Here is a 56746-nt window from a genome sequence, read left to right as displayed (position 1 = left end):
AGGTGCGGGTGGGCCTGGGCCCCGAAGATGTCGTCGTAGAAGCCGGCGGGCGCGCCGATCGAGGCGAGCAGCTCGTGCAGCAGCCGCTCGGCGACGCCGCTGAGCCGCTCGACCCAGTTCAGCGCGGCGAGACGGAGCTCGGGGAGGGCGGTGGGCCACTGGTTGGGGCCCTGGAGCCACCAGTACGGGGCCTCGCCGGGGCCGGGGACGTGCGCGGGGCGCTCGGCGCCGATGTCGAGCTGGTCGCGCCAGTCGCGGGAGCCGCCGGTCCGTTCGTCACCGATGCGGGTGTAGCCGCGGAAGTGCGGCGAGTTCGTGGTGTCGATCGCGAGCCGGTCGGCCTCGGGGAGCGCGAAGAAGGCCTTCATGGCCGAGGTGAGGGCCGTCGTCTCGGCCTCGGTCACGCCGTGCCCGACGAGCTGGAAGAAGCCGACGTCGTGGGCGGCGGAGTGCAGCTGGGCGTGGAGGAGGCGCCGGGCCTGCGGGCCGCGGTCGGCGGCGGAGAGGTCGACGATCGGGAGCTGCGAGCTGTACGGCTGGATGGACGAGGGGTACGAGGTCTGCGTCATGGTGTGCGTCCGCGGGGTGTACGGGCCCGTGCGTGCCGCCAGGGGTGGGGCGGGGGGCGCGGGTGCCTGAGAGGTGAGGGGGCTTCGAGGTCAGGCGGAGCGCCGACAGCCCATGCTCGTGACGCGGACGAAGTCCACGTGGCGGCGGCGTACGAGCGGAAGCATGCGACCAGCGTACTGCGGGGCGCGCGGGACGTATGTGGCGCGGGTCACGTCACCGGGTGACCATGGAGGACGTGGCAGAAACCCGTACGAGCGACGTGCTGGACGTCATCGTCGTGGGCGCCGGGCCCGTGGGGCTGAGCGCCGCCGCCGAACTCCGCCGGCACGGGGTGCGCTGCCGGCTCGTCGACCGGCTGCAGGCCCGGCTGCCGTATGCGAAGGCCGTCGGGATCCAGCCACGCACCCTGGAGCTCTGGGACCGGATGGGCCTGGCCCGCGCCGTCCTGGAGGCGGCCGTGCCGCTGCGCGGCCAGCTGATCTACGTCGACGGGCGGGAACGCGGGCGGATCGAGCCGGCCCTGCCCCCGGAGGTGCCGTACGGCTTCGCCGCGCTGCCGCAGTACGAGACGGAACGGCTCCTGGAGGAGTACGTCGCGGGGCTCGGCACGACGATCGAGCGCGGCACCGAGCTGCTGTCGTTCACGCAGGACGAGGACGGGGTGACCGCCCGGCTGCGGACCGCGTCGGGCGCGGAGGCGGAGGAGGAGCTGCGGACCCGGTATCTGATCGGCTGCGACGGCGCGCACAGCACCGTCCGCAAGGGGCTCGGGCTCAGCTACGAGGGCGGGGCGTTCCCGTCGGAGTACATGCTCGGTGACGTCGAGGCCGATTGGGGCCTGCCGTACGGGTACGGCCTGCGGTCCACGCACCCCGGCGAGGACGGCGCACCCGACGAGGTCCTGGTCGCCATCCCCCTCCCCGGCGCCCCGAACCGCTACCGCCTGTCGATGTCGGTGCCACCGGAGCTGTCGGAGGAGGGTGCGACCACGCCGGGGGACGGTGTGGCGCACGGCCTTGAGGGCGGCCGGGCTCCGGAGCTGTCCCAACTCCAAGCCGTCGTCGACCGGCTCTCACCGACGGCCACGCGGCTGTCGCGGCTGCGCTGGTCGTCCGTCTTCCGCATCAGCCACCGGATCGTCGACCGCTACGGCCAGGGCCGCGTCTTCGTCGCGGGCGACGCCGCCCACATCCATCCGCCCACCGGCGCCCAGGGCATGAACACCGGCATCCAGGACGCCTGCAACCTGGCCTGGAAGCTCGCGCTCGTCGTACGCGGGGAGGCCGGGCCCGCCCTGCTCGGCAGTTACGACGCCGAGCGCCGCCCGGTCGGCGAGGAGGTCGTGGGCCGGACAGTCCGGCACGCGACCCAGGGCCTGGAGGCCGACCCCGACGACCCCCGGACCCTGATGTTCCGCGAGGCCCAACTCCTGGTCACCTACCGGGACGGGCCGCTCGCGGGCCACCCGTACGGGCCGGACGACGCGCCCCAGCCCGGCGACCGGGCCCCGGACTGCGCCGGCCTGACCGTCCCGCTCGCCGCCTACCCGCTGCGGCTCCTCGACGTCCTGCGCGACCGCACCGGGCACGTCCTGCTGCTGTACGCGGACCACATCGACGAACTCACCCGAGCCGCCGAGGCGGGCGCGGTGGTGTGCGCCGCCGTCGGCGCCGACGGCGTCGCGACCGTCGCCGTGCTCGCGCGCGAGGCAGCCGGAGGCGTACCAGGAGACCTGCCCGAATACCTCGACGCCGCCGGGGAGTTCGCCCGGCTCTACCGGCCCGACGGCCCGACCGGGTTCCTCGTACGACCCGACGGGCAGCTCGGTGCCCGCTTCCCGCTCGCCGGCACGGCGGCGGCGCTCACCGGCTACCTCGCGGCGCTGTCCATACCCGGGGTGTGAGCGCCCAGCGCCCGGTCCAGGAGGAGCGACCACTGGGCCACCACCCGCTCGCGGCGGCCCGCGTCGTCCGTGAGGAGGGTCGCCAGGCCCAGGCCGCGGGCCATGTCCAGGAGGCCCTGGACCGTCTCCCGTACCCCGGGGACGGACTCGTCGGCCGCCAGCAGGGTCACCGCCGTACGGTGGGACTCGCGGCCGACGCGGGCCTCCAACTCCGTCACGCGCGCGTGCAGCTGGGGCTCGTGGGCGGCCGCCACCCACAGGTGGAGGGCGGCGCGGAAGAGCGGCCCGGTGAAGAGGTCCACGAGCGCGGCGACGGCCTCGCGGCGGTCGCGGGCCGGGAGACCGCGCAGGGCCCGGGAGCGTTCCTCGGCGACGTACTCGACGGCCGCGGTGAAGAGGTCCTCCCGGGTCGGGAAGTGGTGCTGCGCCGCGCCCCTGGAGACCCCGGCGCGCTCGGCGACGACGGAGACGGTGGAGCCGGCCCAGCCGTGTTCGGCCAGGCAGGCCACCGCCGCCTCCAGGAGCCGCTGCCGGGTGGCGCGGCTCCTGTCCTGCTTGGGGCCGCCCTGCTGGGGGCCGGTCACAACCGCCATTCGGGGTCCCGTCGTTCGAGGAAGGCCGTCATCCCTTCGCGCGCCTCGGCCGAGGCGAAGAGTGAGGCCGACCTCTGTACCAGGTCCTCCGCGTCGCGCTCGAAGGTCTCCAGGACTCTAGCCGTGACCAGCCGCTTCGACTCCGCCAGCCCCTGCGGGGACCCCCGGCGCAGCCCGTCCAGGATCGAGTCGAGGGCCTCCGCCGGGGCGGTCACGAGGCCCATCGCGAGCGCCTCCGCCGTACCGAAGCGCTCCCCCGTCACGTAGTACCGCGCCGCCGCCCTCGGCGCCAGCTTCGGCAGCAGCGTCAGCGAGACGACGGCGGGCGCGACCCCGATCCGCGCCTCCGTCAGCGCGAAGTCGGAGCCCTCGGAGGCCACCACGATGTCGCAGGCGCCGAGCAGCCCGAGGCCACCCGCCCGTACGTGCCCGTCCACGACGCCCACCACCGGCTTCGGAAGCTCCACGATCTGCCGCAGCAGGTCCACGAAGGCGTACGGGCTCGGCGGCGCCTTCAGGTCCGCGCCCGCGCTGAACGTCGAGCCGGTGTGGGTGAGCACCACCGCCCGTACCGCCGGATCCTGCCCGCACTCGGCGAGCGCCGCCGCCAGCTCGGCGACCAGGGCCGCCGAGAGGGCGTTGCGCGTCTCCGGGGAGTCGAGCGTCAGCGTGGCGATGCCACGGTCGAGCTTCAATGGTCCACCTTCATTCGCGATCCCGTTCCCTCAGTTCGCGTCGGAGGATCTTCCCCGACGCGGCGCGCGGCACCCCGTCGATGAACTCCACGCGCCTGACCTTCTTGTACGGGGAGACCTTCCCCGCCACGTACGCCATCACGTCCTCCGCGGTCAGGTCGGCCGCATCCGGCTGGCGGACGACGTACGCCTTGGGGATCTCGGTACCGTCCTCGTCCGTCACTCCGATGACGGCCGCGTCGGCGATGGACTCGTGGGTGAGCAGCAGCGCTTCGAGCTCGGCCGGGGCGACCTGGAAGCCTTTGTACTTGATGAGTTCCTTGACCCGGTCGACGACGAACAGCCAGCCGTCCTCGTCCACCCGCCCTATGTCGCCGGTGTGCACCCAGCCGTCGGCGTCGATCATCGCGGCGGTGGCGTCGGGGCGGCCGAGGTACCCCTTCATGACCTGCGGCCCCCGGATGGCGACCTCGCCCTCCGCGCCCGGCCCGGCGTCCTTCGAGGGGTCGTCCAGGGACAGGATCCGCATCTCGGTGGAGGGCAGCAGCTGCCCGACGGCGCCGGGCGGGGGGTTCTGGGCGGCGAGCGGGACGACGTGGGTGCCCGGGGACAGCTCCGTCATCCCGTACGCCTGCCGGACCGGCGGCAGCTTGAGCCGCGCCGAGCAGGCCTCGGCGAGGGAGGCGTCGAGCGGGGCGGCGGCGCTGACGATGTACTCCAGCGAGGACAGGTCGTACGCGGCGACCGCCGGGTGTTTGGCGAGCGCCAGGACGATGGGCGGAGCGACGTACAGGCCGTTGATGCGGTGGTTCTGGATGGCGGCGAGGAACTGGTCGAGGTCGAAGCGGGGCAGGACGACGACGGTGGCGCCGTGGCGGAGCGGGGCGTTCATGAGTGCCGTGAGCCCGTAGATGTGGAAGAACGGGAGTACGGCGAGGATTCGGTCACCCGCGCTCATCGGCATCAGCGGGTACAGCTGGGCCAGGTTGGTCGCGATGGACGTGTGGGTGAGCATCACGCCCTTGGGGACTCCGGTGGTGCCGGAGGAGTACGGGAGGGCGGCGATGTCGTTGTCGGGGTCGATGGCGACGTCGGGCTCGGGGGCGGTGGTGGCGGGCATCGACTGGAGGGAGCGGTGGCCGTCGGCGCTGTCGCAGACGAATATCTCCTCGATCCCGCCCGCGAGTTCGGCGGCCCGGCGGGCGGCGGCGAGGAGCGGGGAGACGGTGACGATCCAGCGCGCGGAGGAGTCCTGGAGCTGCTTGGCGAACTCCTCCGGGGTGGACAGCGGATGGACGGTGGTGACGGACGCGCCGGCGCGGGTGGCCGCGTAGAAGGCGACCGGGTACAGGACGGTGTTGGGGCTGTGCAGGGCGAGGACGTCGCCCTTGCGGACGCCCGCCTCGGCGAGCCCGGCGGCGACGCGCCGGTGGAAGGCGTCGAGCTGGGCGTACGTGAGGGTCGGCCCGGCGCCCGTCCCGTCGATCAGTGCAGGGGTGTCGCCGAACTCGGCGGCCCGGCCGAGGACGGCGTCGTGGATGGGGAGGGAGACGGCCGGAACATCCTCGTACTCGCTGTGAAACACCATGCGTGCCCCCTGGAGAGGTGGAAGGTGGACGCCAGGATCGCGTGGGTCGATGCGAGTTGGGGAGACCCTGTCAGTACCGGAAGAAACAATCAAGCATGCCTGCATGATTCTCGGGAAGGGGTACGGCGCGTCGGGAACGCTCCCCCCTCCCGGCCCACGTTGGGCGCGGGAGGGGCGGTTCGTCGTGCCAGAATGCGGAGTGGGTGGGTGGCTGGAGCAGTTCGTGATCGGCCTGCGTGTGCCGGCCGCTGTGGAAGTTGTCCGCAAGCACCGTGACGCCGCCCGAGTGCAACAGGTGCTCTCCCAGCTGCCTGGGCTGCTGCGGGACGCCACAGCCCAGGCCCATGCCTCGAAAGCGGCCGATTCCTGGATGACCCTGTCCGAGGTATACAGCTCCGTGTACTGGCTCGCCGCCCGGCACAGGTGGATGGACATGGCAGAGCTGGCCGTGACCCGCCAGAGGCGGGCCGTCGAGCAGCAGTCCAACCCCCTCGGGGAGGCAATCGCCGCACGGGACCGGGCCGGCGCCTACCTGAACGGAGGCGACGCCGAGGGCGGGCTCCTGATCGTCGACCGGGCCATCGCGCGGGCCGAGACGGCGCTCTCCGGGCAGGATCGCGCGTTCGCCGTAGGGGTGCTGAACCTCCGGGGGATGACCCTCGCAGGCCGACTGGAGGACAAGGGAGGAGGGTGCGCGCGAGGCCGAGCGACACATCGACTCCGCGCAGCGGGCTGGCGACGAGTGGTTCAGCGGCGGAGACGCGAACCGGCACTCGATGATCTTCGGGCCCCAGAACACAGCGACGCACGTCCTTGCGACGAGGCTCGACCTCGGCCGGCCACGCGAGGCTCTTGGGGTGGCGGAGACGCTCGATGCCGCTCTCGTCGGACTACCGGCGACGCGAGTCGCTCCGTCCAAGTTGAACCTTGCCCGCGCTCATCTCGACCTGGGAACCGCGAGGCGGCTCTCCGTAACCTCTCGGAGGCGTGGGACGTCGCTCCTCAGATGGCTCGGATTCACCCGATGGCGCGGGAGGTCTTTCGCGTGCTGGCATCTCTGCATCGGCGGAGCAACCCTGAGCTGCTCCGCCTATCCCAGATGTCGGGAATGCCCCTCTGTTGACGGGTGCCGACGTGACCAGTGGCGACAGGATGGACCGGGTCAGTACGACTTGGGGAGACCCAGGGACTGGTGGGACACGTAGTTGAGGATCATCTCCCGGCTGACGGGCGCGATACGGGCCACGCGGGAGGCGGTGATGAGGCGGGCGAGGCCGAACTCGCGGGTGAGGCCGTTGCCGCCGAGGGTGTGCACGGACTGGTCGACGGCCTTGACGCAGGCCTCGCCGGCCGCGTACTTGGCCATGTTCGCGGCCTCGCCCGCGCCGACGTCGTCACCGGCGTCGTAGAGGTGGGCGGCCTTCTGCATCATCAGCCGGGCCAGCTCCAGCTCGATGTGGGCCTGGGCGAGGGGGTGGGCGATGGCCTGGTGGGCGCCGATCGGGGACTTCCAGACCTGGCGCTCCTTGGCGTACGCGACGGCCTTGGCGAGCGCGTACCGGCCCATGCCGATCGCGAAGGCGGCGGTCATGATCCGTTCGGGGTTGAGCCCGGCGAAGAGCTGGAGCAGCCCGGCGTCCTCGTCGCCGACGAGGGCGTCGGCGGGGAGCTGGACGTCGTCGAGGGTCAGCTCGAACTGCTTCTCGTACGCGTCGAGTTCCATGTCGATCTTGCGGCGCCCGAAGCCGGGGGCGTCACGGGGGACGACGAAGAGGCAGGGCTTCAGGTTGCCGGTACGGGCGTCGGAGGTGCGGCCGACGATGAGGGTCGCGTCGGCGATGTCGACACCGGAGACGAAGACCTTGCGCCCGTTGAGGACCCAGCCGTCCTCGGTCCTCGTGGCCGTGGTCGTGATCCGGTGGGAGTTGGAACCGGCGTCGGGCTCGGTGATGCCGAAGGCCATGGTGCGGGAGCCGTCGGCGAGCCCGGGAAGCCAGGCCTGCTTCTGCGCGTCGGTGCCGAAGCGGGCGATGACGGTGCCGCAGATGGCGGGCGAGACGACCATCATGAGCAGCGGCGCCCCGGCAGCCCCCAACTCTTCGAGCACGATGGAGAGTTCGGCCATTCCGCCACCTCCGCCGCCGTAGCTCTCGGGGAGGTTCACGCCCAGGTAGCCGAGCTTGCCGGCCTCGGCCCAGAGGGCGTCGTGCGCCTCGGGCGAGGTGCCGCCGTGGCGTTGCCCCAGGGCGGAGACGGCGGCGCGGAGGGCGAGGCGCTCGGCGGATTCGACGACGGTGCTGGTCATTGGTCCTCCTGTGCATCGGTCTGTACGACGGCGAGCAGGGCACCGACCTCGACCTGGCGGCCGGGGGCGGCGTGGAGCGCGGTGAGCGTGCCGGAGGCGGGAGCGACGACCCGGTGCTCCATCTTCATGGCCTCCAGCCAGAGGAGCGGCTGCCCGGCGGCGACCGGGTCGCCGACGGCGAGCCCGTCCGCGACCCGGACGACGGTGCCGGGCATGGGCGCGAGCAGGGACCCGGGTGCACGCTGCTCGGCCGGGTCGGGGAAGCGGGGCTGTGCGGTGAGCCGGTGGGGTCCGACGTGGACGATGCCGCCGTCGCCGTACCGGTCGACGGGGAAGTCCCGTACGACACCGTCGACTTCGAGCCGGACGCGGTCGGGGGCGACGGAGACGACGGTGACGCCGACGGGGGCGGTGACGGTGTACCCACCGTCCCGGGTGGGCCGGTACCGGGCCTCGTGATCGCCGTACGTCTTGACCTGGTCCTGCGAGGCGAGGTTCCGCCAGCCGCCGAAGCGCCCCCGCCTGCCGGCGGCATCCGCGAGCGCGGCGGCGACGGCTGCGTAGGCCTCCCCGGGGGCCGCCGGGGCCTTGGTGAGCGCGTCGAGATTCCGCTCGTAGAAGCCGGTGTCGAGCAGGGCGGGATCGTGAAAGCCGGGATGCCGGAGGGAGCGAACGAGCAGGCTGCGGTTGGTGACGGGCCCGTGAACCCGAGCAGTGTCGAGGGTGTGCGCGAGCTTGCGAAGGGCTTCGGGGCGGGTGGGTGCGTGGACGATGACTTTGGCGAGCATGGCGTCGTAATGGACGCCGATGGAGTCACCGGAGGCATAGCCGGCATCCACTCGCCCCGTTGTGCCCACCCCGACCGCCCCCGGGAACTCCAGGGCGTGCAGCACGCCCGCCTGAGGCGTCCACCCCGAGGCCGGATCCTCCGCGTAGAGCCGGGCCTCGATCGCGTGCCCGTACGCGGCAGGAGGCTCCGAGGGGAGGGCCCGGCCCTCGGCGACGGCAATCTGGAGGCCCACGAGGTCCACCCCGAACACCTCCTCCGTAACCGGATGCTCCACCTGAAGCCGCGTGTTCATCTCCAGGAACAGAGCGCGGCCATCCGCGATCAGGAACTCCACCGTCCCCGCCCCCACATACCCGACCGCCTTCGCCGCCGCGACCGACGTCGCGTACAGCGAGTCGACGAGCCCAGGCTCAAGCCCCGGCGCCGGGCACTCCTCGATGACCTTCTGGTGACGCCGCTGGAGCGAGCAGTCGCGCGTACCGAGCGCCCACACCGTCCCCTGCCCGTCCGCCAGGATCTGGACCTCGACATGGCGCCCGTTCTCCACGTACGGCTCGACGAACACCTCGCCGTCCCCGAACGCGCTCGCCGCCTCCGCCGACGCGGCCTTCAGCTCCCCCTCCAGCAAGGCCAGCTCGCGGACGACCCGCATGCCGCGCCCGCCCCCGCCCGCCGCCGCCTTCACCAGGACCGGCAGGTCCGCCTCGGTGACATCGGCGGGCGCCAGCGGGGCGATCCCGAGGAGTTCCTTCGCCCGGGTCTTCGAGGCCATCGCCTCGATCGCGGCCGGCGGAGGCCCGATCCACACCAGTCCCGCCGCCTCCACCGCCCGAGCGAAGTCCGCGTTCTCCGACAGGAAGCCGTACCCCGGGTGCACCGCGTCCGCGCCCGCCGCGAGCGCCGCGCGCACCACCGCGTCCCCGCGCAGGTACGTCTCCGAGGGCGCCGCCCCCGGCAGCCGTACCGCCGCGTCCGCCTCCCGTACGTGCAGGGCGCCGGCGTCCGCGTCCGAGTACACGGCGACCGTCGCGATGCCCAGTTCCCGGCAGGTACGGAACACCCGGCAGGCGATCTCGCCCCGATTGGCGACGAGCAGAGTTCCGATCATGGGGCCCCTCACATCCTGAAGACGCCGAAGCCGCCGCGCGCGCCCTCGACCGGTGCCGTGTGGATCGCGGACAGGCACAGCCCGAGGACCGTGCGGGTGTCGCGGGGGTCGATGACGCCGTCGTCGTACAGCCGCCCGGACAGGAACATCGGCAGCGACTCCGACTCGATCTGCGCCTCGACCATCGCGCGCAGCCCCGCGTCCGCCTCGTCGTCGTACGGCTGCCCCTTCGCCGCGGCCGACGCCCGCGCGACGATCGACAGCACGCCCGCGAGCTGCTGCGGGCCCATGACGGCGGACTTGGCGCTCGGCCAGGCGAAGAGGAAGCGCGGGTCGTAGGCCCGGCCGCACATGCCGTAGTGCCCGGCGCCGTACGACGCCCCCATCAGCACGGACAGGTGCGGGACCCGGCTGTTGGACACCGCGTTGATCATCATCGCGCCGTGCTTGATGATGCCGCCCTGCTCGTACTCCTTGCCGACCATGTAGCCGGTGGTGTTGTGCAGGAAGACCAGCGGGATGTCGCGCTGATCGGCGAGCTGGATGAACTGCGCCGCCTTCTGGGACTCCGCGCTGAACAGCACACCTTGCGCGTTCGCGAGGATCCCCACCGGATAGCCGTGCAGGGACGCCCACCCCGTCACCAGGCTGGGCCCGTACAGCGGCTTGAACTCGTCGAAGTCCGAGCCGTCCACGATCCGCGCGATGACCTCGCGCGGATCGAACGGGGTCTTCAGATCCCCCGGCACGATCCCGAGCAGCTCGTCCTCGGCGTACTTCGGTCCTGCCACCGGGCCCGGATCGGCGTGTGCCTTACGGTGGTTGAGGCGGGCGACGATCCGCCGGGCCTGGCGCAGGGCGTCGGCCTCGTCCACGGCGTAGTGGTCGGCGAGACCCGACGTACGGGCGTGCATCTCGGCGCCGCCGAGCGACTCGTCGTCGCTCTCCTCCCCCGTGGCCATCTTGACCAGCGGCGGACCGCCGAGGAAGACCTTCGACCGCTCCTTGATCATCACGGTGTGGTCGGACATGCCGGGGACGTACGCGCCACCGGCGGTCGAGTTGCCGAAGACGACGGCGATGGTGGGGATGCCGGCGGCGGACAGCCGGGTCAGGTCGCGGAACAGCGCCCCGCCGGGGATGAATATCTCCTTCTGGGACGGCAGATCGGCGCCACCGGATTCGACCAGCGAGATGACCGGCAGCCGGTTGGCGTACGCGATCTCGTTGGCCCGCAGGGCCTTCTTCAGCGTCCACGGGTTGGAGGCGCCGCCGCGCACGGTCGGGTCGTTGGCGGTGATCAGGCACTCGACGCCCTCGACCACCCCGATGCCGGTGACGATCGACGCGCCGACCGGGTAGTCGCTGCCCCAGGCGGCGAGCGGGGAGAGTTCCAGGAAGGGGGTATCGGGGTCGACGAGCAGCTCGATCCGCTCCCGCGCGAGCAACTTGCCGCGCTTCCTGTGCCGTTGGACGTACTTCTCGCCGCCGCCCGCGAGCGCCTTGGCGTGCTCGGTGTCGAGGGCGGTGAGCTTGTCGAGCATGGCGGCACGGTGGGCGTTGTAATCAGGTCCGCCGGTGTCGAGGGCGGAGGCGAGGACGGTCACAGCAGTTCCTCCGGGACGGTCACAGGAGTTCCTCCGGTACGTCGAGTTCGCGGGCGCGGAGCCACTCGCCGAGGGCCTTGGCCTGGGGATCGAAGCGGGCCTGGGAGGCGACGCCTTCGCCGAGGATCCCGGTGACGACGAAGTTCACGGCGCGCAGGTTGGGCAGGACGTGCCGCACGACGCCCAAGTCTGCGGTCTCCGGGAGGAGTTGCTTCAGCCTTTGGGCGGTGAGGGTGTGGACGAGCCACCGCCACGCCTCGTCCGTACGGACCCATACGCCGATGTTCGCGTCGCCCCCCTTGTCGCCACTGCGCGCCCCGGCGACGAGCCCGAGGTGTGCGCGGCGGGTCGGTCCTTCCGGGAGCGGCTCGGGCAGCGGGGGTTCGGCGACCGGCTCCAGCTCCCGGGTGTCGGCTGGTACGGGGAGGGTGACGCGGTTCCCGTCCGGGAGGACGGCCGTGTGGGGGACGTCGGCGGCGGGGACGTACACCGCCTCGAAGACCCCGTAGGGGGCGCCCTTGCCGGGTGGGGCGGTGACGTGGAAGCCGGGGTAGCTCGCGAGGGCGAGCTCGATCGCGGCGCCGCTGAGGGCGCGGCCGACGGGTTCGGGGGCGGGGTCGCGGACGACGAGGCGGAGCAGCGCGCTCGCGGTCTCCTCGGTGTCGGCGTCGGCCCGGTCCGTCCGGGCCAGCTCCCAACGGACGTCGGCGGGGCGGGACTTGGAACGTTCGAAGACGTCCTCGATCTGCTCCTGCACGAGCTCCGCCTTGGCCTCGATTTCGAGGCCGGTGAGGACGAACACGACCTCGTTGCGGTGGCCGCCGATCCGGGTGAGCCCCGCCTTGAGCGTGGGCGGCGGCGCCTCGCCCCGTACGCCGTCGATCCGTACCCTGTCGGGGCCCTCCTGGGTGAGCCGTACGGTGTCGAGGCGAGCGGTCACGTCGGGGCCGGCGTAGCGGGCGCCGGCGGTCTCGTAGAGGAGCTGCGCGGTGACCGTGCCGACGTCGACGACCCCACCCGTACCGGGGTGTTTGGTGATGACGGCGGTGCCGTCGGCGTGGAGTTCGGCGATCGGGAAACCGGGGCGGCGCATCGTCTGCCGGTCATGGTCCCGGAAGAAGGCGTAGTTGCCGCCGGTGGCCTGCGTGCCGCACTCCAGGACGTGCCCGGCGACGACCGCGCCCGCGAGCCGGTCGTACTCCTCCGGCCCCCACCCGAACCGCCACTGCGCCGGGCCTGTGACGAGGGCGGCGTCCGTGACGCGTCCGGTGACGACGACGTCGGCGCCGGCCGTGAGGCAGCCGGCGATGCCGGCGCCGCCGAGGTAGGCGTTGGCGGTGAGGACTCCGTCGCGGGCGGGCAGCCGATCGCCCTCGACGTACCCGATACGGGTGGGCAGGCCGAGCCGGCCGGCGAGGGCGTGGAGGGCTTCGGCGAGCCCGGCGGGGTTGAGGCCGCCGGCGTTGGCGACGATCCGCACCCCGCGCTCGTGGGCGAGGCCGAGGCCCTCTTCCATCTGGCGGAGGAAGGTCTTGGCGTAGCCGGACCTCGGGTCCTTCAGGAGGTCCCGGCCGAGGATGAGCATGGTGAGTTCGGCGAGGTAGTCGCCGGTGAGGACGTCGAGGGCGCCGGAGTCGGGGGCGCCGGAGTCGCCGCCGGTGAGCATCTCGCGGACGGCGTCGAAGCGGTCGCCGTAGAAACCGGAAGCGTTGCCGATACGGAGGATCACGCCTGCTCCCCGGATGCGCGGCCCGCTCCCGGGGGCCCGGCGAAGGCCTGGGCGATGGTGAGCCAGTGCGCCGCGTCGGCGCCGTCGGCGGTGAGGGCGGTGTCGTCGCGGTGGACGCGCTGGGTGACGAGGAGGCAGAAGTCGAGGGCGGGCCCGGTGATCCGCTGGGCGGCGCTCTCGGGCCCGTACGTCCACATGTCGCCGTCGGGCCCGGCCAGTTCGATACGGAAAGGCACGGCGGGAGGGGTCATCCCCCGTACGAGATAGGCGTAGTCGCGGGCGCGGACGCCGATCCAGGCGACGTGCCGCAGCCGGGCGGTGGGCGCGCGGACGGCCCGGAGGGCGTCGGCGATGTCCTGCCCGTGCGCCCAGGTCTCCATCAGGCGGGCGGTGGCCATGGAGGCGGCGCTCATGGGCGGCCCGTACCAGGGGAAACGGGCGCCGGGCGGGGCGGCGCTCAGGGCCGTCCACAGCCGCTCGCGGCCGACGCGCCACCGGCCGAGCAGCTCGGCGGGCGACAGCGTGACGCCCTCGGCGGCACCGTCGTCGACGAACGACCCGGGCGCGGCGAGGGCCTTCTCGGCTTCGGCACCGAACCCTTCGGCATCGGTGACGGCGAGCAGCGCGGCACGGTCGGTCCAGGCGAGGTGGGCGACCTGGTGGGCGATGGTCCAGCCGGGCGCGGGGGTGGGCATGGCCCATCTCTCGTCGCTCAACTCGCGTACGAGCCGGTCGACTTCCTCGCTCTCCTCACGCAGATCATCGAGGACGACGGCGGGGTCGGACACGGTGCGCTCCCCTCGGGACACGGGCGAACCACGGGCGTGTGCCGAGGAGCATGGCAGCGGGGGAAGAAACAATCAAGCGTGCTTGCTTGTGCCGACCGGAATTCTCTCCACGGTGGCCGGGGGCGGGGTCCGGGGGCGGTCGGGGGCGGTCGGGGGCAGGCGACCCCAACGGCCCCTAGTGGTCCCTAGTGGTCCAGGTGTTCGCGGCGGGTGCGGCTGGTCTGCGTACGTACCGCGCCCATGCTCGCGGCGATGACCAGGGCGATCGCGAGCGCGTCGACGAGGGAGAGGCCCTGGCTCAGGACGAGGAAGCCGGCGGTCGCCGCGATGGCCGGTTCGAGGCTCATCAGGATGGCGAAGGTGGGGGCGGGGAGGCGGCGCAGGGCGAGGAGTTCGAGGGTGTAGGGCAGGACGGAGGACATCAGCGCGACGGCGAGGCCGAGGGCGATCGTGGAGGGGACGAGGAGCTTGCCGCCCGCCTCGACGAGGCCGAACGGCAGGCTCAGTACGGCACCGAAGGCCATCGCCAGCGCGAGCCCGTCGGCCTGCGGGAAGCGCCGGCCGGTCCGGGCGCTGAAGACGATGTACGTCGCCCACATCGCGCCCGCCGCGAGGGCGAAACCGACGCCCACCGGGTCGAGCCGGTCGACGCCGCCGCCGCTGAGCAGGCCGCTGAGCAGCAGGACACCGCCGAGGGCGAGCCCGGCCCAGAGGAGGTTCATGAGGCGGCGGGAGGCGATGACGGAGAGGAGCAGCGGGCCGAGGACCTCCAGGGTCACGGCGGCGCCGAGCGGGATCCGGTCCACGGCCTGGTAGATGAAGATGTTCATGCCCGCCATGGCGGTGCCGAAGGCGACGACGGTGCCCCAGTCGGCGCGGCTGTAGCCGCGGACCTTGGGGCGGCAGACGATCAGCAGGACGGCGGCGGCGAGAACGAGCCGGAGCGTGACGACACCGAGGGCGCCGGCGCGGGGCATGAGCAGGACGGCGATGGCGGACCCGAACTGCACGGAGAGCCCGGCGGCGAGGACGAGCGCGACGGGCCCGAACCGGGGGGCGGGTCGCGCACCCGTAGAGGCACCCGCAGGGGTACGTGCGGAGGCGCCCGTAGGGGCACCCGCGGCGGCCGGTGCGCCGACGTGGGCACTGTCCTTGACCGGACTGTCCACCGAAACTGACTCCCTCGAATGGTTCATCACATTGGACTTACGAGTCCAGGATAGTGGACCCGTCAAGGGGCCTCCGATCCTCACGTTAGGCGGCTCCGCGCGGCGCGTGAAATGCCGATTGGGCTGGGGTTATGCTCCGGACGCATGAGTCCTCCGAGCCGGTCGGGCATCGAACTGCGCCACCTCCGCTGCTTCCTCGCCATCGCCGACGAGGGCAACGTGACGCGGGCGGCGGCCCGGCTCCACCTCACCCAGCCGGCGGTCTCGCGGACACTCGCCGCCCTGGAGAAACACCTAGGGGTCCGCCTGGTGGACCGCTCGACGCACCACCTCGCGCTGACGGCCGAGGGCCGCGCCTTCCACGACCGCGCGGTGGCGGCCGTCGCCGCCTTCGACGCGGCCCTCGACCCGGCGCGCCTGCGGCACCGGCCGCTGCGGCTCGGGCACGCGTGGTCGGCGTTCGGCCCGTTCACCACCCCGCTGCTACGGCGCTGGCAGCGCGAGCACCCGGAGACCCCGCTCGAACTCCTCCGCATCGACGACCGCACGGCCGGCCTGGTCCGCGGCGAGGTGGACGCGGCGCTGCTCCGGGGCCCGGTGGACGCGCCGGGCCTGGCGACGGAGGAACTGGCGACGGAACACCGGGTCGCGGCGGTGGCGGCGGACAGCGAACTCGCGTCCCGCGCGTCCCTGACGCTGGCGGACCTCGCGAGCGAGACGGTCGTCCTCAACACGGTCTCGGGCACGACGACCCCGTCCCTCTGGCCGCCGTCCGACCGCCCGGCGGCGACCCTGACGGTCGGCAACACCGACGACTGGCTCACGGCGATCGCGGCGGGCCGGGGCGTCGGCGTCTCCTCGGCCTCGACGGCGGCGATGCACCCCCACCCGGGCGTCGCCTACCTCCCCCTCCCGGACGCCCCGCACATCCCGGTCCTCCTGGCCTGGCGCGATACCTCCCCGCACCCGGCGACGGAGCTGCTGGTGGCGCTGGCGAGGGAGATCGCGGCGCAGGGCGAATGAGGTGGTCACCCACACGGGTGATGAATATGCCTAAAGCACATGCGTGAGGCACGGCGAGCCCTACGTTCCGTCACATGGTCACTTCAACCCACGAGACCTCGCACCGGATCTTCCAGGACCGCCCGGAATTACTGGCCCCGGTCTTCGAGGTCCTGGGCGTGCAACTGCCGCCCAAAATTTCCGTCGAGGTCCTCACCCCCGACACCACCGAGATCCGTCCTCTGGAGCGACGGGTGGACAGCGTCCTCCGCGTCGAACCCCCCGACGACGACGGCTTCCTCCTCGCCATCGAGGCGCAGGGCCGCCGCGACCCGGACAAGGCGTCGAGCTGGACGTACTACCTCGGCTATCTCCAGGCGAAGTACGGTCTCCCCGCCCTCCTCCTGGTGGTCTGCCAGGACCGGTCCACCGCGACATGGGCGGCAGGCCCCTTCACCAGCGGTTACTCCCACTGGACTGCCATGTGCATTCACCCCCTGGTCCTCGGCCCCAGCAACGTCCCCGTCATCACCGACCCCGCCGCAGCCAAACAGAACCTGGCCATGGCGGCCTTCTCCGCGATGACCCATGGCAAGCACCCGGAAGCCCCGGCCATACTGGAGGCACTCGCCCAGGCCCTGGGCACGGCCGACCCGGAATCACTCTCGTACTACTCGGAACTGCTGGAAATCGGCTTGGGACAGTCCCCGGCCGGGGACATCTGGAGGAATCTGATGGCGGTAGGCACCTACTTCCCGGGCCGAGGCACCCTGATCGAGAAGACGTTCCTCGAAGGCGAGGCCAAGGGCGAGGCGAAAGGCGAAGCCAAGGGCAAAGCCGAGGGCAAAGCCGAGTCCGTCCTGCGCGTGCTGACCGCGCGCGGCATCGACGTCCCCGAACCCACCGCCCAGCGCGTCCTCGAATGCACCGACACCGACACGCTCGACCGCTGGCTGGACCGCGCGATCACCGCCACGCACGTCGAGGAACTGTTCACGCCGGAGGCGTGAGCGGGCGCGGCCCGTTCGTCCCGCAGCCACGGGCGCCGGGGGCCGTTACAGCGGCGCCGAATTGGCCCGCCGCGCCCTGATGAGCCGGCGCTCCTTCGCCCGCCGCTTCGCCGCCGCGACCGGGACCACTCCGCACGCCTGGGTCCTCGGCCTGCGGCTCGGCCGGGCGGAGGAGCTCCTGGAGACGACCGAGCTCCCCGTCGAGGAGATCGCCCGGCTCGTCGGCTACGGCAGCGCGGCCGTCCTGCGCGAACAGTTCGTCCGTCGCCGAGGGGTACCGCCCCGGACCTACCGCCGCGCGTTCAGTCGGTCGTCCCCCTGGTCGAAGCGCCTCCGCCGGTCGCCAGCGCCTCCGCCAGCACCTCCGCCATGTGACGGGCGTGGCGGCCCGCCAGGTGGTCGAGTTGGGTGCGGCAGGAGAAGCCGTCGGCCAGGAGGACCGCGTTCTCGGGCGCCGAGCTCACCGCCGGGAGGAGTTGGTCCTCCGCGCAGGCGACCGAGACCTCGTAGTGGCCCGGTTCGAAGCCGAAGTTGCCCGCCAGGCCGCAGCAGCCGCCGCTCAACTCGCCCGTCAGGCCCGCGCGTTCGCGCAGGCGGCGGTCGGCGCCGTCGCCCAGGACCGCGTGCTGGTGGCAGTGGGTCTGGCCGGCCACCGGGTGGTCCAGGCGCGGCGGGTCCCAGTCCGGCGCGAACTCCTCCAGGGCCTCCGCGAACGTACGGACCGAGGCCGCCAGGCGGGCGGCCCTGGGGTCGTCCGGCAGCAGCTCCGGCAGGTCCGTCCGCAGCGTCGCCGCGCACGACGGTTCCAGGACCACCACCGGATGCTCCGGCGCCGCCGCCAGCACGTCCAGCGTCCCCCGCATCACCTTCCGCGCCCGGTCCAGCTGCCCCGTCGACACGTACGTCAGCCCGCAGCACACCCGGCCCGGCGGCAGCCCCACCCGTACCCCCGCCGCCTCCAGGACCCGTACCGCCGACCGGCCCACCTGCGGCGCCAGGTGATTCGTGAACGTGTCCGGCCACAGCCACACGTCCGACGCCGTCTCGAGCCGCGTCCCGAACCAGGAGACGAAGGTCCGTGACGCCACCCTCGGCAAGGCCCGCTCACGCGTCACACCCGCCAGCCTCGAAGGGAGGATCCTCGCCAGGTTCAGCGCCGGGCCGAACATCCGCAGCCACTCCGGCAGCCGCCCCATCGTCACGTGCGACCACGGCCGCCGGTGCCCCGCGTAGTGCCGGTCCAGGAACTGCGCCTTGTACGAGGCCATGTCCACGCCCACCGGACAGTCGCTCCGGCACCCCTTGCACGACAGGCACAGATCCAGCGCCTCCCGCACCTCCTCCGACCGCCAGCCGTCCGTGATCACCTCACCGAGCGCCATCTCGTGCAGCAGCCGCGCCCGCCCCCGCGTCGAATGCCGCTCCTCCCCCGTCGCCCGGTACGAAGGACACATCACCTCCGGACCGGACGTCGGGCCCTCCACCCGGCACTTCGCCACCCCCACGCAACGGGCCACCTCCCGCGCCTCCACCGGCAGGCCCTTGAAGCGCAAGCCCTCGTCCAGCCGCCTCGGCCGCACCAGCGTCCCCGGATTCAGGCCCCCCTCCGGGTCCCACACGTCCTTCACCTGGCCGAAGAGCCCGACCAGCTCGGAGCCGTACATCCGCGGCAGCAGCTCCGCCCGCGCCTGCCCGTCCCCGTGCTCCCCCGACAACGAGCCCCCGTGCGCCACCACCAGGTCCGCCACCGCCTCCGAGAACTCCCGGAACCGGCCCACCCCCGCCTCTGAGTACAGATCGAAGTCGATACGGACGTGGATGCAGCCGTCCCCGAAGTGCCCGTACGGGGTTCCCCGGAGGCCGTACTCCGTCAGCAGGGAACGGAAGGCGCGCAGGTACTCCCCCAGCCTCGCCGGCGGCACCGCGCAGTCCTCCCACCCCGGCCACGCCTCGGTGACCCCGTCCGGCATCCGCGTCGCCGTCCCCGCCGCGTCCTCCCTGATCCGCCACAGCGCCCGTTGATCCGCGCCATCGACCACCACCAAGGCGTCCAGCGCGTCCGCCCCGCCCGCCAGCTCCCTCGCCGGACCCTCCCCGTCCACCTCCACGAACAGCCACGCACCCCCACGCGGCAGCCCCGAAGCCCCCCGCACCAGGTCCGCCGCCATGCCCTCCACCGTCAGCGGCCGTCCCCCACTCTCGGCTTCGCTCGAGCGGGGGGACCCCCATGGCAGGAGTCCCGCCGCCGCGTCCGCCGCCGCGCTCTCGTCCGGGTAGCCGAGGACCACCAGGACCGGCTCCGCCGGCAGCGGGACCAGCCGTACCGTCGCCTCCGTCACCACCCCCAGCGTCCCCTCGCTCCCGCACAGCAGCCGGGCCACGTCCCCGCCCCGCTCCGGCAGCAGCGCGTCGAGCGCGTACCCCGAGATCCGGCGCGGCAGCCCCTCCGGGTAGCCCGTCCGCAACAGGGCGAGCCGCGCGTCCACCAGCTCCCGCAGCCCCGCCGGAGCCCCCCGCCAGTCCCTGCCGGGGGCCAGCGCATCCCCTCCGTACGTACGGACATCCAGGCCCAGCACGTTGTCCGCCGTCGTGCCCCAGGCCACCGAGTGCGCGCCGCACGCGTTGTTGCCGATCATCCCGCCGAGCGTGCAGCGGCTGTGCGTGGACGGATCGGGGCCGAAGGTCAGCCCGTACGGGCGAACCGCGTCGCGCAACCGGTCCAGGACCACCCCCGGCTGGACGACCGCCGTCCGGGCCTCGTGGTCCACGGACACGACCGCGCGCATATGGCGGGTGAAGTCGAGCACCACCCCCGTACCCGTCGCCTGCCCGGCGATCGACGTCCCGCCGCCCCGCGCGACGACCGGCACCCCGTGCGTACGGCAGACGGCCAGCGCCGCCGCCACGTCGTCGGCGTCCCGGGGCGCGACCACGCCCGCCGGCACCCGGCGGTAGTTGGACGCGTCCATCGTCGTCAGGGCTCTCGCCGTGGCGCCGAAGTCGACGTCTCCCGCCACGGCCGCGCGCAGCGCCGCCTCCAGCTCGGACCGCTCCTGGTGGTGCACGTGGTGTTTTCGCACAAGGTCAGGATGTCTCACCTGGCGTCTCATCCGGCGGACATCGTCGGCCGTGTGCGGTCCGAGCCGATACGCTCCGCCTCGTGGCTGAGATCCAGATTCCCGCTGACATCAAGCCCGCCGACGGCCGTTTCGGCGCGGGCCCCTCCAAGGTGCGTACGGAGGCGCTGGACGCCCTGGCCGCGACCGGCACCTCCCTCCTCGGTACGTCCCACCGCCAGGCTCCGGTCAAGAACCTGGTCGGCGAGGTACGGGCCGGCGTGCGCGACCTCTTCTCGCTGCCCGAGGGTTACGAGGTGATCCTGGGCAACGGCGGCTCCACCGCCTTCTGGGACATCGCGACCCACGGGCTCATCGAGTCGAAGTCCCAGCACCTCACCTTCGGCGAGTTCTCCTCCAAGTTCGCGAAGGCCGCGAAGCTGGCCCCCTGGCTGGCCGAGCCGACCGTGATCTCCGCCGACCCGGGCACCCACCCGGAGCCGGTGGCCGAGGCAGGCGTCGACGTCTACGCGTACACGCACAACGAGACCTCCACGGGTGTCGCGGCCCCGGTCAAGCGGGTCGCGGGCGCCGACGAGGGCGCGCTCGTCCTGGTCGACGCGACCTCCGGCGCGGGCGGCCTGCCGGTCGACATCACCGAGTCGGACGTCTACTACTTCGCCCCACAGAAGTCCTTCGCCGCCGACGGCGGCCTGTGGCTGGCGGCGTTCTCGCCGGCGGCCCTGGAGCGCGCGGCGCGCATCCACGCGTCGGGCCGGCACATCCCGGAGTTCTTCAGCCTGCCGACGGCGATCGACAACTCCCTGAAGAACCAGACGTACAACACCCCGGCCCTGTCGACCCTCTTCCTGCTCAACGAGCAGCTGAAGTGGATCAACGGCCAGGGCGGTCTGGACTGGGCCGTGGCCCGGACGAAGGAGTCCTCGCAGGCGCTGTACGGCTGGGCCGAGGAGTCCAAGTACGCGACGCCGTTCGTCACGGACGCGGCGAAGCGTTCGCAGGTCATCGGCACGATCGACTTCTCGGACGACATCGACGCGGCGGCCGTCGCCAAGGCCCTGCGCGCCAACGGCATCGTGGACACCGAGCCGTACCGCAAGCTGGGCCGCAACCAGCTGCGCGTGGCGATGTTCCCGGCGATCGACCCGGCGGACGTGCGCGCGCTGACGGCGTGCATCGACTACGTGATCGAGAAGCTCTGACACCTGCGTGTACGAAGGGCCCGGCATCGGACATGGCCGATGCCGGGCCCTTTGCCGTGTCCCTCCGCGTCACCCCGACTGGGCCTTTATGTGGTCGAGCACCGCGGTGAATTCGGCCGTCGGCGAGAACTCCACCATGTCGACGTCCTCCAGCGCCTCGGGGGCGTGGCCGGGGGCCCAGTAGTAGGCCTGCCCCGCCTCGTAGATGTCCTCACCCGAAGCCGTCCGCATCCTGATCCGGCCCTTGAGCAGGTATCCCCAGTGGGGGCACTGGCACAGGTCGCCTTCGAGTCCCTTGAGCGCCGGCGCCATGTCGGTGCCCTTGGGGAGGTGGATGAAGGCGACGCTCAGCCCACCGCCGGTCTCCTTCAGACGCAGTTCCACACCGCCGCCCTCCAGGGCGACGGGGGTGTTCTCCCGGGTGGTTGCCGTCATGACTCCTCCACGAAAGTCGGCTCCTTCCAGTCTCGACCCCTAGGTGGACCGGGTCGACGCGAGGAGAGGAACCGCAGGTCAGCGGCTGAGGCGCTGGAACCTGCGCACCGCCAGGGGCAGGAAGACCGCCGTCAGGAGCAACGGCCAGAGGACGGCCATCAGGAGCGCGTGCCGCTCCACCCAGCTCCCGCCTGCCGCGCCCGGGTTGCCGAACAGTTCGCGGGTGGCGGCGACCGTCGAGGAGATCGGGTTCCAGGCGGCCACGGGCGCCAGCCAGTCGGGCATCAGTGAGGGCGCCACATACACGCTGGAGATCATCGTGATCGGGAAGATCACCGCGTAGAGCGCGCCGGCCGCCTCGGCGTTCGGCAGGACGAGCCCGCACCACACGCCCACCCAGATGAGGCTGAACCGCAGCAGGAGCAGCAGCGCGAAGGCGAGCAGCGTGCCGCCGACGCCACCGTCCGAGGTCCAGCCGATGGCGAGCGCGGTGGCGGCCGCAGGAGGCGGCCTCAGCGGCGGCGCAGGAGCCGCTTCGCGCCGATGACCAGGGCGGTCGCCGTGCCGAGGACGATCACGCCGAGGGTGAAGTTGCCGCGCTCCTCGGGGGTGCTGGGGGTGCCCGAATCCTTCGGGGGCAACGCGCCCGGAGTCTTCCCCGAGGGGCGTTCCGCCTCGGGCCGGTCCACGCGGACGACCTCGCTTTTCAGGCCCTCCGAGCCGAACATCAGCGCCGAGCCGTCCTTCGTGTACGTCACCGACTCCGCCTGCCCCTGGAACGGCGCCCCGACGCTCGTACCGTCGTCCCCGAGGCGGCCGTCCTTCCACGCGTACTCCTTCGCGCTGAAGTAGCCGCGCAGCAGCAGCCGGTCGCCGTCCGGCGAGAAGGCGCCGTCGGTCACCCACGGCACGTCGTCGACGCGCCGGAAGACGTTCGTACCGGAGGTCGAGAGCCGCTCCGGGCCCGCGTAAAGCCCGCCGGTGTTCTCGTTCTTGCTGGCGATGTAGACCCGGCCGGTCTTCGGATGGACCATCAGCGCCTCGGCGTTGCGCGGCCCGTCGGCGTACTTCACGTCGTACTGCTTCGCCGTCACCGTCTGGTTCCTGAGCTGCTTCGGCTCGGGGAAGCGGTAGATCCAGACGTGGTCCCAGGTGCCGTCCTTGTTGTCGCCGATGTCGCCGACGTAGATGTCGCCGTCCGGCCCGACGGAGATCGCCTCCATGTCGCGGGGCGTGCCGACGCCCTTCATGGTCAGCGTCGCGACGGTCTCGCCGGTACGGGAGTCGATGCCGTAGATCAGCGGCGCGTCCTGGTCGTTGTGCGTCCAGTACACGCCCGGGTGCGCCCGGCTGGCGGCGATACCGCTGGACTCGGTGATCCGGGGGTCCTTGATCGTGAAGTCCTGGTCCGCCCCTTCGGCGGCGACGGCAGGGGCAGCCGCCATGAGCAGAAGGAGAGCGGCGGCGCCGACAACACCCGGGAGTGATCGCATGCCGTCCAGCGTGCCACGGGTCCGGAGAGGAACGGCCCAGGTCGGAGCTCCCGATGCCCCGGCATGAAGTGTGACGGACGCGGCACTGTACGTTCCTCCACGGCCCACCGCCCTGTCGCGATCAACGGGCCACCTGAAACGGTAGTGATCGTGGCCATGTTCGTGGTGACGATCTCGAACTACACCCGGCTCGGGCTGAGACGCGAGACCGACAACCGGGCGCCTTGAAGCTGCGCGGCCACGAGCCCGGCGCCCGTCGGGGTGGCCGGGATCACGTCGCAGGTGCCCGCCGGGCTCCGGGATGATGTGGGGATGCGTTTCATGTTCGTCGGCGACAGCTGCACCATCGGACAGGCCGGCGACCACACCTGGCGCTACCGGATGTGGCAGCACCTCGAAGCCGTACTCCCCGGGCGGTACGAGATCGTCGGCCCGCGCACCGAGCTGTACGACGCCGGTGCCGACGCGCCCCGCTCGCACGCCTACGCCGACCCCGGCTTCCCCTCGCCCGCCCGCCGGCACCTGGCCGGCTGGGGCGAGGGATGGCTGCACATGGCGCCGCTGATCGGCGGGACGGTGACCGCGACCGGGGCGGACGTGCTCCTGGTCTCCCTCGGCCTGATCGACCTCGGCTTCTACACCAACAGCTCCCAGACCGCCGACAACGTACGCGCCTTCGTCGCCGCCGCCCGCACCGCGAATCCGCGCGTCCGGATCGTCGTCATGCCCGTCATACCGAACGTCCGCGCCACGTACGACGTGCCCTTCGCCGCCGAGTGCGAGCGCTTCAACGAGCTGCTCGCGAAGGCCGTCGCCGACCTGGACACGGCCGCCTCGCCACTGCTGCTCGCGACGACACCGGAGTCGTACGACCTCGACACGGACACGCACGACGGCACGCATCCCGGCCCGTCCGGCGAGCACAAACTCGCCGGCGCCTTCGCCTCGGCGATGCATCAGGCGTGGGGGCTCGGCGGCCCGTACGCGGGGCGCGCAGAAGGTTTCTGACAGAGCGCCCGGCCCTCATGCCGAGCGGGTCAGCCGGTTCGCCAGGGTCGACAGCGTGTACGCGCCGATGCCGAGGACGACCTCCAAAGCGTTCTGGCGGGTGTAGCCGAAACCGAAGAACCTCTCCAGATCCTCGTCGCTCACGGCCCCCGAAGCGGCGAGGATCTGGTGCGTGAACTTCCGTATCCCCGCCAGTCGTTCGTGGTCCGGCGCCGGGCCCAGCTTGGCGAGCTTCGTCTCGTGCAGCTGGATGCAGATATGGCACTGGTTGCGTTCGGCGACCGTGAGGATCACCGTCTCGCGGGAGTGCGGGTCGAGGGTCGTGTCCTCGAACATCGCGCTCAGCTTCAGGAAGCCGTCCAGCGCGTGCGGGGACTCGGCCATGCGGGCCACGGCCTGCGGCACGATCCCCCAGGCGGCGGCGACGCGCTCCATGGCGGGGCGGGACGCGGCGGGGGCGGTCTCGATGGTGTGGTCGGTGAACAAGGCGGCTCCTGGGAAGAGGGCGTAGAATCGACAACATGGTTGACCATGTCGAGGCGAGAAACGTAAACCAGGTTGTCGATAACCGCAAGGGGGAATCCGGGCCGGGATCCGGTCCGGGATCCTCACCGGAACCCGAAGCGCCCGCGCCCACGCCCGGGTTCGAGCTCCCGCTCCTCCTCTTCGCCGGCTTCCGCACCCTCATCGACCGGCTCCACGCCGAACTCGCCCGCCAGGGCCACCCCGACCTCCGCCCCGCGCACGGCTTCGCCCTCCAGGCCATCGCCGCCGGCGGCCCCCGGGGCGCGACCGCCAGCGACATCGGCCGCCACCTCGGCGTCTCCAAGCAGGCCGCCGGCAAGACCGTCGACCGCCTCCTCGCCGTCGGCTACGCCGAGCGCGCCGACGACCCCGACGACGCCCGCCGCAAGCTCGTCCGCCTCACCCCGCACGGCCTCGACGCCCTCGCCCGCTCGGCCGCGATCTTCGACGCCCTGCGCGCGGAATGGACGAGGACGCTGGGCGCCGAACGCGTACGGGACATGGAGCACGCACTCCGCGAGGTCGTCCCGCCGGAGACGACGTACCGCCTGGACGCCCCGAGCTGGCTGGGCGGCGCGTGAACCCAACGCGCCTTCCCCGGAACCCTCTTGCGTCAACTTGACTCGGCCCTGAAGGGCCGGGCTTGGAGGTAGAGCCCAACTGGCTGCTGGGTGGGCTCCTCCGTCCAGACACCCCTATGGGGTGGCAGGGACGCGTGACTCACGCCCCGCTGTCCACACGGTCTCGCCCTTGCGGCCGATGTTGTGGGACGCGTTGTCGTCCGCGTGCATGAGGGCCCCGCAGGACCGGCAGGCGAACGTCGCTTGTGACTGGCGGTTGCGCCGGTCGATGTGACCGCAGTCGGAGCATTGCTGGCTGGTGTACGCCGGATCGACGTACACCAGCGGGACGCCGGCCCGCTGCGCCTTGTACTCCACGAAGGAGGCGAGTTGGTGGAAGCTCCACGAGTGCAGTGTGGTCCGCTGGTCCTTGCGGAGCCGTACCCGGCTTCGGATGCCCGTGAGGTCTTCCAGGGCGATACCGGAGCCGGTGCGTTCAGCGGTGGTGACGATGTTGGTGATCCCAAGGTCGACGCCGATGAACCCGTGGGGCTCATACTGGTCTGCCTCGGGGGCATCACAGACGGCGATCAGGTAGAACACGCCGTCGCGTTCGATCAGGTCGGACTCGCCCTTACGGTGCTCGCGGAGCATCTTGAGCGCGCCTGGGGAGCAGGCGAAGCGGACGCGCTTGAGTCGTCCGGCTGTTGTCCAGATCGACACGGTTCGGGCGTCGTACTGCCAGGACAGGCACCGGTCGTCGTAAGGCTGCGCGGCCTTGGGCCGGAACGTAATCGGCTTCGACTCCGCCTTGACCCTGCGCTTTGACCCTGGCTTGCCCAGGTTCCCGGCGCGGATGTTCGCCTTCAATGTGGTGTAGGCGTCACGCGTCTTCTTGATGACGTGCTGGGCGGCTTGCGCCCCCAGTCCCCGCGCCTTCAACTCGGTGTAGGTGTGCTTCCGCAGCTCGTACTCACGCGGGACACCGTGCTCGAACGCCACACCGGATACCCAGCACGCGGCTTCGTTGACCGTACGCAGGGTGGCGAGAAGCGCGGCGGCCTGGTCAGCCTCCGGCATCAGCTTCACCCGCGTCACGATCTTCACATCCAGGATCGTAGCATTGATCTATGTCACCACGCTGGGAGCCAAACCCCAACATCCACAGGGGTCGTACGGTTGTCTCTACCCTCCACGCACATTTGGTCTTCACACCCAAATACCGGCGCGGGCCGTTCACGGACGAGATCCTGCGCCGCTGCGAGGAGGTCATGCGCGACGTATGCGCAGACTTCGGAACGGAACTGGTCGAGTTCAACGGCGAGACCGATCACGTCCACCTGCTCGTGCACTACCCGCCGAAGGTCGCCCTGTCCCGGCTGGTCGGCTCACTCAAGGGCGTATCCGCCCGCAGGCTCCGACAGGAGTTCCCCGCCCACATCCACAAGTACCTGTGGGGTGCACACTTCTGGTCGCCGTCGTACTTCGCGGCCTCCTGCGGCGGGGCTCCCCTGTCGATCATCGAGGAGTACATCGAGAACCAGAAGCGCCCGGACTGAGCGGGCCAAGGTCACCCGTGCGGACCGGTGGGAACCTGCGGGTCAGAGCAGTCCAGAGAAGCGCTTCCTCCCGGGCGTGAACGCCCAGGGTTCCGCGCTAGATCATGCTGAAGCGCGCTCCAAGGCGTTGGCTTGTGTCTCATGAAGTACACGCAGCTCGGACGCACCGGACTCAAGCACCGCCAAGCAGGTACTCTGATGCCCGCGTGACGCGGTGGCCGCCGCCCGCCAGAACGGGCGACGGCCGTGCTTACGAGGCGCTACTCGATCACCAGGCAAAGGCTTCCGGCGACGGCCCCAGGCCGGGGAAGATCTCGTCCAGAGCAGTCAGAACCTCGTCACTCAGCTCCAGCTCCAGGGCGCGCAAAGCGCTCTCCAACTGCTCCACCGTGCGCGGGCCGACGATCGGGCCGGTGACGCCGGGCCGGGTCAGCAGCCATGCCAGCCCGACCTCGCCCGGCTCCAGGCCGTGTTTGTCGAGCAGATCCTCGTACGCCTGGAACTTCGCCCGCACAGTCGGGTCGGCGAGCGCTTCCGCCGCGCGGCCCTCGGTGCGGCGCTTGCCCTCGGTCTCCTTCTTCAGTACGCCGCCGAGGAGGCCGCCGTGCAGCGGGGACCAGGGGATGACCCCGAGGCCGTACTCCTGCGCGGCCGGGATCACCTCCATCTCAGCCCGCCGCTCGTAGAGGTTGTACAGGCACTGCTCACTCACCAGGCCGGCCATGCCGCGCCGGGCGGCGGTCTCGTTGGCCTGGGCGATCTTGTACCCGGGGAAGTTGGAGGAGCCCGCGTACAGAACCTTCCCCTGCTGGATCAGCACGTCGACGGCCTGCCAGATCTCCTCGAAGGGAGTGCGGCGGTCGATGTGGTGAAACTGGTACAGGTCGATGTAGTCGGTGCCGAGTCGCTTGAGGCTGGCGTCGATGGCCCGCCGGATGTTCAACGCCGACAGCCGGTCCTCGTTGGGCCAGGTCTCAGCCTCACGTGACATGGAGCCGTAGACCTTGGTGGCGAGGACCGTCTTCTCCCGCCGGCCACCGCCCTGGGCGAACCAAGTCCCGATGATCTCCTCGGTGCGGCCCTTGTTCTCACCCCACCCATACACGTTGGCCGTGTCTACGAAGTTCAGACCCGCGTCGAGCGCGGCATCCAGGATGCCGTGACTTGTCGTTTCGTCTGTCTGCGGGCCGAAGTTCATCGTGCCGAGGACGAGTCGGCTGACCTTGAGTCCGGTGCGTCCGAGCTGCGTGTACTTCATGAGGTACAAGCCAACTGCTTCGAGTCCACTCCAAGCAAGAGCCGACCACTCAGCCGCCCATTTATGCGACAACGTGCATGAGTCACGTCAGTGCATGGACGGCCGCGAGCGCCCCCCGTACGGTCGTCGCAGGCGGCCCGACCGGGCCGCCAAGTCAAGGGGGTTCCGCATGGCACGCGAAGAACTGACTCGGCTCAACGGCAACGGCAACGGCACGTGTGGAGAGGACGACTGCCCGAACGTCTACCGCACCACTTCCGGCTCCATCGTGGTTCAGGGCGACGTGTCCGACGCCTTCACTCCCCCGCAAGGGGAAGGGCTCGTGGAGATCCCCGAGAGCGTTCTTCGGGAGGCCGTTCGTGCTCTTGGATGGTGACGAGTGGCGGGCTATGCTCCGGGGCTTCCAATCGGAAGCGTGGCGGCTGGAGACCCTCCCCCGGTACCTCGTACCGCAGGAGGCGGAAGAACTCGAAGCCTTCCGGGCAGGCAGGCGCGTCGACCCGCACGCCTACTCGTCCGCGTACACGGAAGACCTGAAGCGTCTATGCGGCGAGGGGAAGAGCAAGGGGCGAGTGCACGTCCTGACTCGACCGCTCTCCGAGTACCTGCGCTTCGAGTTCTCCCGGTACTACGCCCCGCACGTGCTCGCCGGGGAGGACATCCGCATCCTTGACGTAACCGAGCGAGAGAACCCGTTGCCGGATGTCGGGGACTTCTGGATGTTCGACCGCTCGACGGTCGTCCTGATGCACTACGAGGGCGACGGCACGCAGATCAGCCGAGAGCTGTACGAGGGTGCCCCTGCGCCGTTCATCGAGTGGCAGCGCATCGCCGTTGCCGAGTCGGTTCCCTTCCTGGAGTACGTGAACGGTGACGTTCGAAGCTGAGCAGCTTGGCGAGTCTCGTGCCGAACTCGCCTCTCTGCTTCGGGACTTGCGCAAGCGAGCCGGCCTCTCAGGGGACCGGCTCGCAGCGCGCTGCAACATGTCCCAGTCGAAGGTGTCTCGCATCGAGAACGGCCGGACGCGGCCGTCGCTGGTCGACGTCGAGCAGATCTTGCGAGCGCTGGAAGCTCCGCCGGAACTGGTCGCCGAGGTCTCCGGCCTCGCCAGGATGGCGAACACAGAGTGGCGGAACCTCCGGGAACTTCGGCGCAAGGGGCTCGGTACGAGACAGACCGAACTGAAGTCGCTCGAAGCGTCCTCCACGCAGATGCGGTACTTCCTGCTCTCGATGGTTACCGGGCTGCTCGCAACACCGGAGTACGTACGGGCGAGTCTGGCTCACTCAACGGCCGACACCAGCAAGGCAGTGGCGGGGAAACTGGGGCGGCAAGCCGTTCTCTACGACGCCTCGAAGCGGTTCACGTTCGTTCTGACCGAGCAGGCGGTTCGCTGGCCGGTCGTCTCCCCACTGGCACTGGCCGAGCAGATGGACCGGCTGGCGTCCCTGTCCTACCTCCCGAACGTGCAGATCGGGGTGATCCCTGTAGGTGCACCGACGCCCCGAACCCCTCTGAGTACGTTCACCGTCTACGACACCGCATTGGTCACCATCGAGACGACGGCGGGAAGTCTCGTACTCCGCGACGGCCGGGATGTTCAGGCGTACCTGAAGGAGTTCGCCGGCTTCGAGGAACACGCCCTCTTCGGCGAAGACCTCCGGGCACGGCTCGCCGAGTGGTCCGCCGCTTGCCGTGCATGACTTCAGTCGACTACGCGACTGAAGCGTCATCCCGTGCGCATCCCGGGGGATCATCCTTCGGCAGGCGAACAGTCGGGAGGTCGCACGGATGAGCACACCCAAGACGACGATGGCCGGGCCGGTGAACCTGACCCTTCCGGAGGGAGACCCGGACCCCATCGCAGGCTGTCGGCAGGTCCTCGGCATCGCCGTGACCCGAGCCAACGCCCGATCGGTCGGCGACTACTCGAAGGCGACGGACGCGAACGTCGTGCTCCGCACGCACCTCCGGGAAGACCACGGGGCCGAGTGATGGCTCGCACGGTCCTGCGGCTCGTGACGCACCGGATCACGCAGCATCCGGACACGGACGTGAGCTATGAGGCGGAGTGCCTGCAATGCACGTGGAAGGCGGAGCCGTCGACGGACAGTGCGGCGGTCGACGTCGAGTGCATGAGCCACACCGGCCTGAGCAACCATCGCGGCTTCCGACGGGTCTGTACGTCGTTCGCCATGGTGGTGCGAGCCGAGCAAGGCAGACCCCCGGCGCACTGAGGGACGGCAAGCAACACAGACCAGAGGCGCGCTGGAAGGGGCGCGGCGTGAGCGACGTGCGGCCTGGCTCCTCACCCGCCCCACGGTGACCGGCCCCATCGTCGGCCCGCGCACGGCGGAGCAGCTGGAGGGCGCGCTGCGGGCGGTCGAGCTGGAGCTCTCGGACGAGGTCCTGGCCGGCCTCGACGAGGTCTTCCCGGGCCCGGGCCCGTCGCCGGAGGCGTTCGCCTGGTAGGCAGCGGTCAGGTGCTCGGCAGTGCTCGGTCGGTGCTCGGTCGGTGTTCGGCGGGCTACTGGCCGAGCACCGACGACACCGCGACGATCGCGAACATCAGTACAAGCACGCCGGCCATGATCCGGTTACGGGTCTTCGGGTCCACGTATTGAGGTTAACCCGGGGGCTCCACCGCCCCGCCCAGGGGCCAGGTGGCGACCGTCTCGTAGCGGGGCTGCTCGCCCGGTACGCCGCCGGTCGGGAGGTTGCTGCGGACCAGGGCCAGGTCGGCGACCTGCCAGCGGGTGCCTTCGAAGGGGGTGAGGGCGTCGACGAAGGGGCGCAGGTCGACGCCGTCGCGGGCGCGGGCGACGGTCAGATGGGCCTGGTAGCGGCGGTGCTCGTCCATCGGTACGCCCGCGCGGCGGGCGGCGGCGTCGGCGCGTTCGGCGAGCAGGCGCATCTCGTCGAGGTCCCCGGCGGCCCCCGTCCACAGCACGGCCCGGCCGAAGTGGCCGCCGCTGTGGAGGCGGAGCGGGAACGGCTGCGTGCGGTGGGCGGCGCGGGCGAGCCGGGCGTGGAGGTCGGGGAGGAGTTCGTCCTCGACCTCGCCCATGAACGCGAGCGTGAAATGCCAGCCGGGCCGGGAGGTCCAGCGCAGCTTGTCGGCGCCGGGCAGGTGGGACAGGCGGTCCACGACCTGGGCGAGTTCGGTGAGCTGCTCCCGGGGCGGAAGTACGGCAGCGAAAAGCCTCATGGGGAGAGTCTGGCAGCGGCTAACCTCGGCCGGATGGAGATCGCGATCAGGAGGGGCGGGGCGGCGGACGTACCCGCGGTGGTCGGGCTGCTCGACAGTGCAGTCGTCTGGCTGAACGGCAAGGGCATCACGGACCAGTGGGGCACCGAGCCGTGGTCCGCGCGGCCGAAGGCGGTGGACCTGGTGGAGCGGATCGTGGCCGAGGGGACGCCGTGGATCGCCGAGCTCGACGGCGTACCGACGGGCACGGTGACCCTGACCCCGAACCCGGCGTCGTACGTCGCGCCGGCGGACGAACCGGAGGTGTACGTCCACCTCCTGGCGACCGACGGACGCTTCCACGGCCGGGGCGTGGGCGCGGCGCTCCTTGCTCACGCCGTCGAGGAGACCCGCCGCCAGGGCCTCTCCCTGCTGCGGGTGGACTGCTTCGCGGGCAGCGGCGGCCGCCTGGTGTCGTACTACGAACGCCAGGGCTTCACGCGGACGGAGTCCTTCACGGTCGGCGACTGGCCGGGGCAGGTGCTGGAGCGCCGGGTGTGACTGGCGAGGCGGAATTCCCCCACCCCGCCCCTTCCCCGCGGTGTCGATCAGCGGCTCCGCCGCGGGCTGCCGGGGGCTGGTGGGTGGAGAGGTACGGGGGCAGGCGCCCCCATGTCCCGCCGGGCCACGGCAGCTTCGCGCCGGGCGGCGGGCGGCGGGCGTCGCAGCCCCGCCGCCCCCCCTTCACGGCTTACGCCGCCGTCGCCAGCCGTTCCCTCGGGACGAACCGCACCCGTGGATGGCCGTGGTGCCAGCCCAGGTCCATCTTCAGGCCGCCGACACGGGCCAGGACCAGGCCGATCGCCGACGCCGCCACGAGCGACAGCAGGCCGCCCGTCGCGAAGCCGATGCGGGGGCCGTACGTGTCCGTGATCCAGCCGAGCAGCGGCGCGCCGATCGGGGTGCCGCCCGCGAAGACCATCATGTAGAGGCTCATGACCCGGCCGCGCATCGCCGGGTCCGTCGCGAGCTGGACGGCCGAGTTGGCGGTGATGTTGACCGTGAGGCCGAACATGCCGATCGGCACAAGGAGCAGCGCGAACAGCCAGAACGCGGGCGACATCGCCGCCACGATCTCAAGGACGCCGAAGACCACCGCCGCGACCACCAGCATCCGCAGCCGCGTCGAGCCCCGCCGCGCCGCGAGCAGCGCGCCCGCGAGCGAGCCGGCCGCCATGAGCGTGTTCAGGAAGCCGTACGCCCCCGGGCCCACGTGGAAGATGTCCTGGGAGAACGCGGTGAGCCAGATCGGGAAGTTGAAGCCGAACGTGCCGATGAAGCCCACGAGGGCGATCGGCCAGATCAGCTCCGGCCGCCCGGCGACGTACCGCAGCCCCTCCCGCAGCTGGCCCTTGCCGCGCGGTGTCCGCTCCACCTTGTGGAACTCCGCGGGCCGCATCAGCAGCAGTCCGATGAGCGGTGCGAGGAACGACAGGCCGTTGAGCAGGAACGACCAGCCGCTGCCGATCGTGGCGATCAGGAGACCCGCGACGGCCGGGCCGACGAGCCGTGCGGACTGGAAGTTCGCGGAGTTCAGCGAGACGGCGTTGCGCAGCTGGTCCGGGCCGACCATCTCGGAGACGAAGGCCTGCCGGGTCGGGTTGTCGACGACCGTGACCATGCCGAGCAGGAACGCGACCAGGTAGACGTGCCAGACCTGGACGTGACCGGAGAGCGTGAGGACGGCGAGCGCGAGTCCGCAGAGGCCGAGGGCGGCCTGGCTGACGAGGAGGATCTGCCGCTTCGGGAAACGGTCGGCGAGGACACCGCCGTACAGACCGAACAGCAGCATCGGGAGGAACTGCAGCGCCGTGGTGATGCCGACGGCGGCCGCGGAGCCGGTGAGGCTCAGGACCAGCCAGTCCTGGGTGATCCGGGCCATCCAGGTGCCGGTGTTGGAGACGATGCCACCGGTGAAGAACAGTCGGTAGTTGCGTATGCGGAGTGAGGAGAAGGTTTCCCCCCGCGCCCGGGTGTGGGTCTCGGGTTCATGGACGGGTGCGGAGTCTGCTCCGGGTCCCGTACTCAAAGTGCGTCGCCTCCTCGGCGTCAGGGGTCAAAGGTGGGCGAGCTTCTCCAGGACGGGGGCGGCCGCGCGCAGCTTGGCCCAGTCGTCCTCGTCCAGGCCCTCGGCGAGGGAGGCCAGCCAGGCGTTCCGCTTGCGGCGGGACTCTTCGAGCATGGCTTCGGCCCGCTCGGTCTGGCTGACGACCTTCTGCCTGCGGTCGTCGGGGTGAGGCTCCAGCTTGACCAGTCCCTTGGCTTCGAGCAGCGCGACGATGCGGGTCATCGACGGCGGCTGGACGTGCTCCTTGCGGGCCAGCTCGCCGGGGGTGGCGTGGCCGCAGAGCGCCAGCGTGCCGAGCACCGACATCTCGGTCGGGCTCAGCGACTCGTCGACGCGCTGGTGCTTGAGTCGTCGGCTGAGTCGCATGACGGCGGAGCGGAGCGCGTTCACGGCGGCGGTGTCGTCGGCGGTGCCGTGGGACAGGTCAGGCATAGTCCTTAGCCTAACTCATTAGATGGGCTAAATACCAACCGGCACGCCCGTGACCGAACCTGTCACCCGTACGAGTGAGTTGAATCCGGAAAGTGACGCACCGGGCCCATCCGTGCCGCGACCCTGACTGACATGGGATCGACCGTGCTCAGCCTGCGCATCGACGGTGAGCTGCTCGACCGTCTCAAGGGACACGCCGCCAAACGCGGAATGAGCGTCCAGGACTATGTGGTCCGGACGCTCATCCGCGATGACTTCGACGAACGGTTCAAGTCGGCCGTCGACGAGACAGAGAAGTTCTACGGGCTGTCGAAGCCCGTCACATGAGGGATCACGTAAGGCCGAGCGCCGGCATCGCGTAGTAGAAGACGAAGACCGCCGACACGACGTACATCGCCACCGGGACCTCGCGGCCCCGGCCCGTCGCGAGCCGCAGCACGCTGAAGGCGATGAAGCCGATGCCGATGCCGTTCGTGATCGAGTACGTGAACGGCATCATCACCATCGCGAGGAACGCCGGCACCGCGATGGTGAAGTCGCTCCAGTCGATGTCCTTGATAGAACCGGCCAGGATCAGGAAGCCGACCGCGAGCAGCGCGGGCGTCGCCGCCTGGGACGGGACCATCGTGGCGAGCGGCGTGAGGAACAGCGCCACCGAGAACAGCGCGCCGGTGACCACCGAGGCGAGGCCGGTACGTGCGCCCTCGCCGACGCCCGCCGTGGACTCCACGAAGCAGGTGGTGGCGGAGGACGAGGTCGCGCCGCCGGAGGCGACCGCCAGGCCGTCCACGAGCAGGACCTTGTTGATGCCCGGGAAGTTGCCGTCCTTGTCCGTCAGCTTCGCCTCGTCGCCGACACCGAGGATGGTGCCCATCGCGTCGAAGAAGCAGGACAGCAGCACGGTGAAGACGAAGAGGACGCCCGTGAGCATCCCGACCTTCTCGAAGCCGCCGAACAGGCTCACCTGACCGACCAGACCGAAGTCGGGCGAGGCCACCGGGTTGCCGGGCCAGGTCGGGGTGGTCAGGCCCCAGGACGGGATGTCGGCCACGGCGTTGATCGCCATCGCCACGATCGTCATCACGACGATGGAGATGAGGATGGCGCCCGGCACCTTGCGGATGATCAGCGCGAGGGTGAGCAGCGTGCCCAGGACGAAGACCAGGACCGGCCAGCCGCCGAGGTGACCGTCGGCGCCGAGCTGGAGCGGGACGGTGGTGTGCGCGGCGTCGGGGATCCGGGAGACGAAGCCCGAGTCGACCAGGCCGATGAGCATGATGAAGAGGCCGATGCCGATCGCGATGCCCTTGCGCAGGCCGACCGGGACCGCGTTCATCACGCGCTCGCGCAGACCGGTCGCGACCAGCAGCATCACGACGAGGCCCGCGAGGACGACCATGCCCATGGCGTCCGGCCAGGACATCCGCGGGGCGAGCTGGAGCGCGACGACGGTGTTGACGCCGAGACCGGCCGCCAGGGCGATCGGGACGTTGCCGATCACGCCCATGAGGAGCGTCGAGAAGGCCGCGGTGAGCACGGTCGCGGTGACCAGCTGGCCGCTGTCGAGCTGGTGCCCGTACATGTCCTTGGCGCTGCCGAGGATGATCGGGTTCAGCACGATGATGTACGCCATCGCGAAGAAGGTGGCGAAACCGCCGCGGACCTCACGGGCGAGGGTGGAGCCGCGCTCGGAGACCTTGAAGTAGCGGTCGAGGCCGGAGGCGGGGGCGCCGCCCTCCGGGGACGGGGGCATGGCCTTGGCGGGGGCCGTGGTGCTCATGGGGGGTTCCTCGTGGGCTCGTATGGGCTCGTCATTGGCGGTTCATACGAAGGAAACCCGCCAGAGGCAAACCGTTTCAGTATGAACACATGAACGAGAGCGAGTCCATCTCCGCGCGTAGACCCCGTTTCCTGGCGCCTACACTGACCGCATGGCGAAGTGGACCCCCAAGCACGAGGCACCCGAGCCCCTGGAGGGGCCCGTCGTCGCCACCATCACCGGCGGCACGATCCTCTGGTTCGTCCTCTTCCTCGTCCAGCTCCCCTTCTACGGCTGGTTCGACGACCGCGACCTGACCTGGTGGGTGTGGACCTGCCTGGCCGGGGCCGGCCTCGGGCTGATCGGCATCTGGTACGTACGGAAGCGCGACGCGGCGATCAAGCGCGCGGAGGCGGCGCGGGCGTCTGCCGGGCGCGGCGAGGCGGCCGGGCCGGCGGAGTCCCCCGCCCCGTAGTCGTAGTCGTAGTCCCCCGGGACGATTCCGGTCCTCCCGCGGTCTGATGTTCACCCTTCTCGGCGGGTGAACGGTCGCTTCCGGTCGTACCGTCGAAAACATGACTCAGCGGGCGAAGATCGACACCGACGGCAGCGAGAACACCGCGGACGAACCCCGCGTCGTCCACCGGGTCGCCGGACTGACCTCCGCCGAGGTCGCCGAGCGCATCGCCCGCGGCGAGGTCAACGACGTACCCGTCCGCAGCTCCCGCTCCACCACGGACATCGTCCGCGGCAACGTCTTCACCCGCTTCAACGCGATCATCGGCGTGCTCTGGGTGATCATGTTCTTCGTCGCGCCGATCCAGGACAGCCTCTTCGGCTTCGTGATCATCGCCAACACCGGCATCGGCATCATCCAGGAACTGCGCGCCAAGAAGACCCTCGACGGGCTCGCCGTCATCGGCGAGGCGAAACCCACCGTCCGGCGCGACGGCGTCGCCACCGAGGTCTCCACCTCCGAGATCGTCCTCGGGGACCTCATCGAACTCGGCCCCGGCGACAAGGTCGTCGTCGACGGCGAGGTCGCCGAGGTCGACAGCCTGGAGGTCGACGAGTCGCTGCTCACCGGCGAGGCCGACCCCGTCGTGAAACAGCCCGGCGACCCGATGATGTCGGGCTCGTTCGTGGTCGCCGGCGGCGGCGCGTTCACCGCCACCAAGGTCGGCCGCGAGGCGTACGCCGCCCAGCTGGCCGAGGAGGCCTCCCGCTTCACCCTCGTCCACTCCGAGCTGCGCTCCGGCATCTCCACGATCCTCAAGTACGTGACGTGGATGATGGTCCCGACCGCGATCGGCCTCATCATCAGCCAGCTCGTCGTCAAGGACAACAACTTCAAGGACTCCGTCGCCCGGACCGTCGGCGGCATCGTCCCGATGATCCCCGAGGGGCTCGTCCTCCTCACCTCCGTCGCCTTCGCGATCGGCGTGATCCGGCTCGGCCGCAAGCAGTGCCTGGTGCAGGAGCTGCCGGCCATCGAGGGCCTCGCGCGCGTCGACGTCGTCTGCCTCGACAAGACGGGCACGCTGACCGAGGGCGGCATGGACGTCACGGAGCTACGGTCGCTGAACGGCAGCGACGAGACGTACGTACGGAAGGTCCTCGGCGCCCTCGGCGAATCGGACCCGCGCCCCAACGCCTCCCTCCAGGCCATCATCGACGCCTACCCGGACGCCGAGGAGTGGCGCTGCACCGAGTCGCTGCCCTTCTCCTCCGCCCGCAAGTACAGCGGCGCGGCCTTCAGCGAGGGCAACGGCGACACCTCCTCCTGGCTGCTCGGCGCCCCCGACGTGCTCCTGAAGGCGGGCGACCCGACCCTCGCCGAGATCGACCACCTCAACGAGCAGGGGCTCCGCGTCCTGCTCCTCGCCGGCACCACGCGCGAGCTCGACTCCGCCGACGTCGCCCACGAGGCGCGCCCGACCGCCCTGGTCGTCCTCGAACAGCGCCTGCGGCCGGACGCCGCCGACACCCTCACCTACTTCGCCGACCAGAACGTCGCGGCCAAGGTCATCTCGGGCGACAACGCGGTCTCGGTCGGGGCGGTGGCCGGGAAGCTGGGCCTGCCGGGCGCCGAGAACACCGTGGACGCCCGCCACCTCCCGACCGACCAGGCGGCGATGGCCGACGAGCTGGACCGGAACGCGGTCTTCGGCCGGGTCACCCCGCAGCAGAAGCGGGACATGGTCGGCGCGCTCCAGTCCCACGGCCACACGGTCGCCATGACCGGCGACGGCGTCAACGACGTCCTCGCGCTCAAGGACGCCGACATCGGCGTCTCGATGGGCTCGGGCTCGGAGGCGACGAGGGCGGTCGCCCAGATCGTCCTGCTGAACAACTCCTTCGCGACCCTGCCGTCGGTGGTGGCCGAGGGCCGCCGGGTCATCGGCAACATCACCCGCGTCGCCACCCTCTTCCTGACGAAGACGGTCTACTCGGTGCTGCTCGCCGTCCTGGTGGTGTGCAGCCAGGTCGAGTACCCCTTCCTGCCGCGCCACCTGACCCTGCTTTCGACTCTCACCATCGGCGTCCCGGCCTTCTTCCTCGCGCTCGCGCCCAACAAAGAGCGCGCGAAGCCGAACTTCGTGAAACGCGTGATGCGGTACGCGATCCCCGGCGGCATCGTCGCGGCGGCGGCCACCTTCACCACGTACCTCGTGGCCCGCTCGTACTACAGCGGCCCGGGCGCCCTCGACGCCGAGACGAGCGCGGCGACCCTGACCCTCTTCCTGGTCTCGATGTGGGTCCTGGCGATCGTCGCCCGCCCCTACACCTGGTGGCGCATCGCCCTGGTGGCGACCATGGGCGGCGCGTTCCTCCTCGTCCTCGTCGTGCCGTGGCTGCAGGACTTCTTCGCGCTGAAGCTGGTGGGCGTGACCATGCCGTGGACGGCGGTCGCGATCGCGGCGGTGGGGGCGGGGCTCCTCGAGGTGGCATGGCGTTGGGTGGACCGGCGATTTCCGGCCTGAGCAGGTGGCTTACCCTGTGCCCACAGTGATCGCTGTGACATCAGAGACGTGGGGGGATCCGCGTACACATGCACGTGACGAACAGCCGCAGAATCCTGCGAAGAACGGTCATGGGCGCCCTGGCGGGCGTCCTCGCCGCCACCGGTGCGACGCTCCTGCCGAGCCAGGTCTCGGCGGCCGAACAGGCCACGAACGGCGGCGGCCCCGTGCGCGCCACGAAGGGCACGGCCAAGGACGCGGCGGTGAAGCTGGCCACCGGTGACCGGCTGGAACGCATCCCTGGCACCAAGGGCTTCCGGGTCGCGGCCGCCGACGGCCGGCCGGCCACCGGAACGTACGCCTTCGCCCAGGCCGACGGCGAACTGACGGTCCGGCCGATCGGCACGAAGAAGCCCCTGCCGGCCACGACCGTGGCGACGGACGAGTCCGGTCCGGGGATGTCTGCCTACGGGGCGACGGCGACGCAGCGGGTGAACTTCTCCGTCGCCGGCGACCGCGGCAGGGGCGGCATCATCAACCTGTGGAACACCTCCACCTGGACGTGGTACTCCGTCAACAGCGACCAGTACGTGGCCAAGGGCACGGCCGACGTCCCGCCGGGAACGTACTTCGCCACCATCCAGTACGACTACTACGGCGAGACGCGCCCCGCCTACCTCCTCACGAAGACCTTCACGGTCGGCAACACCACGGCCAACGCGGTCTTCGACGAGACGGCCGCCAAGCCGATGGGCATCGTCGCCGACGACACGAGCGCGCGCCGGGCGGGCGCCGCCGTGTGGCTGACGACGCCGAACGGGGACGCGGTCGGTCAGGTCGGCGGCGGCGCCGACCAGATTTACGTCACCCCGTTCACCTTGAGCGGTGCCACCGTGCACCTCCACGACGTGCTGACGAAGTACGGTTCCAGCCAGCTCAAGCCCAGCCCGTACCGCTACGACCTGGTGCACCAGTTCAGGAACACCGTGCCGGCGAACCCCGTCGTGACGGTGAAGACGGCCGGTCTCGCGAAGACCGTGACGACCTTCCGCTCACAGGCCGGCCGGCAGACGGCACGGCTCGACACCTGGCGCATCACGTCCGAGATTTCTGTCGGCGCGCAGGCGGCCTCCACCGTGACCGCGCCCGGCACACTCACCGAGTACGTGACGCCGAACGTGCCGTTCGGCCGCTCGTTCTGGGACGGCGACAGCTACCTCACCCTCGCCGACCGCACGCTGCCGGCCGGCACGTCCGCCGGGGAGACGATCGGTCAGGGCCCGCTCCAGCCCCGCACCGGGAACCGGTCCACCCGGATCGGCGGCCAGATCCGGCTGTACGAGCCCCACTCCTACAGCGACGCGGCCGGCAACGAGGGCCGCGACTCCAGCGCGGTGCAGCAGTACCGGCTGACCTCCCGGGGGGTGACCCTGGTCGACAGCCCGTACGAAAAGGGCTACGTGAACTACGCCGTCGGTGTCACCTCTGCCGCCGCCCCGTACGAGTTCACCCACACCACCATCCGGCGCGGTCCCCACGCCCGGCTGTCGACCAAGCTCGTCCGCGAGTGGACGTTCAGCTCCGGTGGCACCTCGCCCGTGCCCCGCCTGGACGACGCCCTGCCCCTGCTGGACGTGACGTTCGACGTGCCGGCGCTCGACATCCGCAACACGGCGCCGGCCGGAACGGTCCGGGTCGCGACCACGGTCACCTCCCGCTGGTCGACGGCGACGGGGTCCTTCACGGGGCTCGAGTACTCCGCCGACGACGGGAAGACCTGGTTGCCGGCCTCCGCCGAGGGCGACATCACCGTCGGCGCGGCCGACCGCTTCGTCTCTCTGCGCGCCACCGGCAAGGACGACTCCGGTGGCACGGTCCGCACGACCCTGATCCGCGCCTTCGGCGGCCCCGGGTCGGTCAGCCTGCCGGACGAGTCTGCGGGTGACGTCAGAATCAGCCGGGTAAAGGTCAACGGCAACAACCCGATCGTCGTCGACGGGGCGCTCGGGCAGTTCGAGCTCTCCCCTGAGGCCTCGTTCACGGCCACCTCGCCCGCCGGGATCGCACGGGGCGGAATGACCCTCTACAAGGGGTCGTACGAAAGCCCCGACGCCGTCATCCCGTTGCTGTGGACGACGTGCACCCCGGCGAACGGCACGGCCGCCTCCTGCAAGGGAAACCTGAACATCGCCCCGCGCCACCTCGCCGACAACGCGCTCGCGGGCGCGTGGAAGGTCGCCGTCTGGGCCGAGTCCCAGGACGGGACGAGCTACGCCGACGTCCACGCGGCCCAGACCGTACGGATCGTGCGGACGACCCGGCTGACCACCGACGCCACGCCGGAGCCGGTCACCAAGGGCGCCACGCTCACCGTCACCGGCCGGTTCACGGTCACCGACTGGCTGACCGGCGGTCAGCTCGGCCACCCGCAGCAGCGGGTGAACCTGGAGTTCCGCAGGTCCGGCAGCACCGACTGGACGCGCGTGGGCTCCGCCGTGACGGACTCCACCGGCAAGGCGGCGGTCACGCTCAAGGCGACCTACGACGGCGAGTACCGCTGGATCGGGGGCCCGAGCCTGATCATCACGACGGCAGGCCCGGCCCTGTCCCCGGACACGATCGACGTCCGCTGACCGTTCCTAATCAGTGAGCAGGAGTGAGTCTTGGACCCATACCTGGTCACTGCGGGCATCCCGAACGGTTTTGGGTGCCCTGGTTGCCCGCTTTCGCTCCGCGTCCGGCTGCACGGATCGTGTCCGTGGTCCGGGGATGCGGGGGCGGGTTTCCTCACGCCCCCGGACGCCCGGCCCGGCCTGGACGGTCCGATGCCCACGACGATCGCTCTGGTCGTCGTGGGGCGGTGCCGTCCGTCGCCGGATCGGGTGCCCGAGGGCGCGTCTGCCAATCGCCACCGAAGCAGCGTCATGGCGAGTCATTTTGCGTTTACCGCTGGTCAACGGCTTGCGCCAGTGCTTGTCTCCCCACATGGAGGTGTAGGCCGGGTCGACTGCGACGATCGCGAGACCGTGCTCGGCGGCCATGGAGACGAGGCGGGCTTTGAGCTTGCCGGTGGGCATGCCGGAGATCAGCTGCCGGAACCGCTTCCGCCGACCGTGCTTCTCTCGGGTCTTCTCGGCGGTGAAGTCCAGGTCCTCGATACCGATCGCGGCCACGCCGGCCCGCTTCGCCCAGTGTAGGAGTCGGCTGATGGCGTGCCGGATCTGGGCGTCGCGGTGGTCGGCGGCGCCGGCCAGGTCGTAGAAGAACCTGCGGGGTTCGCCGACCGGGTTGCCGTGCCGGTCGAGGCGGTAGGCCGCGAAATGGTCCGCGTTTGTATCAACACCGACCATGCCCTGGGCGCGGGCCGCCTCCAGTGGGATCGTCTGCACCACCGGACGTGTCCACGAGGCCGTCAGGTACCAGCGGACCCGCGCCACCTCCAGATGGATGCGGTAAGCCACGGCCCGGTTGCCGCTTACGCGGTCCCGCCACTCGTCGCCACGGTGCCGGAACTGCGCCTTCGCGGCCAGAACGTACCGACCGCGCGGGGCATTCGCGAGATGGGCGAGCGGCGCGGGCAGCTTGATGGACACCTCGCCGTCGGGGGTGACGCGAATCGTCTCGTTCCCGAAGCGTTTACCGGACTCGCCGTCAGCTTGAAGGAACCAGCGCTCGGCCTGCCAGCGCTGACGCCACTCGCACTCGGTGAGCTGGGCGGCTTTGAGGTTGTGCCGGTTGCGGGCCAGCTTCTTCCCGCCGCGCACCACGTGCACGGCACCAGCTTCCCGCTCGGCACGGGCCACATCGAGACGGTGCTCCAAGGTGTGTACGCGGCGGGACTTTTGGAACCACTCGCCCTTGGAGCGGTAGCCGCCCGGAGCCCGCTTGGTTCCCTTCTCCCCGATGGGTTGAGACAAGCGGTGCATCAGCGTCCGCACACCAGCTTCGAGGCCCTGGATGTGCGCGACCTGGCAGCGGCGCGAAAGTGCCCACTGATCGTGCGTGGCCTTCGTGATGCTGCCGGCCCAGCGGGAAGAGGATTCCTCCGTCAGGTCCCGCTTTCGGGCCGCCCACGTGTCCTTGTCGTGCTCCAGCCCGTCAGCGCAGCGCGTCTTGAGGTCACGGGACGCGAGGGAGCCCAGGTGCTCGCCCACCAGGCGGAGAACCTTGTCGTCCTCGGTGGTCAGGCCCTTGAGACGGTCTCGTATCGCCACGCCGGACGGGCCGAGGGCCACGAACGGCGCGTCAGTCGACCGGAGCTGCTTCTTCTTCGGCAGCCATTCTCGGCCGCCTCAAGAGCCTTACGGGCACGGTTCCTCGCCGAGCGGCGCCCGTACAGGCGGGCACAGAATGACGTCAGCACATCCACGATGTCCTGCACCAGGTCCTCATCGACCTCGCCCTCGTCCAGCACCACCAGGCGCCGGCCTGTCGCAGACAGGGCCGCTTCGACGAGTTCGACGTTCATGCGGCCGAGCCGGTCTCGGTGCTCCACCACCACGGCGGTCACGTCCGGATCGGAAAGCAGCCGACGCGCCTTCGTGCGGGAGCCGTTCATGCCCGATCCGATCTCGGACTCGATCCGCACCACCCGGCGCCCGGACCTGGCCGCCCACTCCGACAACCGCGTCACCTGACGGGCCAAGTCGTCCTTCTGATCGTGAGAGGACACCCGGGCATACAGCCCAGCACCGCCCACCACCTCGGGCGTTGCCGCAGCTTCGACGTTCACCAGGATCGTGCGTGGCCCGACCCGCTGAGCCGGTACCGGCAACGTCCCCTCACGGAACCAGCGATACGCGGTCTGCGGGTGCACACCCTGCGCTTTCGCCCACTCCTTGAGGTTCATACATCCGACCGTAACAACACTCACCAAAGCGCACTATCACTCACAAGAGTGACCTAACGAACCAACAGCTCCCAACCCCCGCCCCCCGCCCCAAAACCAGGGCCCCGGCCGCCGACGCGACCGGGGCCCTGGCTCATGTGGATGCCCCGCGCGTCAGTCGAACCAGCGGTCGCGGGCCAGCTCCGTCGTGCGGGACGGGTCTTCCAGGAGGGCGGCCACCTCGAAGCGGCGGGGCCATTGGCCGGACGCCCAGGCGAGGCCGGCGGCTACGCCTTCCAGGGTGGCGGCGTGGATCGTGCCGTCGGGGGTGCGGCGCCAGTCCAGTTCGACGCCCGCCGCGCGGAGCTCCTCGTGCTCGACGTACGAGTCCGGGGTCGCCGGGCCGAGGAGGGCGTGGACCGACGGGGGTACGTCGTGTTCCTCGCCGACCGTCGTGACCTCGGCCGCCACGGACTCGCTCAGCCGCCGCACCTGGAACAGCTCCGCCAGGTCGGCCGCGCGGGACGGGGAGACCGGGAGGAGGGCCAGGCCGCCCGTGAGCGGGAGGAGGTCGGGGGCGTCCGCGACCAGGGCGTCGGCGGCGTCCACGACGACGAGTTCGCCGTCCACGACCGCGCGCAGCTCGTCGGGGAGGGTGACCTGGTCCGGGTCCAGGTCGGCCAGGGCCGTGTACAGGGCGTGCAGTTGGGCGCCGCTCACCTCCCGGTCCGGTTCGGCCAGGCGGGACAGCAGTTCGGCCGCTCCGCCCGGCTCTTCCAGGAGCGCGGAGACCGAGGTGCGGACGCCCAGCGCCCGCAGGACCTGCTCGTCCTCGAAGCCGGTCGCGTCGGCGGAGTCGTACAGGCCGACCAGGAGGGGGTCCGTGCCGGCCGCGCGAAGGCCCGCCGGGCGGCGGCCGTCGAGGACCGGGTGGTCGCGCAGCCACCAGGCGGTGTACGACCGTACGGTCTCGGTCGTGCCGTCGGGAAGCAGGATCCGGACCGGCTGGGTGAGCGCGTCCCGCAGCGGGGGTCGCGCGAGCAGGGCCAGCGCCTGCGGCCACGCCTCGTCGTCCACCAGGTCCAGGTCCCGTACGGCGACGATCTCGGTCGCCACCGGCGGAACCGGGACCTCCGGCAGCCGGTCGAGGACGTCCTCGCACCAGACGTCGACGGCGTCGAGCAGCCCGGCGTCGTCGGGCTCGGCGAAGTCAGAGTCTCGGGGTTCCATCTCGTCCGGGTCGAGGACGAGGTCGGTGGCCCGGACGAGGCCGAAGGTGGCGAGCACCCCGCAGGCGGCGAGGGGCTGTTCGCCCCAGCGCTCGGCCAGTTCGGCGTCGCACAGGGCGAGTTCGTCCTCGCGCATCACGGCGGCGAAGGCGCTGCCGGGCAGGACCAGCTCACCGGCCGGCGCCAACTCCCCGTCCTCGTCGGGGAGGGCGAGCGCGCCGAGCCACGGCTCGTCGCCGGGCTCCAGCTCCGCGTCCCGGACGAGGGTGAGGACCGTCTCGACCAGCTCGTCGGCGTCCAGGGCGTCCGCGTCCTCGTCCCAGACCTCCCCCGCGTCGAGCGACCCGGCGACCGCCGCGCGTACCTGCGGCGTCGTCAGGACCGCGCGGGGCGTGGCCGGGAGGGCGCCGAGCTTCTCCAGGAGCGGGTGGGCGGCGTCCGGGTGGGCGACCTTGAGGCCCATGCGGGTGAGATCGGCGGGGGTGCGGTCCTGCGGCAGGAGGACGTGGCGGGGGCCGATGGTGGTACGCGTACGGGCGTCCTCGGGCGCGTCGGCGGCCACGGCGAGCGGGACCGGGAGGCCGGTGAGCCGGTCGGGGTCCACCCCGGCCAGGGAGTCGTAGAGCCGCCACCACCACGACGGGGCGCGGTCCACCCCCGCGAGCCGGTCGATGGCCTCGGTCAGCGGCACGCGGCCGACGCCGAGCGTGCGGAGCTCCACCCGCCGTTCCAGCCCGGCGGGCAGCAGGGTCGGGAAGACCTCCGCGAGGACGGCGACGGTCTCGTGGCCCGCGCCCTCCACGACCTCGGCCTCGACCGCCCGCAGCGCGGGCGCGTCCTCCGACGGCGCCTCGGGCGCCAGGAACGCGACGCGCGGAAGGCGCTGGAGGATCGCGGCGCGCAGCGCCCCGTCGAGGGCGCCCTTGCCGAGCGGCCCGGGCACCAGATCGATGGTGGCGACCGTCACCGGCTGCCAGTCCGCGAGGAGTTCGGCGTACGCGTCGGCCGCGCGCTCGACCAGGAAGTCGGTGAGCGGGCCGGGCGCGGGGTGGCGCCGTGCGGTGTCGAGCGGGAGGGAGGCGATGAGCAGGGCGGGCAGGCCGAGCGGCTCGTCGGTGGGGGTGGGGGCGTGCACGACGGGGGCGGTACGGGGGTACAGCGGGGCGCCCTCGCCGTCCACGGGGGCGGCCCAGGTCACCGACCAGTACGGGCGCAGCCGCTCCTCGACCGGCCGGCCCTTGAGGAGCGCGGGGTCGAGGGGGCCGCCGTGGCTGACGGTGCGCCAGCGGTGCACGCCGGTCTCGGAGTCGGCGGAGTCGGCGATGTGGACGTAGCCGTCGTCCTCGGAGCGGCGGAGCGTCCGTACGCCGTCGGGGGTCTCGACGACGACCTCGGCGAGACCGGGGAGGGTGAGCAGCAGGGCGTCGTCGATGGCGGCGAGGAGCCGCTCGGCGAGGTCGACGGCGGCGGTGTCCCGGAGCGGGAGGACGACGACGGTGTCGTAGCCGTCGGGGGCGGTGCCCTCGGCGGGCAGCGGGAGGCGCAGCAGCGGTACGTGGCCGTCCCGGCGGCGCAGCTCGTCCCCGAGTCCGGGGCTGTGCCGGGCGGCCTCGGCGGCCAGCTCGCGGGCCTCGGCGAGGGACCAGCGGACGCCGCCGTGCCGGCCGAGGACGGCGGGCTCGTCGGAGACGGCGAGGACAGCGGCGAAGCCGACGCCGAAGCGGCCGACGGCGGCCGTGTCGAGCTCGCTGCGCTTGGCGGAGGCGCGGAGGGTGGAGAGCGACTCGACGCCGGTGGCGTCGAGGGGCGCGCCGGTGTTGGCGGCGGCGAGCAGGGCGGGCGCGTCGGGGCTCGCGGGGTGGAGGGTGAGCCGGAGCCGTCCGGTGACGCCTCCCCGGTGGGCGGCGTCGGCGGCGTTCTGGGCGAGCTCGACGACGAGCCGGTCGCGGTAGCCGCCGAGGGCGAGGTCCTCCTCGGCGTTGGCGTCCTCGCGGAACCGGGCGGGCCCGGCCCCCCAGGCATCGAGCACGCCCCTCCGCAGCCGGGCGGTGCCGAAGGGGTCGGCTCCGTCGGTCGACGTCCTGACGCTGACGCTCACGTCTGACTCCACTCTTCGGGGCGGGAATGTGCCGGGGCCCGAAGGTACCGCGACCTGCGACCGCTCCGGGCCGCGCCTCCGTGTGGGGGGGCGTCCCGCACCCGCCCACTCCCCCTGTGGGGGGTGGTCCCGCACCCACCCACTCCCCGTGTGGGGGGGTCCCGCACCCACCCACACCCCCCGTGTGGGCAATCGTCCCGCAGGGCGGGACGGGTGGGCACACGGGACGGCGCAATCGTCCCGCAGGGCGGGACGGGTGGGCACACGGGACGGCGCCCATGCGGGCGCCTTCCGCACATGCGCCCCCTGCACCCCGGGGCCGTTGCGCGTTCAGGTCCCTCGGGGTGGGCGTAGGGGAACGGGGCGGACGCGCCCGCCAAGGGCGCCGTTCCGTTGTGCCCACCCTCCCCCAAGCTCTCGGCTTCGCTCGAGCAGGGGGGACCCCCATCGCCCCAACGGAACAGTTGCCCACAACGGGGTCGGGGGAGCCCCAGCGGAACGATTGCCCACAACGAGGGCGGGGCCCCCGCCCCAGGGGCTACGAGTGGCCCAGGTCTTCCGACGTGCCGTCCGGTTCCGTCGTCGAGCCCGAGTCCTTCGCCGGACGCAACGGAAACTCGTCCGCGCCCATCGAGTCCAGGACCGGCGGCGCCGGCCGCGGCGGCTTCGGCATGACCGCCGCCTCGGAGTGCCCGCCACAGCCGTACGAGAACGACACGACGTGCCCGTCCGCCGGCGAGAACTCGTTCGCGCAGACACCGAAGGCCTGCTTCAGCGAGCCCGCCAGCGGCACCAGGAAGGCGCAGGACTCGCACGAGGCGGGCGCGGCCTGCGCCATCGGGGTCTTCGCCCCGAACGCCTCGTCCCAGCGGTCCGCCGCCACGTGCAGCCCGTACCGCGAGAGCACCCGCGCGCGCCGCATGCCGAGCTCCTCGGCGACCGCGGCGACCGAGCCCCTGGACGGCGTACGGGAGACGATCTCGGCGTCCTCCGCGTCGAGGTGCTCCGCCATCTCGTCCGAGAGCGCGGAGTTCGGCGGCGGCACGTCCTCGCCGGTGTACCCCGGTTCGAGCCGCAGGTCGTCCTGCTCGGTCGGCAGCAGGTCCCCCGGGCCCATGTCGCCCGGCCGCAGCCGCTCGCTCCACGGCACCCACTCGGGGGCCAGGAGGGAGTCGGAGCCGGGCAGCAGGACGGTTTCGTCAAGGGTGACGTTCTTGGCCCGGGAGGCGCGGGTGACCGTCACGGCCCAGCGCCAGCCCCGGTAGCCGGGTTCCTTGCACTCGAAGAAGTGCGTCACGACCCGGTCGCCCTCGGCGACGGCCTCCACATGCGCCCCGACAATGCCGGGTGCGGCGGCCTCCTCGGCGGCGGCTCGCGCCAGGTCTACCGCCTCGGCGCACATGCGGTCGGGGGTACGCGGGGTACGCGGGGTCCGGCTTCGCGTCGTCGCAGCACTCACAGGTCTCGCTTCTCTCCTACGCCGTCTCACGGGTGCGCCGGCCGAGGAGCGGGAGCGAAAAGCCCCGGGCAGCGGGCGGAGCGGACCAGAGGGCCGCATCGACGTCCGCGCCCGACATGTCTCGCGTCTCTCGGGCACACCTATCGTCATCCATTCTGCGGGATGCCGAAGAGGCGCGCGGCCGAGAACTTCCGCCGGTGGCGCGCTACGCACGCTACCCCCTCCGCCGCCTGCCGCCCACCTGCCCGCCCCAAGTGGCCCGGATCGTGGACCTCGGCTCGCCGTGCCACGGTTCACAAGTCTGGGGCGTGGGGCACTATGACGGAGTGGCAGCCGCACGGTCGTCCGCACGATCCCACGATCTTGCCGGGCCGCTCCGCCGAGTGGGCCGGACGGTGGGGCGCGCCCTGCATCTGCCGTTCACGGGCACGGCCAGGGGCATCCGCAAGGCCACGCACGCGCACGGCGCGGGCGAGTCGGGCCTGGGCAAGCTGATCGAGCTGCACGCCGTGAACGGGGCCGGCGACGTCATGATCACGGTCGCGCTGGCGTCCACGGTCTTCTTCTCCGTACCGACGGACGAGGCGCGCGGCCGGGTGGCGCTGTACCTGGGCATCACGATGCTCCCGTTCACCCTGCTGGCCCCGGTGGTCGGTCCGCTTCTGGACCGCCTGCCGCACGGGCGGCGGGCGGCGATGGCGGCGGCGATGTGGACCCGGGCGGTGCTCGCGATCACGATGTCGGGGGCGGTGGCCACGGGCGGCCTGGAGCTGTATCCGGCGGCGCTCGGGGTGCTGGTGGCGTCGAAGGCGTACGGAGTGGTCCGCAGCGCGGTCGTGCCACGGCTGCTCCCGCCCGGCTTCTCCCTGGTCAAGGCGAACTCCCGGGTCACCCTGGCGGGCCTGCTCGCGACCGGGATCGCGGCGCCGATCGGGGCGGGGCTGCAGCAGATCGGGCCGCCGTATCCGCTGTACGGGGCGTGCGCGCTGTTCCTGCTCGGTGGCTACTGGGCGTTCCGGATGCCGCACAAGGTCGACTCGGCGAAGGGCGAACGCCGGGTCCACCTGTTGACGCACGGCGAGAAGAAACCGAGCCTGCGGACGGTGGGGCCCTCGGTGCTGCACGGGCTCCAGGCGAACGCGGCGCAGCGGATGCTGTCCGGGTTCCTGATCTTCTTCCTGGCGTTCCTGCTGCGCGAGCATCCGCTGCCCGGGCAGAGCGCTGCGGTGTCGCTGGCGATGGTGGCGGTGGCGGCGGGGGTCGGGAACGCGTGCGGGACGGCGGTGGGCTCGCTCCTGAAGGAGCGCGGGCACGCGCCGGAGGTGATCATCGCCACGATGATCACGACGGTGTGCGGGGCGGCGATCCTGGCGGCGGTCTTCTTCAGCGGAGCGATGGTGGCGGTGCTCGGCGCGGTGGCGGGCCTGACGCAGGCCCTGTCGAAGCTGTCGCTCGACGCGCTGATCCAGCGGGACGTGCCGGAGGTGGTCCGCACGTCGGCCTTCGCCCGCTCGGAGACGCTGCTGCAGATGTCCTGGGTGGTGGGCGGCGCGATCGGCATCTCCCTGCCGCTGAGCGGCTCGGTGGGCATGTGGGTCGCCGCGGCGATCCTGGGCCTGGGCGCGCTGCTCGCGGTACGAGGCCTGGTGACGGCGGCCCGCACGGAATCCCCGAGCGAGCCCACGGACGCGCCGCGACCCCAATGAGCGCCGACCCCGTGCGGGCCGGCCCCCACCCTCCGTGTGGGCAATCGTCCCGCTGGGGCGATGGGGGTCCCCCCTGCTCGAGCGAAGCCGAGCAGGGGGAGGGTGGGCACACGGGACGGCGCCCCCTGCGGGCGCGTTCCGCACAAGGGCCCGGACCCGCATCCCGGGGCCGTTGCGCCTGCAGGCGCAATGGGGTGGGCGGGGTGCACGGAGCGGACGCGCCCGCCAGGGCGGCGCCCCGGGGGGGGAAAACGCGGCGCGCCCGCACCCCCGCGTGGCGGAGTTCCGTGGGCCCGATAGCCTTCGGGCCATGACCGTTGCGTTCTTCACCGGCTCGCGCCGCCGGGCCGCCCTCGCCCTCGGGGCCGTCTCCGCCGGGCTCCTCGTACTCTCCGCCTGCGGCGACAAGCCGACTCCGATCGCGACCCTGACGGTCGGAAAGGACTCGATCCACTCCGAGGCCGCCTGCTACAACGACGGCGACGCCATCAAGGAGTCGCAGATCCAGCAGTGCCTCAACAAGAAGGCCGAGAAGTCCCTCACGGTCGCCGCGGACGACAAGATCCGCTTCGGCGTCGACCCCGAGATCGCCGAGAAGGGCTGGACCATCTTCCTCGGTGGCCAGAACGCCGAGCCGGAGCCGTACAAGAAGACGTACCGGACCATCCCGGCCAGCGCCTTCTTCTCCTCGCAGACCGGCGAGGCGACCAACCAGACCCAGATCACGATCGTCGAGAACGACGGCAAGAAGCTGACCGGCATCTGGCACTTCGAGCTGAAGAAGGACTCCTGATCCTCCGGTGACGCTCCGGATCCTGATCGTGACGGCCGTGGCGGCGGAGGCGGACTCCGTCGCCCGCGGCCTGCGCCACGACGGTCCGGGCGCCCAGGGCGCCGAGATCCTCGTCGGCGGTGTCGGGCCCGCCTCCGCCGCCGCCTCCACCGCCACCGCCCTCGCCCGCGCGGCGGACACCGGCACGGCTCCGTACGGTCTCGTCGTCTCCACCGGCATCGCCGGCGGCTTCCGGCCCCACGCGCCGATCGGCACCGTCGTCGTCTCCGACGCCATCGTCTCCGCCGACCTCGGGGCCCAGACCCCCGACGGCTACCTCACCGTCGAGGAGCTCGGCTTCGGCCGGTCCGTGCACCCGGTGGCCCCCGAGCTGACCGCGCGGATCTCGCGCGCCCTCCGGCCCCAGCCCCACACCGTCGCCCCCGTCCTCACCGTCTCCACCGTCACCGGCACCGCCGAGCGCGCCGCCGAGCTGGCCGCGCGCCACCCCCGGGCCGCCGCCGAGGCCATGGAGGGGTTCGGGGTGGCCGAGGCCGCCGCCGCGCACGGCGTGCCCGTCGTCGAGATCCGGGCCGTCTCGAACGCCGTCGGCCCCCGCGACCGCGCCGCCTGGCGCATCGGCGAGGCCCTGGACGCCCTGCGGACCACCTTCCAGCTGCTCAGCCACTCCCTCTCCGTGGAGCCGACGTGCGAAAACTGAAGATCGCGTACTCGCCCTGCCCGAACGACACCTTCGTCTTCGACGCCTGGGCCCACGGCCGCGTCCCCGACGCGCCCCGCCTCGACGTGACCTTCGCCGACATCGACCTCACCAACGGCTGGGCGGAGAGCGGTACGGCCGACTACGACGTCCTGAAGGTCTCGTACGCCGTCCTGCCCTGGGTCCTCGACGAGTACGCCCTGCTGCCCTGTGGCGGCGCCTTGGGGCGCGGCTGCGGCCCCCTGGTGCTCACCCGCGAGCCGGGCGTGGATCTGACGAACAAGACCGTCGCCGTGCCCAGCGAGCGCTCCACCGCCTATCTGCTCTTCCGGCTGTGGGCCGCCGACGTCGTCCCCGGCGGTGTCGGGAACGTCGTCGTCATGCCGTTCCACGAGATCATGCCCGCCGTGCGGGACGGCAAGGTCGACGCGGGGCTCGTCATCCACGAGGCCCGGTTCACGTACCAGACGTACGGTCTGCACGCCCTGGCCGACATGGGCGCCCACTGGGAGGACACCACCGGCCTCCCGATCCCGCTCGGCGCGATCATCGCCCGCCGCTCGCTCGGCCCCGACGTGCTGCGGAGCCTCGCCGACGCGGCCCGTACGTCGGTACGGATGGCCTGGGACGACCCGGCCGCCGCCCGCCCGTACGTACTCGAACACGCGCAGGAGATGGACCCGAAGGTGGCCGATCAGCACATCGGTCTCTACGTCAACGAGTTCACGGCCGATCTCGGCGAGGCCGGCTACGCGGCCGTGCGCGGGCTGCTCACGCGCGCCGCGGCCGAGGGGCTCGTACCGCCCCTCGGCCCGGACGCGCTGTCATTCCCCTAGTTCCCCCAGTTCCCCCAGGAGGGGTCACACGTCGAGCTGGTCCGCGACCGCCCGCAGCAGGCCGGCGATCTTCGCGCCCTGCGCCTTGTCGGGGTAGCGGCCCCGCTCCAGCATCGGCGTGACGTTCTCCAGGAGCGTCGTCAGGTCCTGCACGATGGACGCCAGTTCGTCGGGCTTACGGCGCTGCGCCGCGGCGACGGACGGGGTCGGGTCGAGGACCGTCACGGAGAGCGCCTGGTCACCGCGCTGGCCCGCGACCACCCCGAACTCCACCCGCTGCCCCGGCTTGAGGGCGTCGACTCCGGCAGGGAGCACCGACGAGTGGACGAAGACGTCGCCGCCGTCGTCCCGGGAGAGAAAGCCGAAGCCCTTCTCGCTGTTGAACCATTTGACCTTGCCGGTAGGCAAAGCACGCACCCCATCTCACCAGTCAGCCGAACCACTGTCGTTGCAGGTCAGGCTATCTAGCGCTTGCTCGTGCCTGCCGTCGATCGGAAGCCTCTCCAGCTCTGTACCCCCCGTCAAGCCAGTCCATCCATGCCGACCACCGCGGGTGGCCGACTTTGATCGCTGCTCGCTCGGAGGGAAGAGAAGCACGCACATCACAGCACATGTCGCGCCAGTCCCGACACCCCGTTCGCCCGGACATACGACCGACGACCCACCCCCCGTGGATGGGGGTGGGTCGTCCGCGGTCAGATCACAGCCGCCGGTAGCCGCCGGGGCACATCACAGCAGCCGGCAATCACGCCTTCATGGCTGCCACCATGCGAATTCGGTCGCCCATTTCCCGTACGACACGAGACTTGCGGTGAGGCGCCAGGCTCTTCCGCATTTTGTCGAAGTGCTCATCGCCCCGGGAGGTGGAGAGCACCGCGTAGTCGTCCAGGAACACGCCCCATGAGGCGCACGCCTCCTCGACATGCCCGATCTCGAACTGCCGCTGTGCCAGAACGGCATTCGCGTGCAGCCGGCCCTGGCGCTCCTGGATCGGGGTGGCCTTGATCGACTGCTTCATGGCCTTGATCGAGTCCTCCAGGTCCCGGTTCTCGTAGTGCACGTGGGAGACGTGGAAGAGGTAGGCCGCCTGGCCGTACCCGCCGACCGACTCACGGCGGGAGTCAGCCTTCGCGAGAGCCGCTTCGGCCTCCTTGAGCCTGGCGTACGCCGCCCTCCTGCCACCCACCATTGCTGAGGCGTGGGCCTGCTGGCCTCGAAGGAACGCGACCAGCCTCGGGCCGGCCTGCGGCGCCGCCTCAGCAGCGGAATCGGCGAGTTCCAGTGCCTTGAGTCCGTGGTGCAGGTTCGACGCCTGCAAGCTCATACCTCGGAGAGTCCGGCAGTACGTGACCTGATCGCGGGACTCCCCGGCGAGCTTGAGTGCTTCGAGGTAGTACTTCTGGCCCAGGCCGTGGGCCCGCTCGTACATGGCCATCCAGCCGGCCAGGTACGTGAGATCGGAGGCCGCGGACAGCATGTCGCGGTGCACTCGCCCAGTCGCCCCGGCCTTGAGGTAGGGAGCCACCGTGTTCACCAGGAATGCGGCGGCCATGGGCCGGGCATGCCCTCCCCCGAGTTCGTCGAGGATGTCGGCGATCTTGTCGGTCATCCTGCGGACGACGTCGACCTCGCCCTGGCCGATGTGCCCGGTTGGACGCGTGATCCGTTCTCGGTCCTCGGCGCTCGCCACATCGGCGAAGAGTGGTACCGAAAGGGCCGCCGAGTAGATGCCGACGGCGAGTACCCGACGACGGGAAGGGTCCATGTCCGCCTTTCCAAGCTGGAGCAGGGACTCGACAGTGTCGCCCCGTTCGTCACCTCCCTCTGACATCGGCCGCTTCAGGCCCGCTTCCTCGTAGGCGACCGGCCGACCGAGCTGGCGTTCGAGAGCTTCGATGATCAGGGGCCTGACCCGCTCACTTGGCTGTGAGCCTCTGATCCACTGGGCCACGGACGACTGGCTGTAGGTCAGGCGCAAGCCTGCCTCCGTGCCAAGGCGATTCACTGCATGTGCGAGCTTCGTCTCCGACCAGTTCGCCTGGTCAATCAGGGTCCGAAGCCCCTCGTTGCGCATTTTTCCGGACGCTTCTGTCACGTCAACTCCCCGGCGCATTCATGGGATTCATGCTGTGCCCTCCTCTCTACGGTACCCGCCCCGGCACTCAGCGCGGTTAGCTCTTCACGCACCGCAGCGAAGCGGTACCGAGAGGGGACGCGTGGTGGCCACCGTGACACGAGAACACGACGCTCCGAGCGTCGTGGGCGACGAGATCGACCGGGAGCTCATCAGTGACAATCTGGCAGTCGTGGAGGGCATGGCGATGGCCACCTCGACGCGCAAGGACATCGACGCGCGCCTCAAGGTCACGCTGAAGCACCTGGATCTTCTGATGTCGGAAGACCTGGGATTCGACAACCACGCCGGCGTTCGCGAGCTGTACCGCGGCGCCTACAAGCACCTCGAACTCAACAACAGACCGACTCCGATGGCGCCCGCCTTCTACGCCTTCAACTACCTCGGGGATTCGGCTGCGCTCCTGCGCCGGTTCCTCGACGCCTACGAGCGGAAGGTCGCGCTCTGAAGGCTCCACCCCAACCAGCAGGATCCCCTGTTACTGCTCGCTGGGATGGGCAAGATCCCGCCCGCCTGCCTCCTTGGACGGTCGGCAGGCGGACGGGCGCAAGTGCAGTGCACCAACACCGAGAGATGAAGGAGCACCACCGTGAACCAGAACCTCAGCGAGGCCCCGGTCATCATCCCGAGCGTACTGGCCGCCGCCGTGACGGCGGTCAGGGAGGACTCGCCGACCGTCGTCGCCACCGTGAAGGCGAACGTTCAGCGGGCCCAGGACGACGAGAACAGCTGCATGATGGGCGGCTGGACCTCCTGAACCGTTCCTGAAGCGCTGAGTCCTCAGTGGGTCCGGAGACTTCCCAGCTCCGGACCCACACTCGGTTGTCATAAGAGGAGTGATCCACGTGCACTTCATGAACATCGGCCACACGTACGAAAGTACGGCTCGTTTGGTCCACGCCATCACTGGCGAGTACCCGACCGCAGAGGGTCTGCACGGGGCCTATCGCGCGGCCATCTCCAACCCGGCCCTACGCCCCATGACCGTGGACGGTGGCGGCATCGCCATCGGCTACGAGGATGGGGACTGGGCGAACCACTGCACAGAGCACGGCATCTTCGAGCACATCTTCAAGGGCGCCGGCCCCACGGACGGGCCGACTCGCGCAGCCTGGGAGGCCAAGGTCACCGAGGCCCTGGACCTCATCTTCACCATCGCCCCCGGGCTGCGCCTGATGGTCGATCTGCTCGTCACTGATCTCGTGATCCTCAACAGCGGTGCGGACGGCGGAGGATCCGCCTCCCAGCTCCCCGGTGTCGTGGTCATGAGCCCCGGAGCGGAGTGGGACGTTCTCGACTACGCCATGTGTCTCGTCCACGAGGGGACGCACCTGAACCTCTTCGTGGCGGACAAGGTGTATGGGACGTTCGCGCTCTCGTCACGGGAGCTCGACGCGGACCAGTACCACGCCCTGTCGGCCGTCAAGATCGGGCAGCGTCGCCCGCTCGACAAGGCGTTCCATGCCGCCGCGGTGACGGTTCCCCTGATGTTCATGGAACGCCGTCAGGGGAGGACGACTCTCGTCGACCTGTACACCAGCTCTCTGCGGGACGCGTGCGCGGACCTGGAGAAGCAGCGGGATCACTTCACCCCGTACGGGCGGCTGCTGCTCGACGAGCTGTGCGACTTCGGCGAGAGCATCGACTTCGACGAGGTGGCGCGCTCGATCTCCAGTCCGGACTACGCGGGCTACCTGCCGGTCTCTGTCTGACCGGTTACGGCTCGAACAGGATTCCCGCTTCACGTGCGAGGCTCAGGGCCAGCTCGAAGGACCCTGGGCCTTGCACCGTTGCGCCCTTGAGGCTCGCGGCTCCGCCGACGTCGACGAGGGTGCAGTTCTCGAAGCGGACGACGCCCATTTTGGCGTTGGCGAATTGCGCCCCGGTCAGGTCGCAATTCACGAAACGGACGTTATGCATCTCGGAGAACTGGAAATCGGCACCGAGCATCTTGCAGTCGACGAATGCCACGCTGTACAGCTTCATGCGCTGATACATGGCGGGGCTGCTCTGACATCCTTCAATTCGGACGTCGCGGAACGTGCCGGATTTCCACGATGCCCCGGTGATGCGGCTTCCGGTGACCTTGCAGCGAATGAGCGAGACGTCCTGCGTCGTCAGTTGGGCGAAGTCACAGGTCTCGAACACGGAGTCGCTGAACTGGCATTGACGCAGGGCAGTGCCGGTGAAGCGTACGCTCTCGAAGCGGCAGCCCTCGGCTTCGAGGGCCTCGGCCTGTCGGCCGGCGAAGCTCGTGCCGTCGTACCGGGCGCCCCTGATGATGGCGTCTTCTTCGAGGTCATCCCGGGGCATTTCTGCGGCACGGAAGCCAATGGGCAGCTTGGGTGCCGTGGGGTTCTTGACGCGCGCGATAGTCGCGCCCTGCCGAGCGATCTGAGCCATCGGGCAATCCGTTCTCGGGTTCCTGGGAAGTTTCTCATCCTAGTACTCCAGCTGTAGATCGTGATCTTCATGGCTGGATTGCGGCTTGTCGCCGGTAATGGCTGGCCTGTGATCGG

The 56746-nt window shown here is 71.1% G+C and carries 50 protein-coding genes and 4 pseudogenes (1 of these 54 cut by a window edge); 26 read left to right on the top strand and 28 right to left on the bottom strand.

Translation table 11 applies throughout. The features are described 5' to 3' along the window. On the bottom strand, nucleotides 1–569 hold the 5' portion of the coding sequence (locus tag Q5762_RS29035; protein WP_315895222.1) for a 2-oxoglutarate and iron-dependent oxygenase domain-containing protein. It extends 493 nt beyond the left edge of the window; 569 of the gene's 1062 nt are visible here — the first part of the coding sequence; it begins with the start codon at nucleotides 567–569; the stop codon falls past the left edge of the window. Nucleotides 570–805: 236 nt separating this feature from the next. On the opposite strand from Q5762_RS29035, the gene Q5762_RS29030 reads away from it, so the two are divergent. After that, on the top strand, nucleotides 806–2473 hold the full coding sequence (locus Q5762_RS29030; protein WP_315895221.1) for an FAD-dependent monooxygenase: 1668 nt from the start codon (nucleotides 806–808) through the stop codon (nucleotides 2471–2473). Here Q5762_RS29030 and Q5762_RS29025 read toward each other — a convergent pair. The 9 genes from Q5762_RS29025 to Q5762_RS28985 form a co-directional block, all read right to left on the bottom strand. Beyond that, nucleotides 2440–3066, bottom strand: a complete 627-nt coding sequence (locus Q5762_RS29025) for a TetR/AcrR family transcriptional regulator (protein ID WP_315895220.1) — start codon at nucleotides 3064–3066, stop codon at nucleotides 2440–2442. The two genes, Q5762_RS29030 and Q5762_RS29025, sit on opposite strands and share 34 nt — an antisense overlap. Then, nucleotides 3054–3761 carry an enoyl-CoA hydratase family protein gene (locus Q5762_RS29020; RefSeq protein WP_315895219.1) on the bottom strand — a complete coding sequence of 236 codons (708 nt, stop codon included), beginning with the start codon at nucleotides 3759–3761 and terminating at the stop codon, nucleotides 3054–3056. Before Q5762_RS29020 ends, Q5762_RS29025 begins: the two co-directional genes overlap by 13 nt. 10 nt (nucleotides 3762–3771) lie before the next feature. Then, nucleotides 3772–5349 (bottom strand): 4-coumarate--CoA ligase family protein, encoded by a 1578-nt coding sequence (locus tag Q5762_RS29015; RefSeq protein WP_315895218.1) that lies wholly within the window; start codon nucleotides 5347–5349, stop codon nucleotides 3772–3774. 1162 nt (nucleotides 5350–6511) lie between these two features. Next, nucleotides 6512–7654, bottom strand: a complete 1143-nt coding sequence (locus Q5762_RS29010) for an acyl-CoA dehydrogenase family protein (protein WP_315895217.1) — start codon at nucleotides 7652–7654, stop codon at nucleotides 6512–6514. Then, nucleotides 7651–9552: a biotin carboxylase N-terminal domain-containing protein gene (locus Q5762_RS29005; RefSeq protein ID WP_315895216.1), complete on the bottom strand. Its 1902-nt coding sequence runs from the start codon at nucleotides 9550–9552 to the stop codon at nucleotides 7651–7653. Before Q5762_RS29005 ends, Q5762_RS29010 begins: the two co-directional genes overlap by 4 nt. Nucleotides 9553–9560: 8 nt before the next feature. Next, nucleotides 9561–11159, bottom strand: coding sequence for a carboxyl transferase domain-containing protein (locus tag Q5762_RS29000; RefSeq protein ID WP_315895215.1), 1599 nt, complete (start codon nucleotides 11157–11159; stop codon nucleotides 9561–9563). A 19-nt stretch (nucleotides 11160–11178) separates the two neighbouring features. Continuing rightward, nucleotides 11179–12888, bottom strand: a complete 1710-nt coding sequence (locus tag Q5762_RS28995) for an acyclic terpene utilization AtuA family protein (RefSeq protein ID WP_315895214.1) — start codon at nucleotides 12886–12888, stop codon at nucleotides 11179–11181. Next, nucleotides 12885–13676, bottom strand: coding sequence for a TIGR03084 family metal-binding protein (locus Q5762_RS28990; protein ID WP_315895213.1), 792 nt, complete (start codon nucleotides 13674–13676; stop codon nucleotides 12885–12887). Before Q5762_RS28990 ends, Q5762_RS28995 begins: the two co-directional genes overlap by 4 nt. 185 nt (nucleotides 13677–13861) lie before the next feature. Continuing rightward, nucleotides 13862–14872 carry an EamA family transporter gene (locus Q5762_RS28985; RefSeq protein WP_399495287.1) on the bottom strand — a complete coding sequence of 337 codons (1011 nt, stop codon included), beginning with the start codon at nucleotides 14870–14872 and terminating at the stop codon, nucleotides 13862–13864. Between the two features lie 84 nt (nucleotides 14873–14956). On the opposite strand from Q5762_RS28985, the gene Q5762_RS28980 reads away from it, so the two are divergent. The 3 genes and pseudogenes from Q5762_RS28980 to Q5762_RS28970 all read left to right on the top strand — a co-directional run. Beyond that, complete coding sequence (locus Q5762_RS28980; RefSeq protein ID WP_315895211.1) at nucleotides 14957–15868, top strand: LysR family transcriptional regulator; 912 nt, start codon at nucleotides 14957–14959, stop codon at nucleotides 15866–15868. A 74-nt stretch (nucleotides 15869–15942) separates the two neighbouring features. Next, nucleotides 15943–16857 carry a hypothetical protein gene (locus Q5762_RS28975; RefSeq protein WP_315895210.1) on the top strand — a complete coding sequence of 305 codons (915 nt, stop codon included), beginning with the start codon at nucleotides 15943–15945 and terminating at the stop codon, nucleotides 16855–16857. Between the two features lie 55 nt (nucleotides 16858–16912). Beyond that, nucleotides 16913–17170 (top strand): annotated as a pseudogene (locus Q5762_RS28970) (helix-turn-helix domain-containing protein); the annotation flags it as partial. Here Q5762_RS28970 and Q5762_RS28965 read toward each other — a convergent pair. Next, nucleotides 17160–19967 (bottom strand): FAD-binding and (Fe-S)-binding domain-containing protein, encoded by a 2808-nt coding sequence (locus tag Q5762_RS28965; RefSeq protein WP_315895209.1) that lies wholly within the window; start codon nucleotides 19965–19967, stop codon nucleotides 17160–17162. The pseudogene Q5762_RS28970 and the gene Q5762_RS28965 sit on opposite strands and share 11 nt — an antisense overlap. A gap of 50 nt (nucleotides 19968–20017) precedes the next feature. On the opposite strand from Q5762_RS28965, the gene serC reads away from it, so the two are divergent. Further along, a complete protein-coding gene (serC, locus tag Q5762_RS28960) occupies nucleotides 20018–21136 on the top strand; it encodes a phosphoserine transaminase (RefSeq protein WP_315895208.1) in 1119 nt (372 codons plus the stop codon). Between the two features lie 69 nt (nucleotides 21137–21205). Here serC and Q5762_RS28955 read toward each other — a convergent pair whose 3' ends face one another. The 3 genes and pseudogenes from Q5762_RS28955 to Q5762_RS28945 form a co-directional block, all read right to left on the bottom strand. Continuing rightward, on the bottom strand, nucleotides 21206–21571 hold the full coding sequence (locus Q5762_RS28955; RefSeq protein WP_315895207.1) for a hypothetical protein: 366 nt from the start codon (nucleotides 21569–21571) through the stop codon (nucleotides 21206–21208). Between the two features lie 78 nt (nucleotides 21572–21649). Further along, nucleotides 21650–22069 (bottom strand): annotated as a pseudogene (locus tag Q5762_RS28950) (ABC transporter permease); the annotation flags it as partial. 14 nt (nucleotides 22070–22083) lie between these two features. After that, nucleotides 22084–23064 (bottom strand): WD40 repeat domain-containing protein, encoded by a 981-nt coding sequence (locus Q5762_RS28945; RefSeq protein WP_315895206.1) that lies wholly within the window; start codon nucleotides 23062–23064, stop codon nucleotides 22084–22086. A gap of 312 nt (nucleotides 23065–23376) precedes the next feature. Here Q5762_RS28945 and Q5762_RS28940 point away from each other — a divergent pair, with 312 nt between their 5' ends. Further along, nucleotides 23377–24072 carry a GDSL-type esterase/lipase family protein gene (locus tag Q5762_RS28940; RefSeq protein ID WP_315895205.1) on the top strand — a complete coding sequence of 232 codons (696 nt, stop codon included), beginning with the start codon at nucleotides 23377–23379 and terminating at the stop codon, nucleotides 24070–24072. A gap of 15 nt (nucleotides 24073–24087) precedes the next feature. Here Q5762_RS28940 and Q5762_RS28935 read toward each other — a convergent pair whose 3' ends face one another. Then, on the bottom strand, nucleotides 24088–24507 hold the full coding sequence (locus tag Q5762_RS28935; protein ID WP_399495289.1) for a carboxymuconolactone decarboxylase family protein: 420 nt from the start codon (nucleotides 24505–24507) through the stop codon (nucleotides 24088–24090). A gap of 86 nt (nucleotides 24508–24593) precedes the next feature. On the opposite strand from Q5762_RS28935, the gene Q5762_RS28930 reads away from it, so the two are divergent. Continuing rightward, nucleotides 24594–25178 carry a MarR family winged helix-turn-helix transcriptional regulator gene (locus Q5762_RS28930; protein ID WP_315895203.1) on the top strand — a complete coding sequence of 195 codons (585 nt, stop codon included), beginning with the start codon at nucleotides 24594–24596 and terminating at the stop codon, nucleotides 25176–25178. A gap of 114 nt (nucleotides 25179–25292) precedes the next feature. Here Q5762_RS28930 and Q5762_RS28925 read toward each other — a convergent pair whose 3' ends face one another. Next, nucleotides 25293–26264: a transposase gene (locus tag Q5762_RS28925; RefSeq protein ID WP_315895202.1), complete on the bottom strand. Its 972-nt coding sequence runs from the start codon at nucleotides 26262–26264 to the stop codon at nucleotides 25293–25295. 23 nt (nucleotides 26265–26287) lie between these two features. On the opposite strand from Q5762_RS28925, the gene tnpA reads away from it, so the two are divergent. After that, a complete protein-coding gene (tnpA, locus tag Q5762_RS28920; RefSeq protein WP_315895201.1) occupies nucleotides 26288–26716 on the top strand; it encodes an IS200/IS605 family transposase in 429 nt (142 codons plus the stop codon). Between the two features lie 268 nt (nucleotides 26717–26984). On the opposite strand, the gene Q5762_RS28915 is transcribed toward tnpA, so the two are convergent. After that, entirely contained in the window at nucleotides 26985–27974 is a 990-nt protein-coding gene (locus Q5762_RS28915; protein WP_315895200.1) for an aldo/keto reductase, read from the bottom strand. A gap of 169 nt (nucleotides 27975–28143) precedes the next feature. On the opposite strand from Q5762_RS28915, the gene Q5762_RS28910 reads away from it, so the two are divergent. From Q5762_RS28910 to Q5762_RS28885, 6 genes and pseudogenes are all read left to right on the top strand, one after another. Beyond that, a complete protein-coding gene (locus Q5762_RS28910) occupies nucleotides 28144–28350 on the top strand; it encodes a hypothetical protein (protein ID WP_315895199.1) in 207 nt (68 codons plus the stop codon). Next, nucleotides 28334–28861, top strand: a complete 528-nt coding sequence (locus Q5762_RS28905) for a DUF6879 family protein (protein WP_315895198.1) — start codon at nucleotides 28334–28336, stop codon at nucleotides 28859–28861. The genes Q5762_RS28910 and Q5762_RS28905 overlap by 17 nt, the downstream gene beginning before the upstream one ends. Continuing rightward, nucleotides 28845–29678, top strand: a complete 834-nt coding sequence (locus Q5762_RS28900; protein WP_315895197.1) for a helix-turn-helix transcriptional regulator — start codon at nucleotides 28845–28847, stop codon at nucleotides 29676–29678. Before Q5762_RS28905 ends, Q5762_RS28900 begins: the two co-directional genes overlap by 17 nt. 88 nt (nucleotides 29679–29766) lie before the next feature. Continuing rightward, nucleotides 29767–29970 (top strand): hypothetical protein, encoded by a 204-nt coding sequence (locus Q5762_RS28895; RefSeq protein ID WP_315895196.1) that lies wholly within the window; start codon nucleotides 29767–29769, stop codon nucleotides 29968–29970. Further along, nucleotides 29970–30212, top strand: coding sequence for a hypothetical protein (locus Q5762_RS28890; protein WP_315895195.1), 243 nt, complete (start codon nucleotides 29970–29972; stop codon nucleotides 30210–30212). The genes Q5762_RS28895 and Q5762_RS28890 overlap by 1 nt, the downstream gene beginning before the upstream one ends. A gap of 55 nt (nucleotides 30213–30267) precedes the next feature. After that, nucleotides 30268–30447, top strand: a pseudogene (locus tag Q5762_RS28885) (aldo/keto reductase); the annotation flags it as partial. 154 nt (nucleotides 30448–30601) lie between these two features. Here Q5762_RS28885 and thpR read toward each other — a convergent pair. Continuing rightward, a complete protein-coding gene (gene thpR / locus Q5762_RS28880) occupies nucleotides 30602–31183 on the bottom strand; it encodes an RNA 2',3'-cyclic phosphodiesterase (protein WP_315895194.1) in 582 nt (193 codons plus the stop codon). A 33-nt stretch (nucleotides 31184–31216) separates the two neighbouring features. Here thpR and Q5762_RS28875 point away from each other — a divergent pair, with 33 nt between their 5' ends. Further along, a complete protein-coding gene (locus Q5762_RS28875) occupies nucleotides 31217–31723 on the top strand; it encodes a GNAT family N-acetyltransferase (RefSeq protein ID WP_315895193.1) in 507 nt (168 codons plus the stop codon). A 190-nt stretch (nucleotides 31724–31913) separates the two neighbouring features. Here the strand turns inward: Q5762_RS28875 and Q5762_RS28870 are convergent, their stop codons facing one another. Next, complete coding sequence (locus tag Q5762_RS28870; RefSeq protein ID WP_315895192.1) at nucleotides 31914–33251, bottom strand: MFS transporter; 1338 nt, start codon at nucleotides 33249–33251, stop codon at nucleotides 31914–31916. Between the two features lie 27 nt (nucleotides 33252–33278). Beyond that, nucleotides 33279–33722 (bottom strand): MarR family transcriptional regulator, encoded by a 444-nt coding sequence (locus Q5762_RS28865; RefSeq protein ID WP_315895191.1) that lies wholly within the window; start codon nucleotides 33720–33722, stop codon nucleotides 33279–33281. A 132-nt stretch (nucleotides 33723–33854) separates the two neighbouring features. Here Q5762_RS28865 and Q5762_RS28860 point away from each other — a divergent pair, with 132 nt between their 5' ends. Continuing rightward, nucleotides 33855–34049 carry a ribbon-helix-helix protein, CopG family gene (locus Q5762_RS28860; protein ID WP_315895190.1) on the top strand — a complete coding sequence of 65 codons (195 nt, stop codon included), beginning with the start codon at nucleotides 33855–33857 and terminating at the stop codon, nucleotides 34047–34049. Nucleotides 34050–34053: 4 nt separating this feature from the next. Here the strand turns inward: Q5762_RS28860 and Q5762_RS28855 are convergent, their stop codons facing one another. After that, nucleotides 34054–35502, bottom strand: a complete 1449-nt coding sequence (locus Q5762_RS28855; protein ID WP_399495286.1) for an NCS2 family permease — start codon at nucleotides 35500–35502, stop codon at nucleotides 34054–34056. A 151-nt stretch (nucleotides 35503–35653) separates the two neighbouring features. On the opposite strand from Q5762_RS28855, the gene Q5762_RS28850 reads away from it, so the two are divergent. The 3 genes from Q5762_RS28850 (at nucleotide 35654) to Q5762_RS28840 (ending at nucleotide 41077) form a co-directional block, all read left to right on the top strand. Next, nucleotides 35654–35956 carry a DUF2530 domain-containing protein gene (locus Q5762_RS28850; protein WP_315895189.1) on the top strand — a complete coding sequence of 101 codons (303 nt, stop codon included), beginning with the start codon at nucleotides 35654–35656 and terminating at the stop codon, nucleotides 35954–35956. Nucleotides 35957–36056: 100 nt separating this feature from the next. After that, complete coding sequence (locus tag Q5762_RS28845) at nucleotides 36057–38465, top strand: HAD-IC family P-type ATPase (protein ID WP_315895188.1); 2409 nt, start codon at nucleotides 36057–36059, stop codon at nucleotides 38463–38465. A gap of 68 nt (nucleotides 38466–38533) precedes the next feature. Next, nucleotides 38534–41077 carry a hypothetical protein gene (locus Q5762_RS28840; RefSeq protein ID WP_315895187.1) on the top strand — a complete coding sequence of 848 codons (2544 nt, stop codon included), beginning with the start codon at nucleotides 38534–38536 and terminating at the stop codon, nucleotides 41075–41077. 6 nt (nucleotides 41078–41083) lie between these two features. On the opposite strand, the gene Q5762_RS28835 is transcribed toward Q5762_RS28840, so the two are convergent. The 4 genes and pseudogenes from Q5762_RS28835 to Q5762_RS28820 all read right to left on the bottom strand — a co-directional run bounded on the left by Q5762_RS28835 (nucleotide 41084) and on the right by Q5762_RS28820 (nucleotide 48058). Next, nucleotides 41084–42679, bottom strand: coding sequence for a transposase (locus tag Q5762_RS28835; RefSeq protein WP_315895186.1), 1596 nt, complete (start codon nucleotides 42677–42679; stop codon nucleotides 41084–41086). A 53-nt stretch (nucleotides 42680–42732) separates the two neighbouring features. Continuing rightward, nucleotides 42733–43293 (bottom strand): annotated as a pseudogene (locus tag Q5762_RS28830) (IS607 family transposase); the annotation flags it as partial. Nucleotides 43294–43446: 153 nt separating this feature from the next. Further along, nucleotides 43447–46611, bottom strand: coding sequence for a sacsin N-terminal ATP-binding-like domain-containing protein (locus Q5762_RS28825; protein WP_315895185.1), 3165 nt, complete (start codon nucleotides 46609–46611; stop codon nucleotides 43447–43449). A gap of 526 nt (nucleotides 46612–47137) precedes the next feature. Next, entirely contained in the window at nucleotides 47138–48058 is a 921-nt protein-coding gene (locus Q5762_RS28820) for a DUF3027 domain-containing protein (protein WP_315895184.1), read from the bottom strand. A 326-nt stretch (nucleotides 48059–48384) separates the two neighbouring features. Between Q5762_RS28820 and Q5762_RS28815 the strand changes: the two genes are divergently transcribed. The 4 genes from Q5762_RS28815 (at nucleotide 48385) to Q5762_RS28800 (ending at nucleotide 52093) form a co-directional block, all read left to right on the top strand. Then, a complete protein-coding gene (locus Q5762_RS28815) occupies nucleotides 48385–49764 on the top strand; it encodes an MFS transporter (RefSeq protein WP_315895183.1) in 1380 nt (459 codons plus the stop codon). 310 nt (nucleotides 49765–50074) lie between these two features. Beyond that, entirely contained in the window at nucleotides 50075–50557 is a 483-nt protein-coding gene (locus Q5762_RS28810; protein ID WP_315895182.1) for a DUF2771 domain-containing protein, read from the top strand. Nucleotides 50558–50564: 7 nt separating this feature from the next. Then, on the top strand, nucleotides 50565–51257 hold the full coding sequence (locus Q5762_RS28805; RefSeq protein WP_315895181.1) for a futalosine hydrolase: 693 nt from the start codon (nucleotides 50565–50567) through the stop codon (nucleotides 51255–51257). After that, entirely contained in the window at nucleotides 51245–52093 is an 849-nt protein-coding gene (locus Q5762_RS28800; RefSeq protein WP_315895180.1) for a 1,4-dihydroxy-6-naphthoate synthase, read from the top strand. The genes Q5762_RS28805 and Q5762_RS28800 overlap by 13 nt, the downstream gene beginning before the upstream one ends. 24 nt (nucleotides 52094–52117) lie before the next feature. On the opposite strand, the gene Q5762_RS28795 is transcribed toward Q5762_RS28800, so the two are convergent. Further along, nucleotides 52118–52501, bottom strand: a complete 384-nt coding sequence (locus tag Q5762_RS28795; RefSeq protein WP_315895243.1) for a cold-shock protein — start codon at nucleotides 52499–52501, stop codon at nucleotides 52118–52120. 337 nt (nucleotides 52502–52838) lie between these two features. Further along, nucleotides 52839–54206 carry a hypothetical protein gene (locus Q5762_RS28790; RefSeq protein WP_399495285.1) on the bottom strand — a complete coding sequence of 456 codons (1368 nt, stop codon included), beginning with the start codon at nucleotides 54204–54206 and terminating at the stop codon, nucleotides 52839–52841. A 115-nt stretch (nucleotides 54207–54321) separates the two neighbouring features. Here Q5762_RS28790 and Q5762_RS28785 point away from each other — a divergent pair, with 115 nt between their 5' ends. The 3 genes from Q5762_RS28785 to Q5762_RS28775 all read left to right on the top strand — a co-directional run bounded on the left by Q5762_RS28785 (nucleotide 54322) and on the right by Q5762_RS28775 (nucleotide 55939). Next, complete coding sequence (locus Q5762_RS28785; RefSeq protein WP_315895179.1) at nucleotides 54322–54675, top strand: hypothetical protein; 354 nt, start codon at nucleotides 54322–54324, stop codon at nucleotides 54673–54675. 141 nt (nucleotides 54676–54816) lie between these two features. Continuing rightward, nucleotides 54817–54984 (top strand): hypothetical protein, encoded by a 168-nt coding sequence (locus Q5762_RS28780; RefSeq protein ID WP_315895178.1) that lies wholly within the window; start codon nucleotides 54817–54819, stop codon nucleotides 54982–54984. A gap of 97 nt (nucleotides 54985–55081) precedes the next feature. Further along, nucleotides 55082–55939 carry an aKG-HExxH-type peptide beta-hydroxylase gene (locus tag Q5762_RS28775; RefSeq protein ID WP_315895241.1) on the top strand — a complete coding sequence of 286 codons (858 nt, stop codon included), beginning with the start codon at nucleotides 55082–55084 and terminating at the stop codon, nucleotides 55937–55939. A gap of 4 nt (nucleotides 55940–55943) precedes the next feature. Here the strand turns inward: Q5762_RS28775 and Q5762_RS28770 are convergent, their stop codons facing one another. Next, nucleotides 55944–56630 (bottom strand): pentapeptide repeat-containing protein, encoded by a 687-nt coding sequence (locus Q5762_RS28770; protein WP_315895177.1) that lies wholly within the window; start codon nucleotides 56628–56630, stop codon nucleotides 55944–55946. Nucleotides 56631–56746 lie beyond the last annotated feature (116 nt).

Source organism: Streptomyces sp. P9(2023), from assembly GCF_032436795.1.
Taxonomy (GTDB): domain Bacteria; phylum Actinomycetota; class Actinomycetes; order Streptomycetales; family Streptomycetaceae; genus Streptomyces.
Note: the sequence above shows the minus strand (reverse complement) of the source record. Positions and strands in the feature narration are given on the sequence as shown.

Bases quoted from the DNA above. Each gene is read 5' to 3' on its own strand.
- Q5762_RS29025 (WP_315895220.1), bottom strand. From the start codon at position 3,066: ATGGCGGTTGTGACCGGCCCCCAGCAGGGCGGCCCCAAGCAGGACAGG.
- Q5762_RS29015 (WP_315895218.1), bottom strand. From the start codon at position 5,349: ATGGTGTTTCACAGCGAGTACGAGGATGTTCCGGCCGTCTCCCTCCCC.
- Q5762_RS29010 (WP_315895217.1), bottom strand. From the start codon at position 7,654: ATGACCAGCACCGTCGTCGAATCCGCCGAGCGCCTCGCCCTCCGCGCC.
- Q5762_RS29005 (WP_315895216.1), bottom strand. From the start codon at position 9,552: ATGATCGGAACTCTGCTCGTCGCCAATCGGGGCGAGATCGCCTGCCGG.
- Q5762_RS28985 (WP_399495287.1), bottom strand. From the start codon at position 14,872: ATGAACCATTCGAGGGAGTCAGTTTCGGTGGACAGTCCGGTCAAGGAC.
- Q5762_RS28980 (WP_315895211.1), top strand. From the start codon at position 14,957: ATGCCGATTGGGCTGGGGTTATGCTCCGGACGCATGAGTCCTCCGAGC.
- Q5762_RS28975 (WP_315895210.1), top strand. From the start codon at position 15,943: ATGGTCACTTCAACCCACGAGACCTCGCACCGGATCTTCCAGGACCGC.
- Q5762_RS28965 (WP_315895209.1), bottom strand. From the start codon at position 19,967: ATGAGACGCCAGGTGAGACATCCTGACCTTGTGCGAAAACACCACGTG.
- Q5762_RS28955 (WP_315895207.1), bottom strand. From the start codon at position 21,571: ATGACGGCAACCACCCGGGAGAACACCCCCGTCGCCCTGGAGGGCGGC.
- Q5762_RS28945 (WP_315895206.1), bottom strand. From the start codon at position 23,064: ATGCGATCACTCCCGGGTGTTGTCGGCGCCGCCGCTCTCCTTCTGCTC.
- Q5762_RS28940 (WP_315895205.1), top strand. From the start codon at position 23,377: ATGCGTTTCATGTTCGTCGGCGACAGCTGCACCATCGGACAGGCCGGC.
- Q5762_RS28935 (WP_399495289.1), bottom strand. From the start codon at position 24,507: ATGGAGCGCGTCGCCGCCGCCTGGGGGATCGTGCCGCAGGCCGTGGCC.
- Q5762_RS28930 (WP_315895203.1), top strand. From the start codon at position 24,594: ATGGTTGACCATGTCGAGGCGAGAAACGTAAACCAGGTTGTCGATAAC.
- tnpA (WP_315895201.1), top strand. From the start codon at position 26,288: ATGTCACCACGCTGGGAGCCAAACCCCAACATCCACAGGGGTCGTACG.
- Q5762_RS28915 (WP_315895200.1), bottom strand. From the start codon at position 27,974: ATGAAGTACACGCAGCTCGGACGCACCGGACTCAAGGTCAGCCGACTC.
- Q5762_RS28910 (WP_315895199.1), top strand. From the start codon at position 28,144: ATGGCACGCGAAGAACTGACTCGGCTCAACGGCAACGGCAACGGCACG.
- Q5762_RS28895 (WP_315895196.1), top strand. From the start codon at position 29,767: ATGAGCACACCCAAGACGACGATGGCCGGGCCGGTGAACCTGACCCTT.
- Q5762_RS28890 (WP_315895195.1), top strand. From the start codon at position 29,970: ATGGCTCGCACGGTCCTGCGGCTCGTGACGCACCGGATCACGCAGCAT.
- thpR (WP_315895194.1), bottom strand. From the start codon at position 31,183: ATGAGGCTTTTCGCTGCCGTACTTCCGCCCCGGGAGCAGCTCACCGAA.
- Q5762_RS28875 (WP_315895193.1), top strand. From the start codon at position 31,217: ATGGAGATCGCGATCAGGAGGGGCGGGGCGGCGGACGTACCCGCGGTG.
- Q5762_RS28865 (WP_315895191.1), bottom strand. From the start codon at position 33,722: ATGCCTGACCTGTCCCACGGCACCGCCGACGACACCGCCGCCGTGAAC.
- Q5762_RS28860 (WP_315895190.1), top strand. From the start codon at position 33,855: ATGGGATCGACCGTGCTCAGCCTGCGCATCGACGGTGAGCTGCTCGAC.
- Q5762_RS28855 (WP_399495286.1), bottom strand. From the start codon at position 35,502: ATGAGCACCACGGCCCCCGCCAAGGCCATGCCCCCGTCCCCGGAGGGC.
- Q5762_RS28850 (WP_315895189.1), top strand. From the start codon at position 35,654: ATGGCGAAGTGGACCCCCAAGCACGAGGCACCCGAGCCCCTGGAGGGG.
- Q5762_RS28845 (WP_315895188.1), top strand. From the start codon at position 36,057: ATGACTCAGCGGGCGAAGATCGACACCGACGGCAGCGAGAACACCGCG.
- Q5762_RS28840 (WP_315895187.1), top strand. From the start codon at position 38,534: ATGCACGTGACGAACAGCCGCAGAATCCTGCGAAGAACGGTCATGGGC.
- Q5762_RS28810 (WP_315895182.1), top strand. From the start codon at position 50,075: ATGACCGTTGCGTTCTTCACCGGCTCGCGCCGCCGGGCCGCCCTCGCC.
- Q5762_RS28790 (WP_399495285.1), bottom strand. From the start codon at position 54,206: ATGCGCCGGGGAGTTGACGTGACAGAAGCGTCCGGAAAAATGCGCAAC.
- Q5762_RS28775 (WP_315895241.1), top strand. From the start codon at position 55,082: ATGAACATCGGCCACACGTACGAAAGTACGGCTCGTTTGGTCCACGCC.
- Q5762_RS28770 (WP_315895177.1), bottom strand. From the start codon at position 56,630: ATGGCTCAGATCGCTCGGCAGGGCGCGACTATCGCGCGCGTCAAGAAC.